Origin of the sequence: Psychrobacter sp. W2-37-MNA-CIBAN-0211 (genome assembly GCF_040309405.1) — a bacterium.
GTDB lineage: Bacteria > Pseudomonadota > Gammaproteobacteria > Pseudomonadales > Moraxellaceae > Psychrobacter > Psychrobacter glaciei.
This window is the reverse complement of sequence record NZ_JBEOOU010000007.1, coordinates 1-57,671: the sequence shown is the minus strand read 5'-3', so window position 1 is coordinate 57,671 and position 57,671 is coordinate 1. Positions and strand designations below refer to the sequence as shown.

General features: G+C 42.8%; 45 protein-coding genes, 1 tRNA gene and 1 other RNA gene. 33 read left to right on the top strand and 14 right to left on the bottom strand.

Annotated features, from left to right (window positions below; genetic code table 11):
* Positions 1 to 326: 326 nt before the first annotated feature.
* Both AAEY72_RS08655 and AAEY72_RS08650 read left to right on the top strand, forming a co-directional pair.
* Positions 327 to 962, top strand: coding sequence for a hypothetical protein (locus AAEY72_RS08655; RefSeq protein WP_352310219.1), 636 nt, complete (start codon positions 327 to 329; stop codon positions 960 to 962).
* A 197-nt stretch (positions 963 to 1,159) separates the two neighbouring features.
* Positions 1,160 to 2,374, top strand: a complete 1,215-nt coding sequence (locus tag AAEY72_RS08650; RefSeq protein WP_352310218.1) for an IS256 family transposase — start codon at positions 1,160 to 1,162, stop codon at positions 2,372 to 2,374.
* Between the two features lie 62 nt (positions 2,375 to 2,436).
* Here the strand turns inward: AAEY72_RS08650 and AAEY72_RS08645 are convergent, their stop codons facing one another.
* The 6 genes from AAEY72_RS08645 to AAEY72_RS08620 all read right to left on the bottom strand — a co-directional run bounded on the left by AAEY72_RS08645 (position 2,437) and on the right by AAEY72_RS08620 (position 8,979).
* Positions 2,437 to 2,991 carry an REP-associated tyrosine transposase gene (locus AAEY72_RS08645; protein ID WP_352310217.1) on the bottom strand — a complete coding sequence of 185 codons (555 nt, stop codon included), beginning with the start codon at positions 2,989 to 2,991 and terminating at the stop codon, positions 2,437 to 2,439.
* Positions 2,992 to 3,053: 62 nt separating this feature from the next.
* Positions 3,054 to 3,632, bottom strand: coding sequence for a hypothetical protein (locus tag AAEY72_RS08640; protein ID WP_352310216.1), 579 nt, complete (start codon positions 3,630 to 3,632; stop codon positions 3,054 to 3,056).
* Positions 3,633 to 3,840: 208 nt separating this feature from the next.
* A complete protein-coding gene (locus tag AAEY72_RS08635; protein ID WP_189582766.1) occupies positions 3,841 to 4,251 on the bottom strand; it encodes a hypothetical protein in 411 nt (136 codons plus the stop codon).
* Positions 4,252 to 4,764: 513 nt separating this feature from the next.
* Complete coding sequence (locus tag AAEY72_RS08630) at positions 4,765 to 7,194, bottom strand: YgiQ family radical SAM protein (RefSeq protein ID WP_352310215.1); 2,430 nt, start codon at positions 7,192 to 7,194, stop codon at positions 4,765 to 4,767.
* 273 nt (positions 7,195 to 7,467) lie between these two features.
* Positions 7,468 to 8,226 carry a YidX family protein gene (locus AAEY72_RS08625; RefSeq protein ID WP_352310214.1) on the bottom strand — a complete coding sequence of 253 codons (759 nt, stop codon included), beginning with the start codon at positions 8,224 to 8,226 and terminating at the stop codon, positions 7,468 to 7,470.
* Positions 8,227 to 8,511: 285 nt separating this feature from the next.
* Positions 8,512 to 8,979, bottom strand: a complete 468-nt coding sequence (locus AAEY72_RS08620; RefSeq protein WP_189582755.1) for an Lrp/AsnC family transcriptional regulator — start codon at positions 8,977 to 8,979, stop codon at positions 8,512 to 8,514.
* A gap of 290 nt (positions 8,980 to 9,269) precedes the next feature.
* On the opposite strand from AAEY72_RS08620, the gene rarD reads away from it, so the two are divergent.
* Positions 9,270 to 10,292, top strand: coding sequence for an EamA family transporter RarD (gene rarD, locus AAEY72_RS08615; protein ID WP_352310213.1), 1,023 nt, complete (start codon positions 9,270 to 9,272; stop codon positions 10,290 to 10,292).
* Positions 10,293 to 10,393: 101 nt separating this feature from the next.
* Here rarD and smpB read toward each other — a convergent pair whose 3' ends face one another.
* Positions 10,394 to 10,870 carry an SsrA-binding protein SmpB gene (gene smpB, locus AAEY72_RS08610; protein WP_010201796.1) on the bottom strand — a complete coding sequence of 159 codons (477 nt, stop codon included), beginning with the start codon at positions 10,868 to 10,870 and terminating at the stop codon, positions 10,394 to 10,396.
* Between the two features lie 252 nt (positions 10,871 to 11,122).
* On the opposite strand from smpB, the gene coaD reads away from it, so the two are divergent.
* From coaD to recO, 18 genes are all read left to right on the top strand, one after another.
* Entirely contained in the window at positions 11,123 to 11,647 is a 525-nt protein-coding gene (gene coaD, locus AAEY72_RS08605) for a pantetheine-phosphate adenylyltransferase (RefSeq protein WP_010201795.1), read from the top strand.
* A 60-nt stretch (positions 11,648 to 11,707) separates the two neighbouring features.
* Positions 11,708 to 11,956: a YfhL family 4Fe-4S dicluster ferredoxin gene (locus AAEY72_RS08600; RefSeq protein ID WP_025651626.1), complete on the top strand. Its 249-nt coding sequence runs from the start codon at positions 11,708 to 11,710 to the stop codon at positions 11,954 to 11,956.
* Positions 11,957 to 12,011: 55 nt separating this feature from the next.
* On the top strand, positions 12,012 to 13,337 hold the full coding sequence (gene bioA, locus AAEY72_RS08595; protein WP_352310212.1) for an adenosylmethionine--8-amino-7-oxononanoate transaminase: 1,326 nt from the start codon (positions 12,012 to 12,014) through the stop codon (positions 13,335 to 13,337).
* Positions 13,334 to 14,074 carry a dethiobiotin synthase gene (gene bioD, locus AAEY72_RS08590; protein WP_352310211.1) on the top strand — a complete coding sequence of 247 codons (741 nt, stop codon included), beginning with the start codon at positions 13,334 to 13,336 and terminating at the stop codon, positions 14,072 to 14,074. The genes bioA and bioD overlap by 4 nt, the downstream gene beginning before the upstream one ends.
* Before the next feature lie 85 nt (positions 14,075 to 14,159).
* Positions 14,160 to 14,542, top strand: an RNA gene (rnpB, locus tag AAEY72_RS08585) — RNase P RNA component class A.
* Positions 14,543 to 14,686: 144 nt separating this feature from the next.
* Positions 14,687 to 14,763, top strand: a tRNA-Met gene (locus tag AAEY72_RS08580).
* Between the two features lie 237 nt (positions 14,764 to 15,000).
* Positions 15,001 to 15,813, top strand: a complete 813-nt coding sequence (locus AAEY72_RS08575) for an ABC transporter permease (RefSeq protein ID WP_352310210.1) — start codon at positions 15,001 to 15,003, stop codon at positions 15,811 to 15,813.
* 35 nt (positions 15,814 to 15,848) lie between these two features.
* The gene (locus AAEY72_RS08570) at positions 15,849 to 16,520 is read left to right on the top strand and encodes an ABC transporter ATP-binding protein (RefSeq protein WP_352310209.1); all 672 of its coding nucleotides are present in this window, start codon (positions 15,849 to 15,851) and stop codon (positions 16,518 to 16,520) included.
* Positions 16,489 to 17,604: a KpsE/RkpR family capsule polysaccharide export protein gene (locus tag AAEY72_RS08565; protein ID WP_352310208.1), complete on the top strand. Its 1,116-nt coding sequence runs from the start codon at positions 16,489 to 16,491 to the stop codon at positions 17,602 to 17,604. Before AAEY72_RS08570 ends, AAEY72_RS08565 begins: the two co-directional genes overlap by 32 nt.
* A gap of 70 nt (positions 17,605 to 17,674) precedes the next feature.
* The gene (locus AAEY72_RS08560; protein ID WP_201592707.1) at positions 17,675 to 19,456 is read left to right on the top strand and encodes a polysaccharide biosynthesis/export family protein; all 1,782 of its coding nucleotides are present in this window, start codon (positions 17,675 to 17,677) and stop codon (positions 19,454 to 19,456) included.
* Between the two features lie 65 nt (positions 19,457 to 19,521).
* On the top strand, positions 19,522 to 22,032 hold the full coding sequence (locus AAEY72_RS08555) for a capsule polysaccharide biogenesis protein (RefSeq protein WP_352310207.1): 2,511 nt from the start codon (positions 19,522 to 19,524) through the stop codon (positions 22,030 to 22,032).
* A 144-nt stretch (positions 22,033 to 22,176) separates the two neighbouring features.
* Positions 22,177 to 23,409: a capsule polysaccharide biogenesis protein gene (locus AAEY72_RS08550; RefSeq protein WP_352310206.1), complete on the top strand. Its 1,233-nt coding sequence runs from the start codon at positions 22,177 to 22,179 to the stop codon at positions 23,407 to 23,409.
* A gap of 273 nt (positions 23,410 to 23,682) precedes the next feature.
* A complete protein-coding gene (gene lepA, locus AAEY72_RS08545) occupies positions 23,683 to 25,479 on the top strand; it encodes a translation elongation factor 4 (RefSeq protein WP_189582726.1) in 1,797 nt (598 codons plus the stop codon).
* Positions 25,480 to 25,559: 80 nt separating this feature from the next.
* On the top strand, positions 25,560 to 26,462 hold the full coding sequence (gene lepB / locus AAEY72_RS08540; protein ID WP_189582723.1) for a signal peptidase I: 903 nt from the start codon (positions 25,560 to 25,562) through the stop codon (positions 26,460 to 26,462).
* Positions 26,463 to 26,636: 174 nt separating this feature from the next.
* Positions 26,637 to 27,032, top strand: a complete 396-nt coding sequence (locus AAEY72_RS08535; protein ID WP_010201783.1) for a DUF4845 domain-containing protein — start codon at positions 26,637 to 26,639, stop codon at positions 27,030 to 27,032.
* A gap of 140 nt (positions 27,033 to 27,172) precedes the next feature.
* Positions 27,173 to 27,970: a ribonuclease III gene (rnc, locus tag AAEY72_RS08530; protein ID WP_010201782.1), complete on the top strand. Its 798-nt coding sequence runs from the start codon at positions 27,173 to 27,175 to the stop codon at positions 27,968 to 27,970.
* A 198-nt stretch (positions 27,971 to 28,168) separates the two neighbouring features.
* Positions 28,169 to 29,302, top strand: coding sequence for a GTPase Era (era, locus tag AAEY72_RS08525; RefSeq protein WP_352310205.1), 1,134 nt, complete (start codon positions 28,169 to 28,171; stop codon positions 29,300 to 29,302).
* Positions 29,303 to 29,349: 47 nt separating this feature from the next.
* The gene (recO, locus tag AAEY72_RS08520) at positions 29,350 to 30,120 is read left to right on the top strand and encodes a DNA repair protein RecO (RefSeq protein WP_352310204.1); all 771 of its coding nucleotides are present in this window, start codon (positions 29,350 to 29,352) and stop codon (positions 30,118 to 30,120) included.
* A gap of 42 nt (positions 30,121 to 30,162) precedes the next feature.
* On the opposite strand, the gene AAEY72_RS08515 is transcribed toward recO, so the two are convergent.
* Positions 30,163 to 30,801 (bottom strand): GspH/FimT family pseudopilin, encoded by a 639-nt coding sequence (locus AAEY72_RS08515; protein ID WP_352310203.1) that lies wholly within the window; start codon positions 30,799 to 30,801, stop codon positions 30,163 to 30,165.
* Between the two features lie 669 nt (positions 30,802 to 31,470).
* Between AAEY72_RS08515 and AAEY72_RS08510 the strand changes: the two genes are divergently transcribed.
* Both AAEY72_RS08510 and typA read left to right on the top strand, forming a co-directional pair.
* Positions 31,471 to 32,769: an OmpA family protein gene (locus AAEY72_RS08510; protein ID WP_194620831.1), complete on the top strand. Its 1,299-nt coding sequence runs from the start codon at positions 31,471 to 31,473 to the stop codon at positions 32,767 to 32,769.
* 357 nt (positions 32,770 to 33,126) lie between these two features.
* The gene (gene typA, locus AAEY72_RS08505; RefSeq protein ID WP_010201777.1) at positions 33,127 to 34,974 is read left to right on the top strand and encodes a translational GTPase TypA; all 1,848 of its coding nucleotides are present in this window, start codon (positions 33,127 to 33,129) and stop codon (positions 34,972 to 34,974) included.
* A gap of 170 nt (positions 34,975 to 35,144) precedes the next feature.
* On the opposite strand, the gene AAEY72_RS08500 is transcribed toward typA, so the two are convergent.
* The 6 genes from AAEY72_RS08500 to cysM all read right to left on the bottom strand — a co-directional run bounded on the left by AAEY72_RS08500 (position 35,145) and on the right by cysM (position 43,287).
* Complete coding sequence (locus AAEY72_RS08500) at positions 35,145 to 35,585, bottom strand: hypothetical protein (protein ID WP_352310202.1); 441 nt, start codon at positions 35,583 to 35,585, stop codon at positions 35,145 to 35,147.
* A 307-nt stretch (positions 35,586 to 35,892) separates the two neighbouring features.
* Positions 35,893 to 36,843, bottom strand: coding sequence for a bifunctional DNA-formamidopyrimidine glycosylase/DNA-(apurinic or apyrimidinic site) lyase (mutM, locus tag AAEY72_RS08495; protein WP_194620879.1), 951 nt, complete (start codon positions 36,841 to 36,843; stop codon positions 35,893 to 35,895).
* Positions 36,844 to 36,906: 63 nt separating this feature from the next.
* Complete coding sequence (locus tag AAEY72_RS08490) at positions 36,907 to 39,459, bottom strand: RelA/SpoT family protein (RefSeq protein ID WP_010201773.1); 2,553 nt, start codon at positions 39,457 to 39,459, stop codon at positions 36,907 to 36,909.
* A 397-nt stretch (positions 39,460 to 39,856) separates the two neighbouring features.
* Positions 39,857 to 41,398, bottom strand: coding sequence for a 23S rRNA (uracil(1939)-C(5))-methyltransferase RlmD (gene rlmD, locus AAEY72_RS08485; protein ID WP_352310201.1), 1,542 nt, complete (start codon positions 41,396 to 41,398; stop codon positions 39,857 to 39,859).
* A gap of 68 nt (positions 41,399 to 41,466) precedes the next feature.
* Positions 41,467 to 42,291, bottom strand: a complete 825-nt coding sequence (locus tag AAEY72_RS08480; protein WP_189582692.1) for a 3'-5' exonuclease — start codon at positions 42,289 to 42,291, stop codon at positions 41,467 to 41,469.
* 24 nt (positions 42,292 to 42,315) lie between these two features.
* On the bottom strand, positions 42,316 to 43,287 hold the full coding sequence (cysM, locus tag AAEY72_RS08475) for a cysteine synthase CysM (protein WP_352310200.1): 972 nt from the start codon (positions 43,285 to 43,287) through the stop codon (positions 42,316 to 42,318).
* 574 nt (positions 43,288 to 43,861) lie between these two features.
* Between cysM and AAEY72_RS08470 the strand changes: the two genes are divergently transcribed.
* From AAEY72_RS08470 to tsf, 10 genes are all read left to right on the top strand, one after another.
* The gene (locus AAEY72_RS08470; protein ID WP_352310199.1) at positions 43,862 to 47,491 is read left to right on the top strand and encodes a hybrid sensor histidine kinase/response regulator; all 3,630 of its coding nucleotides are present in this window, start codon (positions 43,862 to 43,864) and stop codon (positions 47,489 to 47,491) included.
* A 166-nt stretch (positions 47,492 to 47,657) separates the two neighbouring features.
* Entirely contained in the window at positions 47,658 to 48,470 is an 813-nt protein-coding gene (locus AAEY72_RS08465) for a crotonase/enoyl-CoA hydratase family protein (protein WP_201592687.1), read from the top strand.
* A gap of 244 nt (positions 48,471 to 48,714) precedes the next feature.
* Positions 48,715 to 49,974, top strand: coding sequence for a multidrug effflux MFS transporter (locus AAEY72_RS08460; protein ID WP_240216483.1), 1,260 nt, complete (start codon positions 48,715 to 48,717; stop codon positions 49,972 to 49,974).
* 421 nt (positions 49,975 to 50,395) lie between these two features.
* On the top strand, positions 50,396 to 51,286 hold the full coding sequence (locus AAEY72_RS08455) for a substrate-binding periplasmic protein (protein ID WP_352310198.1): 891 nt from the start codon (positions 50,396 to 50,398) through the stop codon (positions 51,284 to 51,286).
* A gap of 71 nt (positions 51,287 to 51,357) precedes the next feature.
* Positions 51,358 to 53,598, top strand: a complete 2,241-nt coding sequence (locus AAEY72_RS08450) for an ATP-binding protein (RefSeq protein ID WP_352310197.1) — start codon at positions 51,358 to 51,360, stop codon at positions 53,596 to 53,598.
* Between the two features lie 20 nt (positions 53,599 to 53,618).
* Positions 53,619 to 53,981, top strand: a complete 363-nt coding sequence (locus AAEY72_RS08445) for a response regulator (RefSeq protein WP_189582679.1) — start codon at positions 53,619 to 53,621, stop codon at positions 53,979 to 53,981.
* 30 nt (positions 53,982 to 54,011) lie between these two features.
* Positions 54,012 to 54,461, top strand: coding sequence for a chemotaxis protein CheX (locus AAEY72_RS08440; RefSeq protein ID WP_189582676.1), 450 nt, complete (start codon positions 54,012 to 54,014; stop codon positions 54,459 to 54,461).
* Positions 54,462 to 54,509: 48 nt separating this feature from the next.
* Positions 54,510 to 54,959, top strand: a complete 450-nt coding sequence (locus AAEY72_RS08435) for a chemotaxis protein CheX (RefSeq protein WP_189582673.1) — start codon at positions 54,510 to 54,512, stop codon at positions 54,957 to 54,959.
* A gap of 449 nt (positions 54,960 to 55,408) precedes the next feature.
* Entirely contained in the window at positions 55,409 to 56,212 is an 804-nt protein-coding gene (rpsB, locus tag AAEY72_RS08430; protein WP_010201760.1) for a 30S ribosomal protein S2, read from the top strand.
* Between the two features lie 406 nt (positions 56,213 to 56,618).
* Positions 56,619 to 57,503: a translation elongation factor Ts gene (gene tsf, locus AAEY72_RS08425; RefSeq protein WP_010201759.1), complete on the top strand. Its 885-nt coding sequence runs from the start codon at positions 56,619 to 56,621 to the stop codon at positions 57,501 to 57,503.
* The last annotated feature ends 168 nt before the right edge of the window (positions 57,504 to 57,671 follow it).

Here is a 57,671-nt window from a genome sequence, read left to right as displayed (position 1 = left end):
CTTTAATGGTTCACTCGGCGCTCGTCCCTCGCGTACAGTTTTCGCTTTTAGCTTTAGTAGAGAGTAGCGGTTGCTTTACTCATTCACGCAAGAATAAGCACTTTGCACATTTTTGAGTAGGGTGCGCCCAGCGCACTTTTAAGAAACGGATTTTTGAGTTTAAAGCATTGTATGATGAGTAATTGAGCGTTAAATAATTTACGTGGATAATGGCATTTAATCCACATTTTCATATTTATGCGTTGGTGCGCGGGGCGCACCCTACCATTCTTTTATTATTCTTTATCAAAAATTAATAAAAGTGAATTTAGTCACTAGGAAACATCATGCTTGCACTTGCTCTACTATTAGGTTTGATAGTTTGGGTTCTTATTACCTTAGCTGCTATTTTCATTGGTACAAAACTAGGTAAATCATTATATCCAGACAATCCTAAAGCAGGACTCTACGGCGCACTCTCAGGTTTTATGTTGACCATGGGCGGATTCATTGTGTATTGGGCAGTAGAGTATGCCTACATTCAAACCAAAGTAAGTGATTTGTGTGAGAGTGAAGGTGGAGTGACAGTATACGTGACGCCAGAGGAATATAAGAAACGAGTCAAAAACAATAACTGGAAATCTATAGAAAAATATAAGCCTCTCCTAGGGGGTAAGTATAGGAGCTATATCGAATATGAAGGTCTAATGTATGAGATTTATGACAATGGAGCTGTTCTAACCTTGACTAATACTAGTAGCTTAAAATCAGTTAAGAATTTTAATTCGATTATATATGATGCAGAGAACGAAATAGTTTTAGCAAAGTTAGTAATGTACAGCGTTACCTCGGCAGCAATAGCAAACGATTTCTCGGGTTTAAAATTTTGGATGAGTAGCATTGATGATTGTTTTTCAAACGTTGATCAAAGCAAACGATTTAATTTAAAAAAACAGTATTCGTTAATATCAAATCAGGAGTGAGTTTAAATGAGTAATGATAATCAGTTTCTATCGGACTACGTTTATCTAGCAGAAGCAAGCTACGCTAACTTTTCTAGAGGCTATGATATTGATAATGTCATAAAAGCTATTTCTGGAACAGTTAGCGTAGGGTGCGCCCAGGGGAGTTTCCCAAACTTTGTGTAACTGCTTATAATCCACTAACAGGAGAATAAGCAATGACTACTCAATCTGACATTAAAAAACTGGCCGAGCAAATGGCCAGCAGCATGAACAGCTTTGATGATATCAAAGACTTCCAGAAGCAGCTCATGCAGTCGTTTATCGACACTGCTCTTGAGGCTGAGATGGAAGACCATCTTGGCTATCCCAAGCATGAGAAAGCCGATAAGCCTAACAAGCGCAACGGACACACTAAAAAGACCATCCGTAGCGACACAGGCGATCTTGAGATCTCCACCCCAAGAGACCGTAATGGTGACTTTGAACCTGCGTTAGTGCGTAAGCATCAAAGTCGTATCTCAGGTCTTGATGATAAAATCATATTCTTTTACGCTAAAGGTCAAACCACCACTGAAATTGTCGAAACCATCAAAGATATCTACGACGTTGATATATCAAGCTCTCTTGTCTCAAGAGTCACAGATAATATATTAGAGGACATCACCGCTTGGCAGAACCGTCCGCTGAGTAGTGTTTATCCTATCGTCTACTTAGACTGCATTGTCGTGAAGATACGTCAAGACAAGCAGATCATCAACAAGGCTATCTATCTGGCGCTAGGTGTTGCTCTTAACGGTAAAAAAGAGCTGCTTGGTATGTGGCTATCAGAGAATGAGGGCGCTAAGTTCTGGCTGGGTGTACTCACTGAACTACAAAACCGCGGAGTGCAAGATATCCTCATTGCCTGTGTTGATGGTTTAAAGGGCTTCCCTGATGCCATTAACACCGTCTACCCCAACGCTCAGGTTCAGCTGTGTATCGTACACATGGTGCGTTATTCCATGAAGTTTGTGCCATGGACGGATAAGAAGGCCGTAGCCGCTGATTTAAAGGCCATCTATGGCGCTGATACGCTTGAGATAGCAGAGGCCAATCTTGAGCACTTTGATGAAGTGTGGGGTGATAAGTATCCGCATGTGGTCAAGTCTTGGCGCAGCAATTGGGAGGGCTTAACGGTGTTCTTTGAGTATCCTAAAGACATCAGAAAAGCGATTTATACCACCAATGCTATAGAATCACTAAACAGCGTGATTCGTACGGCGGTGAATAAGCGTAAGGTATTCCCATCTGATCAAGCCGCATTCAAGGTGGTGTACTTAGCAACCCAGCAAGCATCCAAAAAGTGGTCGATGCCGATCCGTAACTGGACGTCTGCTTTGAATCGTTTTATGATTATGTTTGATGATCGTATCAGTAAGCATTTAATCTAAATGGCAGTTACACAGAATCTGGGATGGTCTCGCGCCCAGCGCACCTAGAAAAATAAACTACTCTAATTTATCTGAAAAACGCTCTGAAAAACCAATTGAATCATTACCCCAGTCCTCCGCATAAGAACCTTGCCTTGCCTTACATAACGATGAAAGCTCGAATACGGCCAAGCTGAAACCCTTTCGACTAGTCCATGCTTGACAGGATTATAGTGCAAATAATCCATATGTCTTATGAAATCTGCTTCATCCTTTATTTCATGTTCATAAAATCGACGTTGCCAAACACCTCTTTCGTTTCTTTTAATTTTTGAACGGCTCAAATCATCTATTGATAAATGATACTGCGGACAAGCTTGAGTGGTTAATCGTTTTATCTGAGACCAACGCATACTATAATTAGCATCATTAGTAGTCATTTTCCAAATACAGTGTAGATGGTCGGGTAACTGAACCCATGCAATAATTTCAAAAGGATATTGTTGTTGAACTTGTTTGATAATTTTCTTAAAAGCTTGCAAGAAGTCATTTTCACACAATATTTTTCTTCGGTTGTATGATACCAAAGTAAAAAAATAGGTAGCACCTATCGTGTACGAACGAATGTATTGTGACATTTATATTTGCCGTATGAATTTTAATATTCTATCGGTGCGCAGGGCGCACCCTACAAATTAAATTACTCCACCATCTCACTATGCGCTTTCGCATCACCTTTCTGACCATCTGGCTGAATCACGATAGGCAATACCAATCCTTTAGCAAAGTCATCAGACAGCACATAATCGTAGCTGCTAGCAGCGACATCGGGCGTGGTATGAATGATAAGCGTCATTTCATTGCCATCGGTTACTTCATGTGAGACATAGGTCTCACTCAGCTGATCCAAGGCTTTCGATAGTGCCTCGTTACTTGCCATACTTATCGTGAGGTTGTGTTGAGCGGTCGCAGCGTCCACTTTGAAGTAATCCGCATAGTCTCGGACGTTTTGACTATCGAGCGCAAACGGATACTGATAATTGGTGGGATCAGCAGGCTTTTCACCACTGTCTACCAATGACCAGTCTATCGTATCGACTGCTGGCTCGCCTTTTGGCGTCGATGAGTTTGCTTCTGTTGCTGCTGCCTCAGGGGTTTGGTCGGTAGCATCAACAGAATCGGCAGCGTTATTGCAGCCTGTCAGCGCCCATATACTTGCAATTGCCATCATACTTATCAGACGCTTAGCCATCGAGTTATCCTTTTTATTATTGGTCATGATTAATGTGCTCTACCTGCTAGTTTGACAGCTTTCTTTACGGTTCTCTAGCGAAATGCAGCAAACGAGCGCTTGTTGTAAAAATATTGAATATGAAAATATCGAAGCAACTGGCATATTCTTAAAAAATGCGCACAAAAAAACAGCCACCATAGGATGACTGTTTTTTTGTTCACTATTTATAATAGCTTTTGCTTGTGGCTACTGACTATATTTGGCAGTTTACTTGGTATTCTTTACCATTTGCCCATTTGATGGCAAAGATACCTTTGTCACCTTTCATGTGCCATGCATAGACAGCTTCTGGGTTTGATTCATTGACGTAACTTGCTACATCGCCTTTTACCTCACCATTTAAGATGATTGGTTGATCTGCCCAATTTGCTTTAGGCAATGTCGCGTTTAGCATCACTTGTTTTTTATTAATAGACTGCTTTGCCATGATTTTGCTGTCATCAGTACAAGTATAAGGCGCTGATGCCATACGATCATAAGCGGCTGTCACTTTTTCTGGAACAAGGGTATCAGTGGTATCTGGCGTAGTCGGTGCGGTAGTGGCGCAAGCACTCAATAGAGCAAGGGCTGGTAGGGCGGTTACAATTTTAGTTATCGTTTTCATCGTTTTCTCCAAAGTATTAACTTGATTCATTTAACTGTTCTTAATAATGCGTTAAGCATATGGCGCCATAGTAGCGAAAATACAGTCAGCGCAATGTTAGAAATTGTTTGTTACCTATTAGCTTTCTTACTTAACCGATGACTAATGTAATTTCTAATTTAAGTGGGACGTTATTCGGGTAATAAGTCATTTAGGGGACGCCCCATAGTCAAAATACCCCAAAAACAATACGATGCTGCTGATATTAATTTTTTGTAGCCTTTGTCTGCACAGCAAGCAAGCAAGCAAGCAAGCAAGCAAGCAAGCAAGCAAGCAAGAAAAATTGATATCACCAGTGCGTGATGTATCGATATTATTTTTAACTGACTTTTTAACTGACTATAGACACTCACAATTACCTAGGCAAATAAAAATCGCCCATCAGCTTGAGAGCCGATGGGCGATTTTTATTGATAAGGATACCTAAGCTATCGTTGACCAAGCTTGATTTATAAGTTTGGTCAGCGGAATTAATTACTTAGTTTTGCGTGGCGGCAGACCCGTATGCTGCGTCTGGAAATTACCTTTGCTCACTTTCTTTTTGGTATTCTTACTAACGACATTGTTATTGGTTGAGCCATTGCTGCGCTTCACCGAATCATTACCTAAGCGGCTGTTCTTTTTGCGCGCCGATTGGTAACTGTCTTGTGCGGCATCGCGACCTTCTAAGCTGGCGTTAAATGGTGGGATTAAGCAACCACGATTTTTACCAATTAAATCGCTACGACCCATATCTTGCAATGCTTTACGCAACATTACCCAGTTTTTTGGGTCATGGAAGCGCAAAAAGGCTTTGTGCAATTTACGCTGCTTGCCAGATTTGACGATATCCATGTCACCTTCATCACGACTGACCTTATGTAGCGGATCTTTATGGGTGTGATACATGGTGGTCGCTGTCGCCATCGGGCTTGGATAAAATGCCTGCACTTGGTCAGCACGGTAGCCGTGACTTTTTAGCCAAAGCGCAAGGTTCATCATATCTTCATCTTTCGTGCCCGGATGCGCGGCAATAAAGTAAGGAATCAGATATTGCTCTTTACCCGCTTCTTGACTGTACTGTTCAAACATGGCTTTGAATTTATCATAGCTGCCCATGCCCGGCTTCATCATCTTCGATAGCACGCCTTCTTCAGAGTGCTCAGGGGCGATTTTTAGATAACCACCGACATGGTGGCTGACCAATTCTTTAACGTATTCAGGGTCTTTTACTGCCAAGTCATAACGCAAGCCTGAAGCAATCAGGATTTTTTTCACGCCTTTGATATCACGCGCTTTGCGATACAGCTTGGTTAAATTACTGTGATCGGTAATCAAGTTTTCGCAGACATCAGGATAGACGCAAGAAGGCTTGCGGCAGTTCTTTTCAATCGTTTCATCTTTACAGCTGAGACGATACATATTAGCCGTTGGGCCACCAAGATCCGATATTACGCCAGTGAAGTTGGGTGCAGTATCACGAATCGCTTCCACTTCGCGCAAGATAGAGTCTTCTGAGCGGCTTTGAATAATGCGGCCTTCGTGCTCAGTAATCGAGCAGAATGTACAACCACCAAAACAGCCGCGCATGATATTGACCGAAAACTTAATCATGTCATAAGCAGGGATGCGCGCATCGCCATAGCTTGGATGTGGCAGGCGGGCATACGGCAAGTCAAACACGTAATCCATCTCTTCGGTTGAGAGTGGAATCGGTGGTGGATTCAGCCACACGTCAATCGAGGTATGCGAATTACCAGCACCGCTGCTATGACGCTGTACTAGCGCACGCGCGTTACCCGGATTGGTCTCAAGGTGCAAAATACGGCTGGCATGGGCATAAAGCACAGGGTCAGATTTGACATGCTCATAGTCAGGCAGACGGATGACAGTCTGCTCGCGCGGTGGCATTTTGAGTTTATGCTTGCGCGCCGTCATGGGCTTATTAAAGCCACGCAGTTGTACCACTTGCGTTTCTTCATCGACTTGTTCAGCATTGATGACTTTATTAGCGACAGGCTCAGCGACAAAGCCTTGATACTGAGCAGACATTCCAGTCATCGCTTGCCCAACTGGCGAGTCGCTTGGTTTGTCTTGCTCAATTGAGCAGCTATCGATATCTTCGGTCATGACATATGGATTAATAATCGGATCGACACGGCCGACGGTATCGACATCATTACTGGCAACTTCGGTCATGCCAGCTTGCCAATGGCGGCGTGTTGGGGTCAATAGGTAGGACGTACCGCGCAATTTACTCATTTGCTCAAAGCTATAGCCTTTTGACAAGCCATGCACCACATCGACGATAGCGCGTTCAGCATTACCATACAATAAGACGTCAGCACGGGCATCCAGCAAAATACTACGACGGACTTTGTCTGACCAATAGTCATAATGCGCGATACGGCGTAAGCTGCCTTCAATACCGCCTAGGATAATCGGTACATCAGGATACGCTTCACGGCAGCGCTGGCTATAAACGATAGCAGCACGGTCGGGACGTTTATTAGCGACATTACCTGGTGAGTAAGCATCATCGCTACGGATTTTGCGATCTGCCGTATAGCGGTTGATCATACTGTCCATATTGCCAGCGGTCACGCCATAAGCATAGACAGGCTTACCCAGTTCCATAAAGGCGTCTTTGCTCTTCCAATCTGGCTGAGCAATGATACCGACGCGGAAGCCTTGCGACTCTAATAGACGACCGATAATCGCCATACCAAAACTTGGATGATCGACGTAGGCATCACCTGAGATGATGATGACGTCACAAGCATCCCAGCCCAGATCGTCCATCTCTTTACGGCTCATCGGTAGATAAGGCGCCGGCTCGTAGCAGCTCGCCCAATGTTTGTCATAATCATAAAGTGGCTTGGTGCCTTGCTTAAAGGCAGTGCGGGCAATGGTATCGGCAGACATGGGCGGACCTGTTAATTAGAAAATGGCACTAAAAATACGCCCCTTATTACTCACTGATAATAAAGGCGAATTTAAAAGCGCTCATTTTAACATGAATTGCCTTCACTATGCGACCTATTCTATGAGGGGCGATTGGCGATAAGTTATTGATAGTGTAAGACAATCTATCAGCCTATTAACAAGAATGGTTTTGGGAAATGAAGAACCATTCTTGCTTTAGATTATGAGTCAGTATGAGTCAGGAGGTGATCAATGCATTGGCTGACAAGTTTGTTAATTGTCTAACAATTGCAGTGGGAAAGTCACAACATCAAAAGCTAGGGCAAAGGGTAACAAGACCAATTTTTGCGCCATATTTGCGCCACTACGAGTGATTTGGTCTTGCTGTGTCTTTGTATGAAAGCTAACCATATAAGGTTTGGTCAAGGCGCGATAGTCCGACTGTATCAGGCTTAAATTACTGACCTGCGGATAGATAGCGCCTTTGACAGGAACGCTAAAGCAAAAGCGCTGAGCTTGGATACGTTGATCGCTTGCTGAAGTGCACTCGCGACCATTGTTTTGCAAAAAGAACTGATAGTCAGAGCGCTTAAATTCATCTTTTAATTTAGCGTAAGAAAGCTTCATCTCTCCTTGAAAGTAACCATCATTATTTGGTACAGCAAAGCTCATGTCGTTATCGACTTGAATGTTCTTTGGCGTTAGATTGGTGAGTAAATTGACCATTTCCGTCCCGCCTTGGGTCAGCACATAGCTGTTCTTTTCACCGACGATTACCATTGTCGCATTTGGCGTTTTTGGCAATGCCTGTGCAGGACGACCAAAAGCCACAATTTGATCTTCAGACAACACACTCTTAGTCGTTATGGTGCTGACATGTTTGTTGTCTTCCAACAATGAACTGGTGGCACAGCCTGAGCTGGCGAGCAATGCTGCGAGTGACGCCCCTGTTATCACTGTTTTAAAGCTTAATGCTTTTAATGCTGGATTATTACTTTCTTCTTTTTTAATGGCACGGGTATTTTTAGTCATGCTAAGGCTTCCTTGTCTACTACCGATGGACTATTGATTTGGTATCTATTGTTTATTGCCAAACTTTCGTTGGTATCGTACCTTGTTTGAGCGTGACTTATAGTCGCTACTAAATAAAATGGATACACGACATTATGATCCGTGACTGGTACAAATTTTTCTTGCTTGCTGTGCCTACGCAGACAGAGGCGACAAAAAAATTATATCCGTCACGCTGACTCTTTTTTATATTGACCTGACTATAGCTACTTTTAATTAACCAGCCAAGCAGTTTTTATAGCCAAATTAATCCAATAAAATCTTTGTACCACTTTTAGTGAAATTCATCACAAATTGGCTTTTAAAGTTGCGCACATTATTCTCATAAGTGAGTAAACCAGTCGTGAATCGATGATAATCACTCATATTTTTGGCATTGACCATCAGCATAAAATCCGCGTCACCTGATACTTCATAGCAGCTCATAACCTGTGGCTGTGTATTCATCAAGCGCTCAAATCGATGCTGCATCGAGGTGTTAGATCGCGCCATCTCTATCATCACCACCGCAGTCAGTCCGTAACCCACCTTGTTTGGGTCAACGATAGCGACTTGCTTAGTAATCACGCCGTTGCTGATTAATGCTTGGATACGGCGCTGGGCAGTAGCGATAGACACATGCACTTGTTCTGCCACCGTTTTTAATGGCAAGGTCGCATCGTCCTGTAGCAAATTTAAAATCGCTTTATCAATATCATCTAAAATTTGGCTCATTATGTTCTCCCTTCTATGAAATGCTTTCATTATCTGTTTTTATCATTATTATCACTATAAATTAAAAGATAAGAAAATATTCAGTTTTGAGTGCTCAAAAAGATAAATTTATTTATAAATGGGTTGTTATAGCAATAATATCTCATCGTTAATTCGTAAAATAGATGCTGTTAATCAAGATCAGCAATCAAAGCTTAGCAATCAGAGCCTAGAGCTCAAAAAAGCTTAGTCATGACAAATCAAAGTTAATAGCTGCTCTCCTAATATCTATTTAAATGTACGGTGCTTTTATGTCTACTTCCATCCTTTCTACTGTCTTTGCAAACACGCTCGCAACGACTGTTTCGCGCTTGCCATTGCCTACTATTTGGACAGCGGGTAGCGCACAGCAACGCACATTAATGTTAGGCGTAGCGTTAGCAGTGCTGTCAAATGTATTGTTTGGCGTACTTTATGCTTACAGCAGCTTCTTAGCGCCATTGTCAGGTACGCAAGTCTTTATCTGGCGTATGCTCGCGATGTGGGCGGCACTGATAGGATATTTGCTGATTAGTGGGCGCTTAGGTGTTCATGTTGATAAGTTAAAAGCGCTAGGTACTGTGAAGCAATGGGTGTGGTTGTTATTACCAACGCCGATATTCTTAAGCCAGTTTTGGTTATTTATGTGGGCACCCGTGAATGGGCAAGGTGTACAAACCGCGATGGGTTATTTCTTATTCCCATTAATGATGGTTATATTTGGCTGTGTCTTTTTTGGCGAAAAGTTAAGCCGTCTACAATGGCTAGCTGTTGGCTTTGCGGCATTAGGGGTCGGCAGTGAAATTATCCGTACGCAAAGTATCTCTTGGGCAACGCTTTGGGTCTGCGGTACGTATCCTATTTATTATATCTTGCGTCGTCTGCAAGGAATCGGTGCTGTGACTGGATTATTGGTCGATTTGACGATATTCGCACCATTTGCTTTGGCTTATTTGTTTTTGATAGCACCTAGTAGTTTAATACTCGTTAGCGGCTCTGGCTTTTTTATCATGATGCTGGTAGGTCTGGGTGTCATGAGTGTGTTAGCCATGAAAACCAACGTGGATGCCAGCCAACTGCTGCCGGTGAATGTTTACGGTATGATGAGTTATTTGGAGCCTGCATTATTATTCATATTGGCAATCACCGTCTTGGGTAATCCATTTGAATCAGCAATGATTTATAGCTATGGCTTGATTTGGCTGGGTATTGCTTGTTTGGTTACTCATGGCATTCGCCAACTGCGCCGCGCTCGTAAAAACCTATCATCTTCGGTCGAAAAACAAGTTGCGTAGGAGCTACGATTGACAATATGAATAAGCGATAAAAAAGGACGGCTCAATTTACTGAACCGTCCTTTTTACGTTAGATTAAAGTGAATGCTTTCATTCGCTCATTAATCTAAATGCTGTTTAAAGCCACGTTGTTTATCACGTTCCCAATCACGATCTTTAAGCGTTTTGCGTTTGTCGTGCTGCTTTTTACCCAGTGCCAAGCCAATTTGACATTTTACCAGCGAGTTTTTCCAATAGCAGGATAATGGCACGCAGGCATAGCCTTTTTGGTTGACTGCACCCATCAATTTTTCGATTTCGCGGCGATTGAGCAGCAGTTTACGGGTACGGATACTATCAGGACTGACATGCGTCGAGCTGGATAGTAGCGGCTGAATATGCGCACCAAATATGAAAGCCTCGTTATTACGGAAGATGATATAAGCTTCGGTAATGGTCATTTTGCCCGCGCGAATGGCTTTTACTTCCCAACCTTGTAACGACAATCCTGCCTCAAACGTTTCTTCAATGAAATACTCGTGTCGAGCTTTTTTGTTCGCACAAATTTGATTTTCCGGTTTTTTTGATTTTTTTGACATAATTTCTCCATAAGAATCACTTAAAAGTATCGTGTTCTTATCTGACCAGTCCTACTAATTCCTCATCCTAACCCGTTTAATTGGATTATCTTACATTCGAATAATAAGACGGATGAGTCGAACCGCCTATTGTAGCAAAGCACCTCACAAAAATGTAAGTCAGCTGTTAGGACAAATGTAGCAGATAAGTATTAAGTTCGGACAAAATTTGCTAGCATATGGCGTAATATTACCGACTATATTAGCCATGTTATGAGCCACTCTATTACTTCTAATTCCTCAAAGCTGCACACCAAAATTTTATATCCTGGCACCTTTGACCCGATTACCAATGGTCATGTGGACTTGGTCAAGCGCGCAACCAAGCTGTTTGATGAGGTCGTCATCGCCGTTGCATCAGGACATCATAAAAAACCGTTATTTAATTTTGAAGAACGCGTCACTTTAGTAGAGACCGTGTTTGAAGATTTACCCCAAGTTTCGGTCATTGGTTTCGAAGGCTTACTAGTAGATTTTATGCGTGAAAAAAACGCCACTGCGGTATTGCGTGGTCTACGGGCGATGTCGGATTTTGAATATGAGTTTCAGCTCGCTAATATGAATCGCGAGCTCGATGAAAACTTTGAAGCGGTGTTTTTGACCCCTTCTCAGAACTATTCATTTATCTCGTCGACGATGATTCGCGAAATTGCCAGACTTGGCGGCGATGTCAATAAATTCGTCCCTCCATGTGTGGCACAGGCTTTTACAAAAAAACTGGCTATTAAAGACAGCTAGCCCTTTAATAAGCTCATAGCTACAGCATATAGGCTAATAATAAACAATAAGGAGCAGTTTATGGCGCTATTAATTACTGATGAATGCATCAATTGTGATGTGTGCGAGCCTGCCTGCCCAAACGAAGCCATCTCAGAAGGCGATGATATCTATGTCATCGATCCTGATTTATGCACGGAATGCGTCGGTCATTTCGATGAGCCGCAATGCGTGGTTATTTGTCCGGTTGACTGTATTCCTCATGATCCTAATCATGTCGAAACTGAGAGTGACTTGATGTCTAAATACAAACGCATTACTGGTCAATAAGTGACTCATATACTATTGATAACATCTGGATTTAAAGCGCTTTAGGGACAATGTAATGACGATAAATGCAAGCCAGATAACGAGCGACTTTGACCAGCAGCACCTTTGGCACCCGTATGCCAGCCTACCACCGACTTATCCCAATATCGTTATTGATCGTGCTGAGGGCATTTATATCATTACCCAAGATGGTACGCGCCTTATCGATGGTATGTCGTCGTGGTGGGCGAGTGCACATGGCTATAATCATCCCAAGCTAAATGCGGCGATGATTGAGCAGTTAGGCAAAATGGCGCATGTCATGTTTGGTGGTTTGACGCACCAGCCAGCGATAGATTTAGGCAAAAAGCTGCTCGATATTGTGCCTACTGGTTTAGAGGCTATTTTTTATGCGGACAGCGGCAGTATTGCGGTAGAAGTTGCACTTAAGATGGCATTGCAATATCAGATTGCCGCCAAGCGTCCACAGAAATGCCAGTTTGCCTCAACACATTCTGGTTATTATGGTGACACGTGGCATGCGATGAGTGTTTGCGACCCTATTAATGGCATGCACAGCTTATATGGCAAACAATTACCGATGCAGCACTTCGTTCCTGCCCCACCATTAGGGTTTGAGCGTGTTTTAATGGAAGAAGAACGCACCGCACTGACAACGTTTTTTGATGAGTATAGCGATAAGCTGGCAGGCTTTATTATCGAGCCGATTATCCAAGGCGCTGGTGGCATGCGTTTCTATAGTCCTGAATATCTGCAACTGTTACGTCAGCTATGTGATGAGCATGAGGTGCTGCTGATTGCTGATGAAATTGCCACTGGTTTTGGGCGTAGTGGCAAGTTATTTGCTTGTGAGTATGCGGGTATCAGCCCTGATATCATGACGATTGGTAAAGCCTTGACTGGCGGCTATATGACCTTTGCCGCGACTTTATGTACGCGCCATATTGCTGATACCATTAGCCAAAGCGATTATCCAGCTCTGATGCATGGGCCTACTTTTATGGGTAATCCACTGGCATGTGCTGTAGCGTGTGCGTCAATTGACTTGATAATGTCTTACGATATTCCTAATCGCGTGGCAAATATGCAAATGATTATGGAACAGCAGCTTGCTCCAGCTGCTATATTGGACGGTGTTGCCGAAGTACGTTGTTTGGGTGCGGTAGCAGTCATCGAGCTGCATGAAGCCGTTAATATGCCTGTTTTTCAATCGTTACTCATTAATAATGGCATTTGGGTCAGACCCTTTGGTAAGTTGGTTTATATTATGCCGCCTTACATCATCACTGATGATGAGCTGGTAACGTTAAGCCAGTCATTACTAACCGTCGTCACTTCTTACTTGGGTCAAATTTCTACGACCGATAGAGTTCCGCTATGAGCGTGCTATTCATCTCTGGTATCGATACCGATATTGGCAAAACCTATGCCACAGGTATGCTTGCAAAAGCCTTAATGGGGCAAGGCACAAGCGTTATCACTCAAAAGTTAGTCCAAACGGGCGTTAGTGTTAATCCAATGACCGGTGAAATGGGTATTGCTGACGATATTATCACGCACCGCGCGTTGATGGACATACCGCTACAGCCGTGTGATTTGGATTTTACTACTTGTCCTTATCGTTATCAAAAGCCTGCTTCACCGCATCTTGCGAGTAGACTATCCAAACAAACACTCGATCCTGAGGTTATTACGAGCGCTACAAAAAGCTTGCAAGCTGATTATGAAGTAGTGTTATTAGAAGGCGCAGGCGGACTGCTAGTGCCCATTACTGAGCAGCTATTCGTCTTAGACTACATTGCTACTCAAGGCTATCCGATTATTTTGGTCACATCAGGTCGCTTGGGTAGCATTAATCATACCTTGCTTAGTCTCGAAGCTATCACCCAGCGCGGCTTACAGGTTCATACTGTTGTCTATAATCATATCCATGATGATACCGATAATACTGACGTCGAGATAGCTGATAGCACGATTGAGTTTTTACAGAACCATCTACAGCAATATTATCCAACGACACACTGGCTACATTTACCTCACCTAGAAAACCAGGCAACGTCTGATACTAAAACAGCGGTTAAGCATCAGACATTGTCTTTGCCAAAGAACTTTATTTAAGTGGTTTATGAATAGTATTCTTGTGAATGCAAATAAGCGTAAAAGATATTCCTAGACGGCGATTAGATTTGCTATACTAGCTCGCTTGGTAGACTAGGCAATCGCCGCTGCACACTGGCAACAGATGAGCAGGGGAGGAAAGTCCGGGCTACATAGGGCAGCGTGCCAGCTAACGGCTGGGCAGGGTAACTTGACGACCAGTGCAGCAGAGAGTAGACCGCCTTTGGCTTATATGGGTATCGCAAGATATTCATGTCATCGGTAAGGGTGAAAGGGTGCGGTAAGAGCGCACCGCGTGGCTGGCAACAGTTCACGGCATGGTAAACTCCACGCGTAGCAAGACCAAATAGGCATCGGCATGGCGCGGCCCGCGTTCGATGCGGGTAGGTTGCTTGAGCGTACGAGCGATTGTACGCCTAGAGGAATGATTGTCCACGACAGAACCCGGCTTATCGGTTTACCAAACCTTTTTAATGGCTGAAATTGTATTTATAAAATGCTTACTGTATGTTGGCGAGTATTTATTTGCAGAAAATGCCATGTTTTTTCGAAAAAATGCCTTTTGGGGGTTGACGAGGTTAGTCAACTTGGGCATAATACCGAGCCTAAAATGGCGATGTAGCTCAGCTGGTTAGAGCGCATGACTCATAATCGTGAGGTCAAGAGTTCAAGTCTCTTCATCGCCACCATTTATAGCAAGACTAGTAACATTAAAAAAGCCAATCCTTTGTGATTGGTTTTTTTTTGCCTAAAATAAATCAGTGAAAACAATATTTTGCAGGAACGAAAATAGAATGCGCAATTATATTTACTTACTGTTTTCTTGCTAAATCATAGGTTTATCTGTTTAGACACAGATTAATTGTTGTAACTTATGTCGCGCTTACTTATCATAGGGGCTGTTTTCGGTAAAGTCCTGTAACGCCATGTCTGTACAATTACCTCCTTATCGTCCGATCAAGCATCGCAGTGGCCTCAAAGTCATGGGTGCAGCATTTCATGCATTGCTCATGCGTGAGCTACAAACGCGCTTTGGTGGCTACCGTTTGGGTTACCTGTGGGCACCAATAGAAGTAATGACTCAAGTCGTTATACTTTTAGTGCTATTTGGCGCTTTCCGTGAACGTCTAGTGACAGGAATGGATTTTTCTTTGTTTCTAGTCGTAGGAATGGTACCGTTTCGAATGTTTCAGCGAATTTCGATAAGATCCCTTGGTGCCGCGAGTGCAAATCAAGGTTTATTAATGTACCGTTCGATAAAGCATATTGATGTCATCATTGCTCGCTCATTCCTTGAGTTGGTAATATACTTTTCTACTTCCATTATACTAATCTTCAGCCTAATATTTTTTGATATTTATCCAAGCTTGTTAAACTTGCATATTATTATTTTCTGTTGGCTTAGTATGTTTGTATTTAGCTTTGGAGTTGCGCTTATCACAATGGTTATTGGTTTTTACGGTGGAGAAGTCAGCAAAATGATCTCAGTTATCTTTACTATAATTTACTTCACTTCAGGCATTCTGTATCCCATTCATATCATTCCTGAACCTTATTTTAGCTATTTACTCTATAATCCTTTTATTCACAATATAGAACTAATGAGACATGCTTTCTCACCTAGTTATCCTTCATCTCATATTGATATTTGGTATTTTTTAAAATGGATGTTTGTGGTGAATTTTATAGGGTTATTGCTTTACAAGTATGCTGAGCGTGACATGATTCGTTCTCGTTAGATGTCGTTATATAGGTTATATAAAAAGGTAAGTAAATGATTGAAATTAAAAATGTTTCTAAGTCATTTATGACCAAACAGGGTCGGCATTATTTATTTAAAGATTTAAATCTGACTATTGGTGATAAACAAAGTGTGGGTTTACTAGGGCGTAATGGTGCGGGCAAATCAACGTTACTGCGCATTATCTGTGGACTAGATAAGCCCGATCACGGGGAGATTATTACCGACTCGACGATTTCTTGGCCAGTTGGCGTAGCAGGTGGCTTTCAAGGCAGCTTAACGGGACGTCAAAATGTGCGTTTTGTTTGTCGTCTTTATTCAAGTGGACCTTATATCGATGAAAAAATTCGTTTTGTTGAAGAGTTTGCAGACATTGGTAATTATTTTGATATGCCAGTTAAGAGCTACTCATCAGGGATGAAAGCGCGCTTGACGTTTGGCTTAAGCTTGGCGTTTGATTTTGATTACTATATGCTCGATGAGGCAGGGGCCGTCGGTGATGCGGCTTTTCGTAAGCGTAGTGAAGAGATTTTGGCTGCCCGACGTGCACAAGCAGGGTTTTTAATAGTGTCACACAATATTGGTGATATTAAGCGTAATTGCGATATTGGCATTGTTTTAATGGATCAGACAGCACACGTCTTTGATGACACAACAGAAGCGATTGAGGTTTATGAAAAGCATATCCACAAAGCAAAAAAGTAAGATAGTTAACATCTCGTTATTTATCGGCTTAGTGATCATTCCTTGGGTGCTAGTGATATCTTATGTCATGACACTTGCCCATCCGCGCTTCATCTCGACCGCTGACGTGGTCGTAAAACAAGTAAGCGAGTCTAGTGTGCCCTCTGGTGGCGGTTTATCGGCCTTATTGGGTGTGAATAGCACCAGTAAAGAAGATGCAACCTATCTGACTGAATATATCTTGTCTAATGACATGGTGAAGCGCCTCGATAACAAGTTCAAGTTCCGAGAAGCTTATTATGTCGATGGCTCGGATCCTCTCAATGAAATTGACCCTGATGCCTCGCAAGAAGATTTACTCGAATATTTCAAAAGCCGCGTCCATATCAATCTTGACGAACAAAGCTATGTGCTTTCAGTATCGACAGAAGCCTTTGATTCGGCTTATGCTTTTGAGCTTAATAAAGCGATTTTGAGTGAGTCTGAGCAGTTTGTAAACCGTATCTCACAAGAAGTTGCTCGTGATCAGCTAGTATTTGCAGAGACGCAACTCGATGAGTCACAAGATCGCTTGAATGATGCCAAAGAGCAGCTGCTTAACTATCAAAACGAAAATGAGATTTATGATCCGCAAGCCAATGCGCAAATTGTCAATCAGCTGATTGGTAGCTTACAAGCGCAGCTTAGCTCATTGCGCACAGAAGAGCGACAACTGCTCAGCTATTTGAACCCAGATGCGCCGCAAGTCGTGTCGTTAAGAAGTCAGATAAAAGCGGTTGAAGAACAAATCAATCAAGAGCAAACCAAATTGACGTCACCAAACACCACCAAATTGAACCGTCAAGCGGTACAGTTTGAGACGATTAAAGCCGACATTGAGTTTGCCACTGAACTATACAAGTTGTCACTATCATCGCTTGAAAAGGCACGTTTAGAAGCCTTTAAAAAGATGAAAAACTTGATTGTGATTTCAACCCCTTATGAAGCTGAAGAGTCATCATATCCACGTCACATTTATATTATTTGGACATCGCTTGCATTGCTTTTGATGCTTTATGGCTTCGTACGTTTAGTGATGGCAGTGGTTCGTGACCATCGTAGCTAGATTTGATCAAGGCAGTTTTGACAAACCAGATACCAGTAATGATCGACAGATCTGCAAAGGAATACAACGCATGAACATGAAACCACGTCCTATCGTGACGATGATTAAGGTAATGAGCTTGACGATGGCTGCGACCAGCATCTCAGCACTAGCAGCGACCAGTTATGCGGATCAAATATCAGGATCTAGCTTTGGCACTAGTAGCAATAGCATGAGTCAAGACCAAAACCGCAGCAATATCAATGTCTCAACGCAAGCTTTTGCTGGCGGTGTGCCAGGTCAAGCAACGACTCAAGAGGCAGTCGCTGCAGCAAGCTTACCGAGTCAGTCGGTTATTAACACCACACGACCTTATCAAGACATCAATACCCAAGACTTGATGTTTGGCGAACAGTTATTTCGTGGTGCGTTCTCGACGACTTCTGGTTCTACCTTTAACGACAGCTATGTGATCAACCCTGGCGATAATGTACAGGTGCGGATGTGGGGTGCGTATCAATATGCAGCAACGACAACCGTTGATCCACAAGGCAATATCTTTTTACCGAATGTGGGTCCAGTCCGTATTTCTGGTGTGCAAAATGGCAGTCTACAAAACGTGGTCAAAAGCGCGGTCAGTCGCATTTACCGCTCGAACGTTGGTGTTTATGCATCTTTAGAGCAAGCACAACCAGTCAAAGTTTTCGTGACTGGCTTTGTCAAACAACCTGGTTACTACGGTGGACTTGCCGCAGATTCGGTATTGTCTTATTTAGATCGTGCAGGTGGTGTCGACCCAACACGTGGTAGTTATATTGATATCCAAATCAAGCGCAATGGTCAGATGCTACAGCAAGTCAATCTATATGATTTTTTACTGGCGGGTAAACTGCAATCATTTGCGTTTCGTGACGGTGATGTGATTACGGTTGCGCCGCAGAAAAAAACGTTTGTAGTGGGTGGGCAAGTTCAGAATGAATACACCTTTGAATTTGATGTGAATGATTTGACCATTGGTGACGTATTGCAAGTGGCCAGTCCAGCAGCGAATGCTACCAACGTTAGTATCACTCGCAGTGCAGGACGAGCGCAAACGGCAGAGTATTATTCGCTGGCAGAAGCGCAGAATGTCCCTGTCTATAATGGCGATCAAATGGTAGTGACCTCAGATCGCTATGCAGGCACAATTGCTGTACAGGTGAAAGGTGCGCATACAGGTAATGGTGCAATGGTTGTACCATACGGTGCTCGCCTAAAAGATATCGTCCCTCAGTTGCAGCCAAGTCCACTGGCGAAACTGACGCATCTCACCATATATCGTCAATCTGTTGCCGAACAACAAAAACGCATGATTAATGAATCGCTTGATCGTTTGGAAGAGTTAACACTAGCCACTCAGTCAACGACTCGTGAAGAAGCGGCACTGCGCCAAGATGATGCTGCACTGGTTAAGCAGTTCGTCGCCAAGGCTCGTAATGTACAGACTGATGGTCAGATTGTTGTTGTGCCAAACTCGTGGCAGGATATTATTCTGCAACAAGGCGATATTATTGAGATACCAGCGCAAACATCAGTCATTACAGTTAATGGTCAAGTACGAGCACAAGGCGCACTTACCTTTAATCCTGATTATACCGTTGGTGATTATGTTGCCAATTCTGGTGGTTTCTCTGATAATGCCGACGTTAAAGAAATTTTGATTATTCATCAAAATGGCGCCAGCGAAGTGGTCAACACTGCCTACCGTATTCAGCAGGGTGATGAGATTATGGTGCTCCCGAAAGTCAAAACCAAGCGTGTGGAAATTGCTCGTGGCTTATCGCAAATTATCTATCAATTGGCAATTGCGGCTAAGGTTGTATTAGATCTATAACAGCTCATAATGGCTATGTAGATTGAGACATTAATGACTAATAATGACTAACAAAGGTATCGATAATGGCAAAAAGTGTAAAAGATAAGGATAAGATGCAAGCAATGTCTACCTTTAATGATGCACTATTTCCGCCATTACCGAAGCCTGAAGTATTGAAACCTGAGGTATTAAAACCCAAAGTACCAAAACGTCTGGCGGTAGTCGGTAAAGGTATGCGCCGTAATAACCTTTTATTATCGAGCGTCCTACGAGCAGACATTCAGCGTTGGTATCCTTGGTCAAGCTTGCAACAACGCCTTAATATAGGTGTTGAAACCCCTGATGCCTTTATCGGCTGGGGTCATAAGAAAAGCTATCAACGAGCAAAGCATGCTGCCAAACGCCAAGATATTCCTACATTAAGTATCGAGGATGGTTTTTTACGGTCGTTAGATTCAGGGCTTAGTAGCCGCTATGGGCTGAGCGTCGTCACTGATGATATTGGTATTTACTTTGATTTAACGCAGCACTCACGCCTTGAGCAACTGATTATTGAGCGTATTAAAAAGGCTATTACGACCAATAATAAAAGTATAGATGAAGAACGCGCTCGACAATTGATGGTACGTATATGCGACGAAAAGCTTAGCAAGTACAACTCAGTTATCGATTGTCCATCATTGGACAGGTTGGCTGATGAAGCAAATACAAATCCAAAAGAAAGCGCTTTAACATCGCATGTTTTATTGATTGACCAAGTGGTTGGCGACGCGTCTATTAAAGGTGCTGGTGCGAACAAACGTCAGTTTAAGAAGATGTTAAAATCTGCATGCCGTAGTCATCCGAATGCTCATATTTGGATCAAGGCTCACCCTGCCTCAAAATCAGGATATTTGACCAATTTAAAGTTACCAAAAAACGTCCGACTATTAACCCAAACGCTCAACCCTATCGAATTATTAACGCAAGTTAGCGATGTTTATACCGTTAGCTCGCATATGGGCTTTGAAGCATTGATACTCGGTAAAACAGTGCATTGCTTTGGTGTTAATTGGTATAGTGGCTGGGGACTGACCGATGATAGCGGTGCACCCAAAAATCTGCTTAAAGCGGTTGAGAAACGTCGTCAAAAACTTGCCACCAAACTACGAGAGGCTAAGGGGAATTCAACTCCTGCATTATTTCCTACATCATTTGCTAAAAAAACATCTGCGACGCTAGAAACGTTATTTTATAGCGCCTATATCGATTACAGTCGCTATGTAGATCCAGCCACCAAGCAAGCCTGTGACATTGATACAGCGATAGAATGGCTAGTGACTAATCGCTATTGGCAAGGATGTCTTGAAGGTAATTTGACGGTATATGAGTTTAGCCGCTGGAAGCTGCCGTTTGTGAAGGCTTTCGTTCATCTGCCCCGTACCACTCTGTTTATAAAACCCAAACCACGCCTCAAGAATTTGCTGCACCCTGATCACTTACGCGTCAATTATCAGCAACCGCTATTGGTATGGGGTTTAGCGAAGCGTCAACAGGTACAAAAAAAACTACAGACCAAAATTTCCAAGCAGCAGCATTCACAGATGCCGTCTATTTACTGTATGGAAGATGGGTTTATTCGCTCAAACGGTTTGGGTGCGACCTTGCTGGCGCCATTGTCAGTGGTTATAGACAAGCAAGGTATCTACTATGACGCGACGCAGCCGTCAGATTTGGAAACGTTATTACGTCATTGTCAGGCGATGAGCCCACAGCAAAGTAGGCGTATAAAACAACTTCAAGATAAGTTGCTTAATCAGCGGGTGAGTAAATACAATGTCGGGACTGATATCGGCAGTGCTGATAGCCAGCATACTTCTTGGGTACATAATGCAAAGGTATCTGGAAAACACCGCATTCTTATCGTTGGACAAGTCGAAGATGATTTATCGGTGCAATATTGTGGTTCAGAAATAAAGACCAATAGCGGCTTGATTGAGCGTGTACAGCGAGACAATCCAGATGCTTATCTGATTTATAAACCTCATCCAGATGTTGAGGCGGGATTGCGCGTAGGTAAGGTAGGAGAGGCGCATCTAAAACAAATTCAAGCGGTCGCTTATGATACAGCGATGCCGGACTGTTTAGAGGGTGTCGATGAAGTGCATACCATGAGTTCATTGACGGGATTTGAAGCCTTGTTGCGTGGTTTAAAAGTGACTTGCTACGGTTTACCGTTTTATGCAGGCTGGGGACTAACGACTGATATTGATGCACAGCTACCATTAAAAGCTGAGTATCTAAGCAGGCGCAAACGAGACACAGCATTGACACTTGAACAACTGCTGCATTGCACGTTGATAGACTATCCTTTATATCGACTTCCTAATGGTTATGGGCTGGCGCAAGTCGAGCAAGTCATTGACTACTTGTACCCGCCAAAAAATAATGCTTTTGCCGAAACTCAAATTGAAATAAATAATAATTCGGTCAAAACAATCTCTATTTCTAAGAAACTTTCAGCCGTACCCAGTCAGTTGAAGCGCCAAGCTGCCACCCGTTTTATGCAGCAGCGTCATCAATGGCAGCAGCGTCTACGTAGAGTGCTTCGTTAATTTGCTCTAAACACGTGATGTAAAACCACTGCGACAAGTATGGGCTTTTTCGGTATAATCATTGATAATTAATGTCTATTCACACGGTCTAACGACCACGCTTGCTTTGATCTTTTATCCTTCAATTAATGGTAATTCAATACTATGGCAGCTTCGATGTCTCATTTGCTTACTCATCGACACGTTTTGCTGTTACAGGGAAAGATGGGCGGATTTTTTGACCGTTTTTCTACATTTTTGCAAACTCAAAATATTCAAGTGAGTAAAATAAACTTTAATGCAGGCGATGCTTTTTTTTATAGCCATCCCAATACGCATGAATATACGGGTACTTTGGCGCACTTTTCATCTTGGTTGCAGGTTTTTATTGCTGAGCATAATATTGATGCGATTGTATGTTTTGGTGACTGTCGCCCACATCATACGCAAGCGTCCTGTATCAGTGAAAAATTAGGCACCTCATTTTTTGTGTTCGAAGAAGGCTATTTACGACCTGATTATATTACCTTGCAAGAGTATGGTATTAATGGCTATTCACGCTTAAATACTGAAGATATTAAAGCGCTCAAAAAGGCCAATGACCATCCAATCTATACGCACAATCGCTTTTATCGGCTAAGTATTGCCGCTATTGTTTATTATATTATCGCTTGGCTATACAAAAGCCGCTATCCGCATTATTCACATTACCGTGGCATGACGGCATGGCAAGAGGCAATCGCGTGGCTCAAAGCGCCATGGCGTAAATTGCGAGGGTATTTACCTGATAAACAACTACAAAAGAGGCTGACCAAACAAGAAAGTGATAATTATTTCTTGATCAGCTTACAAGTCCATAATGACTCGCAGATTACCCATCATAGTGATTATCATGACATAGTACAGTTTATTGATGAAGCCATTGCAAGCTTTGCAGGTCATGCGAATCAAACACAGCTATTGGTATTTAAACACCATCCCTTAGATCGTGGTCATCGAGACTATCGTGAATTGGTCTCCAGTTTAGCCACGCGCTATCAGGTCAGTCACCGCGTCTTTTATGGCTGCGATATGCATCTACCAACCTTGATGAAGCATAGTATCGGCATGGTGACGATTAACAGTACAACAGGGTTGCAGTCGGTATACCACAAAAAACCGACTAAGGTGATGGGCAGGGCGATTTACGACACCCCAAAACTGACCGACCCAAAGCCGCTTGATGATTTTTGGCAGCATCCTAAAGACCCAGACAATGAGTTCTATTTAAGATTCCGTGAATATCTGATCGAGCAGACACAAATCAATGGGGCTTTTTATGGTCGATCGCCATGGATGTACAAATATCTAAAGCAAACAGATAGAGACACCAGTGCAATCTCTGATACGGCTAAATAGCTCATCAAGCAGGAGTTGGCTATCAATGTTCTTTGATTAATTTAGCGTTTAACGTTGCTTTATAAAACGCTAAATTAAGCGCTTATTTAACCATTAACGCTATTCAGTCGTTAGTGTCAGCAGCCATTCCAATTCCTACTAATAAAATCGCCTTACTTTACAGTGGAAAACTGCTAGAATACCTGCATATATCGGTACGTCGCAGCAATGGATGTTATTGCCCTTTTTGCGAACCGATCATTATTCTATCACCCTTAATTTAGTAGGCGCTTTGTGACTGCATTAGCCAATATTCGTAACTTTTCTATCATTGCCCACATTGATCATGGCAAATCGACCCTTGCCGATCGTTTCATTCAAATGTGCGGTGCCTTGCAAGACCGTGAAATGCAGGCGCAAGTACTCGACTCAATGGATATTGAGCGTGAGCGCGGTATCACCATCAAAGCGCAGTCAGTGACTTTGTTTTATGACCACCCAAATGGCGAGCGCTATCAGCTCAACTTTATTGATACGCCAGGCCACGTTGATTTCTCTTACGAAGTCTCGCGTTCATTGGCTGCCTGTGAAGGGGCGCTATTGGTCGTAGATGCGGCGCAAGGCGTGGAAGCACAATCGGTCGCTAACTGTTATACCGCAGTCGATCAAGGCTTAGAGGTGATGGCAGTTTTAAACAAAATTGACCTACCACAAGTTGAGCCTGAGCGCGTTATTCAAGAGATTGAAGACATCATTGGTATCGATGCTGTCGATGCCCCACGTGTATCAGCGAAATCCGGTCTTGGTGTGGATAAATTACTAGAGGCTTTGGTTGCTTTTATTCCCGCACCCACCGGCGACCGTGAAGCCCCGCTACAAGCGTTGATTATTGACTCATGGTTTGACAATTATTTGGGTGTGGTCTCTTTAGTACGTGTGCGTCAAGGAACCATACGTAAAGGTGACAAGCTCTATATCAAGTCCACCAAAGAGGCGCACTTGGTCGGCTCTATTGGTGTTTTCACACCGAAACCTCTAGATACGGGTGTTTTGGAAGCCGGTGAAGTTGGCTTTATTATTGCTGGTATTAAAGATATTGCTGGTGCGCCCGTTGGTGATACGATTACCCATGCCAAAACGCCTGACGTTGATCGTATTCCTGGATTTAAGCAGGTAACACCGCAAGTCTATGCTGGTATGTTCCCTGTCGAATCTACTGACTTCGAAAAATTTCGTGAAGCGTTGCAAAAATTGCAAATTAACGATGCCTCGTTGTTTTTTGAGCCAGATACCTCAGATGCGCTTGGTTTTGGTTTCCGTTGTGGCTTTTTGGGTATGCTGCACATGGAGATTATCCAAGAGCGCCTAGAGCGTGAGTATGACTTGGATCTCATCACCACGGCACCGTCGGTTATTTATGAGATTGTAAAAAAAGATGGCAGTATTATTTATGTCGATAACCCGTCAAGACTGCCTGAACCTAATAACATTGAAGAGTTTCGTGAGCCGATCGCCCGCTGTCAGATTTTAGTACCGCAAGATTATTTGGGTAACGTTATGACGCTATGTATTGAGCGTCGCGGCGTCCAAGTTGATATGCGCTTTATGGGACGTCAAGTTCAGCTGATATTTGATATTCCGATGGGCGAGGTGGTGATGGATTTCTTTGATCGCCTAAAGTCTGTGTCACGTGGATTTGCCTCGCTTGATTATAATTTTGAACGTTACCAAGTCGACAAACTGGTTAAAATAGATGTGTTGATTAACGGCGACAAAGTCGACGCCCTAGCCATGATTGTGCACGAAACCCAGTCTCGTTACCGTGGTAATGCGCTTGTTACTAAAATGAAAGAATTGATACCACGCCAAATGTTTGATGTAGCGATTCAAGCTGCTATTGGCAGTCAAATCATTGGGCGTAGCACCGTCAAAGCCATGCGTAAAGATGTATTGGCCAAGTGCTATGGTGGTGATGTTTCTCGTAAAAAGAAACTGCTGTCCAAACAAAAAGCAGGTAAAAAGCGCATGAAGCAAGTGGGTAATGTGGAAATTCCACAAGAAGCCTTTTTAGCAGTATTGCAAGTCGATTAAGATATTGATATACGTATAATCATCGCTAGTCTTATAAATTAAAATAGTCAGATAAGCAGCTCGTTAATAGGCAATTTAGTATGGATTTCGATTTTAATTTGATTTTAGTACCATTAACTATTGGCTTGGGTATTATTTGGCTATTAGATAAGCTAGCGTTTAAACAGCGCAAAACACGTGGTCGCGGTCAAGAAAGCTTATTGGTACGCTGGGCCTATGATTTTTTCCCTGTCTTGGCAGTTGTATTGATAGTACGCTCATTTTTGATTGAGCCTTTTAATATCCCGTCATCTTCTATGGTGCCGACGTTATATACAGGCGACTTTATTGCGGTCAACAAGTATGCCTACGGCGTGCGTTTACCACTGACTTATAATAAAGTATTGGATACAGGTGCGCCTGAACATGGCGATGTGGCCGTATTTCGCTATCCAGAAAACCCAAGTATTTATTATATCAAGCGCGTCATTGGCTTACCGGGTGATACGGTCAGCTATGATCAAGGCACGCTTGCTATCAATGACGTACCGGTAGCAACCAAATCAATCGATTTTGATGCCAATGCTGAGCTCACTGCACAGCTGTATCCTCCAGGACAAATTGCACCAGGGCAAGTACTTACGGAAGAAAACGCTGCAGCAATGGGTCAACAAGAAGAAGGTGAGGCGCAGTATTTTCAAGAAACACAAGGTGAGCATGAGCATCTCGTTCGCTACTTGAATGGTATGAATAGTTCGCAGTATGGGCCGTTTTTGCAGCAGCAGTCACCAGAAGTGGTTAGCTCAGAAGGGAATGAGTGGCGTATTACGGTTCCTGAGGGTAATTACTTTGTGATGGGTGATAACCGTGATCGCAGTGCTGACGGTCGCTTTTGGGGCTTTGTCCCTGATGAAAACCTAGCAGGCAAGGCCGTTTATATTTGGATGCATAAGCCACCCGGTCTCAACGTACCCACCTTTTCGCGTAATGGCTCTATTGATTAGAGTCATGGAACAACAGCGTGTTTATTTATGGACAATAGTTTCGTGCTACTATTATGATGATCCGATAATGTTAAATATCCAATCATTGTGACTGTCTAATGATTTAATAAATGGATACTTAGTGTTATTGAGGTATCTAATGAAAATATAGCAATTTACTCGTTGAGAGGTGTTATGGTGCAGCAGTTATCTGGTTTGTCTACCCAGCGCGGCGCTAGCGTGACTAGCATTGTATTATTTATCATTGTTCTCGGTATTGCCGTCAAGTTGATGATTGCTATTGTACCAGCACAGATCGGTGATTATCAGCTGACTAAGCTCTTAGGAATGGAGCTTAAAGAAGCCAATGACAAAGGTGAGACGGCTAAGCAATTTGTCGAGCGTGTGAATCGGCAGTTATCTATCAATGCTGATTATGATACCAATGCAGAAGACGTGTTTACTTTCACTAATAAAAAGACGGGTCAGTTGGCTATCTATAAGAAATACGAACAAACCAATAACCTTTTCGGTAATGTCGATATTGTCAATCGCTTCGAAGGTGATATTGACGCAACCATGGCAGAGTAGCCTGAATGAGTATATAGCTCATTTCTTATTTATTCGTCAAACATCATTTACGACCATATTTTTTATTAATTAATCGTTATTAACCAGTCATTATTAACCAATTACCTCAGTAAAACAAAAGGGATAACCACAAGCCACGCATGAAACCAACTTCGCAGCACTCTCAGGCGGTTCCTACTCCCCAAACAAATAACACGTCTGTCGACACGCTTATTGTTAGCTCAGAATTCATCCAACGCTTGGCCATATTAACGCGCAAGCTGGGTTATGTGTTTAATAATCTAACACTTCCCAAGCTGGCACTGACTCATCGCTCGTTTGATAGCAAAAAAAACTACGAGCGCTTAGAGTTTTTGGGCGATGCATTATTGGGTATGATTGTGGGTGAGGCTCTATATCATCGTTATCCCAGTCAAAACGAAGGGCGTTTGACGCGTATGCGTGCCACTTTGGTACGCCAAGAATCGCTGGTCATCATTGCTCAAAATTTAGAGCTTTCCAATCATTTAATATTAGGGATAGGGGAGCGTAAAGGTGGTGGTCGTAATCGTGCTTCTATATTAGCGGATGCCGTAGAGTCGCTGATTGGTGCTATCTATTTAGACAGTCAGGATATGACTATTACTCGTGATTGCGTGCTCTCATGGTATGGAGACCTGATTGATAATGTCAATGACCAGAAAGCTCTAAAAGACGCTAAGAGCCGCTTGCAAGAATGGCTACAATCTAAGCAATTTGATTTGCCGCATTATGAGCTTATGGAAACCCGTGGCAATGCACCGCATCAAATTTTTGTGGTGCGCTGTCAGGTAAATATTAGTAACTGCCCTGATATTACTGAATCGGGTGAAAGTCGCCGTATTGCTGAACAAAAAGCAGCAGAGCTGATGATTAATCAGCTGCATAAACTGCCAAGCTTGCCTAAAACTCGCTCGTAATCTAGATATCCCAAGCATGTTCTAACCAAAAAATGAATTTATAATATTTTTTAAGTAAGGGTTATTTTTAAATAATACTTATTTTAAAACCGCAAATATTCTCAAGCCAAGCATGGTGCTGCTATCTTATTTGATACTACTTTATTTTAGATAGCAGTAGAACTGTTGAGCTGATGATAAACCCCACAGGATAAACCTATGAGCAATCATACTGACTTGCCATCAAACAATGAAGATAATACCAACGCTATGACCCAAAAAACAGACGTAAAACCAATACTAGAAAATGCTGAATTAAAAAGTGCTGACTTAAATTCCGAGCACTCAGAAAATAATGAAGCAGAAAGCAACGATGTAGAAAACGATCTGGCCATCGAAGAGTTTTTCTCGCCAAATAATAATGCGAGTATGGCTGATGATTTTAAAGCTGGCTATGTGGCAATCGTTGGACGTCCAAACGTGGGTAAGTCGACCTTGATGAACCATTTATTGGGTCAAAAATTATCTATTACGTCACGTAAGCCGCAAACAACCCGTCATCGTATCCACGGTATTTTGTCAAATCATGAAATGCAGGCAGTATTCGTTGACACACCAGGTATTCATCGCAATGAAGTACGTGCTATCAATGAGCGTATGAATAAAGCCGCAGTATCTGCATTAGTAGATGTTGATTTGGTATTATTCGTTGTTGATTCAGATCAATGGCGTGATGATGATTTGTTAGTTTTACAAAAGCTTGGCGATACTAATCTAACTGTAGTTTTAGTGATTAATAAAGCGGATACCTTAAAAGACAAAGGCAGCGTTTTACCGCTGATGGAAACCTTTAATGACAGCTTTGATTTTGCTGATATCGTACCAGTATCTGCTTTAAAAAACCAAAATCTAGATCGCCTGCAAGAAGTAATCGCCTCACATCTACCTATTGCTGCCCCTATTTATGATACCGAGCAAATCACTGATCGCTCAGAGCGTTTCTTAGCCAGTGAAATTATCCGCGAAAAAATCATGCGTAGCGCCGGTGACGAAGTGCCATATGACTTAACGGTACAGATTGACGGTTTCAAAGATGAGCCTGCGCATACCGATCCAAAAACAGGTCGTCCACGTAAGGCTTGTACTTTCATCGATGCAACTATCTACGTCGAGCGTAGTGGTCAAAAAGCCATTGTCATCGGTGATAAAGGTCAGCGTATCAAGCAAGTGGGTATGGATGCTCGTAAAGATATGGAGCAGTTGTTTGATAAAAAAATTATGCTGACACTGTGGGTGAAAGTGAAACGTGGTTGGTCTGATGACGAACGTGCATTGACCAGTTTGGGCTATTAATAGCGATTAAAATTAGCCTTTTATAATCAGCGCTGAGGTAATGATAGATGCGTAATGAAGCATTGATTGGTTATTTGTTACACCAGCGCCCTTACCAAGAAAAACGTGCCTTATACTATTTATTTTCTCAGCAGCATGGTGTCATACATGGGATTGGTAAAAAAGGCGCGCCTTTATTTATGCCTTTACAACTGTTTGCCACGGGTAAGCGGGATTTAAAGACATTCAGTCAGATTAATATTGCACCTCAGCACGTCGTACAGACAGACGTGCTTCCAGAAGACGATGCCGCGAAAACGTTAAAAGCCGTTCCCTACGAAAACATCACTGGTCAACATCAATACGCTGCCTTATATCTAAACGAAATACTATGGCGCTTATTGCCCACTGAAGATCCGATGCCAAAACTATGGCAACATTACCAAGACAGTTTAGATAGGTTAAAACAGCCATTAACGGCTAATGAGCTGCGCTTGTGTTTGCGGCAGTTTGAGCAGTATCTATTTAACGAATTGGGTTTTGCCTTGACACTAACGCAGGATAATGTTCAAGATAGTATCGAGCCTCAGAGTATTTATCGATTCTTACCCGATGCCGGTTTGGTGCCGGTTGTGCAAGGTGATTTTTTAGAAAGTGCTGATATGGGGCGAGCAGTTTTTGAGGGCAGTGAGATAGTGATGATGGTGGAGCAAGGAATAAGCGATGTCACACTTAATGCTTGGTCGCGTTTGTATCGACAACTGATTGACCACCTCCTAGATTATCAGCCGCTACAAAGTCGCTTGCTTTGGCAGCAGCAACAGCGCTATCAGTTATAGCTAAAGCATGAAAAAATTTAAAAGCTTTAACCTCAAAGCATGTCAGTCACCACACCCAGTCGGATGGCTGTCATTAGGCTTAAAAGTAATATTGGCGCCTTGACTGAATGATATTTGATACATAGCTTGGCTGTATGTTGAGTTTGCACAGTACTTAAAATGACCGAAATGCCCGCGTGGTTTACCGCTATTACCATAGAATCTGACGTAACGACGTTTTCCTGCACGTAGATGCAAGGTGCCATATTTGGGATTCAGGTTTTGTGTTTCTAACAACTCGTCTGTCCCTTTATCAAAATGCTGATTATCGTTGTTATCTACAAAGAGCAACAAGGTTTTATTGCTGTTCTTATGACATAAACCATTGCCATCCGACAAACACACTAATAAGTTTTGGCGACGAATGACACTTTCCGCTTTCGCTAATTTTAGCGTGTCTGTTATTCCGTACCTGATACGCTGAGCTTCCATGCGTGCCAATTGTGTCAAGATAGCGGGTGCGGCAATCATCATGATAATTGCTAATACTGCTACGGTCACCATAAGCTCTATTAATGTAAAGCCATTTTGATATGAGTATTTAAAAACGCGCTTATTGAGTGTGGATTTCTCGTTTAAGATAGTCTGTTCAGTGCTTATAGAGCAAATCTTTGGCGCTTGCATCATGACGGTGGAACTCATAAGCTTATTTCTACCCAAAACCAATTTAAGTAAACTAAATGCAGATAGTTGTTGGTAATTTGACGACATTTTATATACTATAGCCATAGGATTATTACTTGTAACAAATAATGTATTTGACACTTTGTCAGAATGAATGTGACCAATACCTGTGATTAAGCCTCATAAATATTTTTGTTAAGAATATTTAGGTTCCTGGGATATTAATCACTCTATGTACTCATCACTTTAGCCAAAGATAAAAAATTAGATTAATGTTTGTTATTACAATATAAACAGAATATATGTCTACTGTCAAAAAATGTTTCAATTAGTGAATAGGTAGTTTTAACAATAGAGAAAAAGTACCAGTTGTATTAAAATACCCTTAACCAAAAGAGACACTTCGGTTGAAAGTCTATTGCGAACTCATACACAAAAGGCAAAAAACGTAAGGTGTGTTTGTTCTCAGTAACTTAAGCTGGCTATTGTGTTTTAGTTACGACATTATCGTGTAATAATGTGTAGCTCGTTAACGAAAAAAGTTGTAAACTGAATCGATAATCGCTAAGCTACTTCTAAATTAGTTTTGCTTTGTCATTTAAAATTCGTAAAAGATGTCTATTCTGGAGCATCTTGAGAAGTGGTTTTGCTTAACGCATCACTAAAATTATCCTTTGGAGGAAGTCCATGAAATTGAATAAAATCGCTCTAGCTCTGGTTGCCGTAGCAGCTGCGCCTCTAGCAGCTAACGCTGGCGTTACTATTAGCCCATTGTTACTTGGTTATCACATGGTTGATGACGAATTCAGTGATACAGCTGACAAACAGCGTGAAATCCTACGTACTGGTAAAAACCTTTATGAAGATGCCAATGGCAATCAAATCGGTGACGGCTCACGTGGTAACAGCAACGGCGGCATCGCTAAAGAAAGTGGTCTATATACTGGTGCTGCACTAGGTATCGAATTAACTCCTTCTACTCAGTTCCAAGTAGAGTATGGTGTGTCAAACACGAATGGCGAAGCGTCTGAAGATTCTGCAGATGCTGGTATCAACCGTTTTGACGTTGAACAAACCATGATCTCTGGTAACTTCTTAATCGGTACTGAAGAATTTACTGGTTATACTGATGGCGCACTTAAGCCTTATGTATTAGTTGGTGCCGGTCAGTCTAAAATCGAAGTAGAAAACCAAGAGCGTTACATTGCTTCTAATGGCGACACGGTTGACGCTGGTACTGAAGTATCAAGCTCAAAAGACACTATCGGTAACCTAGGTCTAGGTGCTATGTATCGCATCAACGACGCGTTAAGCCTACGTGGTGAAGCTCGTGCGATTCATAACTTCGACAACAACTGGTGGGAAGGCATGGCTCTAGCCGGTCTAGAAGTTGTACTTGGTGGCCATTTAGCACCTACAGTAGCTGTTCCTCCAATGGAAGAGCCTATGGTTGATACTGCACCAATCGTTGTTGTTGAATCTGATCTTGATTCTGACGGCGATGGCGTACCTGATAGCATCGATGCATGCCCAGGCACTCCAATGAATGTTGTTGTTGATGAGCGTGGTTGCCCAGTACCAGTAGATATTACTGACGAACTGAAAATGGAACTTCGTGTATTCTTTGATAACGATAAATCAGCTATCAAAAACCAGTACAAGCCTGAAATCGCTAAAGTAGCAGAGAAGATGCGTGAGTATCCTAACTCAACTGCACGCGTAGAAGGTCATGCTTCTAAAACTGGTCCTTCAGCACGTTATAACCAACGTCTGTCTGAAGCCCGTGCTGTTGCTGTGAAATCTATGTTGACTAACGAATTTGGTATTGCTCCAAACCGTCTATCAACAGTTGGTTATGGTTATGACCAACCAATCGCACCAAACGACACTGAAGAAGGTCGCGCTATGAACCGTCGTGTTTATGCCATCATTACTGGTGACAAAACTATGACTGTTGAACAAACTAAAGATATGGTTGTTCAGTAAATAATAGCTAGATAGTTATCTTCTAAGTTATATCGTTACAAAAAAAGCTACCCAATGGGTGGCTTTTTTTTATTTATGTACTGAGAAAAGTAAGTTATTACATAAATTTATCGTGCAATAATGTTATACTATCGACCCAAACACTTTGTAGATTGACAAAGTGTACATTAGCATAGCTATCTGTACGATGGATTTTCCAGCATAGGTATTTGATTTTACTACTATTAATTAAATGAATTCACCTATTGTGTACTCATTTACAAGTCCTGTAGTCATATCTCTCTGGTTGATGGTAAAAGTTTATCCAGCGGTGCTTACTGCTACTGCATTTTTTTTAAGACGAAAAGAGCATTTTATATGGCGAACGATATCAAACACCTGCGTAACATCGCAATTATTGCCCACGTTGATCACGGTAAGACAACTTTGGTTGATAAACTATTACATCAATCTGGCACTTTTGGCGATCGTGCAAACATTGCTGAACGTGCAATGGATTCAGGCGATATTGAGCAAGAACGTGGCATTACCATTTTGGCTAAAAACACAGCTATCCGCTGGACAGATAAATCTTCGGATACAGAGTATCGTATCAACATCGTTGACACCCCAGGTCACGCCGATTTTGGTGGTGAAGTTGAGCGTGTCATGTCGATGGTTGACTGCGTACTTCTAGTGGTTGATGCTGTTGATGGTCCAATGCCACAGACTCGTTTCGTAACGCAAAAAGCGTTCGAGCAAGGTCTAAAGCCTATTGTTGTTATCAACAAAATTGACCGTCCTGGTTCGCGTCCTGATTGGGTAATGGATCAAATTTTTGATTTGTTCGATAACCTAGGCGCAACTGATGAGCAGCTTGATTTCCCAGTTGTTTATGCATCAGCATTGAATGGTATTGCAGGCTTAGAAGCTGATGATTTAGCTGATGATATGACGCCACTGTTCAAAACAATCGTTGATGTTGTGCAGCCACCACAAGTGGATGCAGATGCACCGTTCCGCATGCAAATCTCAAGCCTTGACTTCAATAGCTTCGTTGGTGTCATCGGTATTGGTCGTATCCAGCGTGGTAAAGTTAAACTTAATACGCAAGTAACTGTTATTGATAAGCATGGCAACACGCGTAATGGCCGTATTCTAAAAATCATGGGCTATCATGGTCTTGATCGTATTGATGTTGAAGATGCACAAGCTGGTGATATCGTTTGTATCACTGGTATTGATGCACTTAATATCTCAGATACGATTTGTGATCCAGCTAACGTTGAAGCATTACCAGCACTAACGGTTGATGAACCAACCGTATCAATGAACTTCCAAGTAAACAACTCACCGTTCGCTGGTCGTGATGGTAAGTTTGTGACTTCACGTAATATTCGTGAGCGTCTTGAGCGTGAATTGATTCATAACGTTGCACTACGTGTAGAAGACACTGAGTCTCCTGATAAATTTAAAGTATCAGGTCGCGGTGAGCTTCATTTATCTGTACTAATCGAAAACATGCGCCGTGAAGGTTTTGAGATGGGTGTTTCAGGCCCAGAAGTTATCGTTAAAGAAGTTGACGGTAAACTACAAGAGCCGTATGAAAACGTTGTGTTCGATATTGAAGATGAGCATCAAGGTTCTATCATGGAGCAGGTTGGTCTACGCAAAGGCGAGATGACTAACATGGAACTTGATGGCAAAGGTCGTATGCGTATTGAAGCAACTATGCCAGCACGTGGTTTGATCGGTTTCCGTTCTGAATTCTTGACCTTAACATCAGGTTCAGGAATCATGACGTCAAGCTTCTCACATTATGGTCCACAGAAAATTGGTGATGTTGGTGGCCGCTCTAACGGTGTACTCGTTTCTATGGCTAAAGGCGTTTGCCTAGGCTTTGCATTGTTCAACTTGCAAAAGCGCGGTAAATTATTCGCTGAGCCGCAGCTTGAAGTATATGAAGGTATGATCGTTGGTCTTAACTCACGTAACGATGATATGGCTGTTAACCCAACGACTGCTAAACAGTTAACTAACGTTCGCGCTAGTGGTACTGATGAAGCATTAACGTTGACTCCAGCAGTTAAGTTTACGCTTGAACAAGCACTTGAGTTCATCCAAGATGACGAATTGGTTGAAGTAACACCTAAAGCGATTCGTCTACGTAAGCGTTACTTGACTGAAAGTGAGCGTAAGCGTCATGGTCGTAAGAAAGGTGCTTAGTAGCTTATATTAGTACCAATAAATTTATAAAAAAAAGGCTAACATCATGTTAGCCTTTTTTATTGTCGGTCTATAAGTCATTGTTGGTAGTAATTAGACAGTGTTGAAATAAATTTGAATATTTAGCAGATGCTCATCTTGTAGAATGATCGCTTGATGGAGTGATTGTCTTAAGGGGTAACTATCACATAATCATTTGTATTGATCAAAATCTCTGATGGTTGGTCAACGACAATACGTACGATATTGTTATTGCTGACTTGTGACTTATAGTAGTTGTCTTCGGCAACCGTACAGCCTAAGCACCGTCCCATCGCATCCCAAGGCTCTACAAATAGCTTCTGCTGAGCTTGATCAGCGTTACCACCGATTAGAGAAAAAGGGAGGCTGACAATATAAGCTGCCGTACCAGCCACAGCAGTCACTAAACCCAGTGGCTTGCCAACGATGGTATCTACTGCCATAGTGCCATAAGAAGGCCCAAAGTCATCTTCATCTATTTCTATCGCTGCCAAAGCAGGTTGCATACTGGCCACAATCAAGCTTACGCTTGTAATCAGGGTAAAAATTTTGCGCTTGACGGTGCGCTGTGTATGGGCTTTAACAGTCATAATGATATCCTAAAACTCGTAAGCAGTATAATGGATGGCTGCTGCTATTTTCATACAGAGACAACTTCCCTATACGAGCAATGCGGCAACGATAAATAGATTAATTATTACAGATAAATAAATGGTTTGCACTATTTATGTAAGCTCTTTCACTATTAAAGCAAGACGTAGGCCAATAAGCAACAAAAATGCGTGCGATACAGCTACTGTAATCATCAATCTTACTCACCTTAAAAAATATTTTCTACTGTATCGGTGAGGCTTGATAACATTAATACTTATCAAGTATGTCGTAGCATTTTACTTACTACGCTAGGGGCTGGCAGTCGGGGCAGTAAACGCTAGCACGTCCATTTAGCTTGATATTTTCTAGCGTCGTTTGACAGTGGGGACAAGCTTCACCCTGTCTACCATAGACATTTAGAGTCTGTTGAAAATATCCGGTTTGCCCGCTAGCGACCGTGAAATCTCGTAAGGTCGAGCCACCAAGCGCTATCGCTTTTTGTAGAATGGTTTTAATATGATCGACCAAAATAACAATATCATCATACGATAATTGATGAGCAGGGGTCGCAGGATGAATCCCTGATAGATACAGGCTTTCGGTCGCGTATATATTGCCAACGCCAACGACCACTTGCTGTTCCATAATGACGGATTTGATAGCTCGCATGATTGGCCGCTTTTTCGATTTTGCTTTACTCGCTGTTTTTTTACCAGCCGTAGTTTCAATGGCGGTTTTATCAGATAGATCCGTGCGTTGGATGAGCTGATACAAGTAATCAGCAGTGAATTCCTCTGATAAAGGCTCAGCACCCAAGTGATCTAACAGCTTAGCACCATAATCCTCATGCCACAGCACCGAGCCAAAGCGTCTAGGATCATGATAGTGTAATTGTATTTGCTTTTTATCAGTGCTACCAAATACCATCACCAAATGGTCATGTTTTCGCTTCTCTGTACCCTTACTGTGCTGCTGTAAACTACCGGACATACCCAAATGAATGAGAAGTTGCCGCGGTGCCAATGTAGCAAGCTCAGTAGTAGCGTTATTCTTAGATAAGGGCGGTAAGAAATTTAATATCAAATACTTTGCTCGTCGCTCGATGCTGCCTAAGGTATAACCATCCAAGGCATCTAAATCGTCAGGCATAGACCAGCGCAGCTTTGGCTGGAATACTTTTACATCAATCACTTGTTGCCCCAATAGAGGGGTTAAGCTGGTTTTGGTTGTTTCTACTTCAGGCAATTCAGGCATAGTGTTTTTGGTAATAACTCGATTATTAAATGGATAGGTTTGCACAAAGCCTTAGCATTTTACTTAAGCAACCGCACGCCGTGCATGTAATATGCCATGCTGCTGTTCAAGTTTGGCTAAGAGTTTGGACAAATGCGCCAATCCTGACACCTCAATATGAAACTTTAAAAAGGCAATATTGTCATCATTGCTCAGGGTCTCAACTTGACGAATATTGACATTTTCTTTGTCAATAATTTGAGTTAAGTCGCGCAACAATCCACGTCTATCATAAGCTTCTACATGAATGTCTACGGGTTGGTAACGACCTGATTTTACGCGCCAAGCAGCATCTATCTGGCGCTCAGGGTCACGTTCAATAAGGCGCAAATATTCTGGACAGCCCCGATTATGCACACTAACGCCGCGTGACAAAGTGATGTAACCTGCAATCGGCTCACCGTGTACAGGATGACAACAGCCTGCTAAGTTGACTTCGATATTGTCCAGACCGTCGATATGAATTTTATAGGCATCAATTTTGCCAGCATCTCTAGCATCGACACTGGGTGTGAAATCTTCCTCAGGTCTCTCTGGCTCTAAGTGTAGCTGACGAGAGATATGGCTGGTCAGCTGGTTTAGGCTGATATCACCTGTGACCAAACCAACAATGACGTCGTCTGTATTATTGACGTGAAAAAACTGAGTGTAATCATTTAAATCAATACTGTTGGGGTGGACGGATAAACGCTCCAACTCTTTACTCAGCATGTGCCGACCGATCTCAATATTTTTGTCGCGGTCTTGCTTGTTAAACCATTGACGCAGCTTTGAGCGTGCTCGATTGGTATGAATATAACCGAGTGAGGCAACCAGCCAATCACGATTGGGCTCGCGAGAAGCTTTGGTAATAATCTCAACTTGCTCACCAGTTTTGAGCTGATAAGTCAAAGGCACATAGCGTTGATTGACCCGAGCGGCTTGCGCACGGTTACCGACTTGGGTATGTACATAGTAGGCAAAATCAAGGACGGTCGCGCCTTTCGGAAGTTCGGTAATATCACCATCACGACTAAAGATATAAATGCGCTCAAGCTCATCAAAATCAACCAGTTGCTCTTCTTCATCGAACTCTATTTCTTCTAGCTCATCACCGGTCAGCATGGACGAACGTGGCTGATTGCGTGTTTCATTATTGATAGAAAGTAGTTGACGCAGTGAGCTAATTCTCTGGTTGAGATAGTTGTCTTTTTTGTTTTTTAGCCCTTCTTTGTAATTGACATGCGCGCACATGCCAAGCTCAGCCTCAAAATGCATCTCATGGGTACGAATCTGTACTTCAAGCGATTTGTTTTCGGCAATCACCGCCGTGTGCAGCGAGCGATAGCCATTTGATTTAGGATTGGTAATATAGTCATCAAACTGTTCAGGGATATAGCGCCACAGACCGTGTACCAATCCTAAAACGTGGTAACAGTCGGAAGGATTGGTCACTAACACACGCAGCGCACGAATATCATAAAGCTGATCGAAAGATAAGCCTTTGAGCTTCATTTTTCGATAAATAGAATAGATGTGCTTGACGCGTCCTGACACTTCACCCGCGATATCTGCTTCCGCCAAGGCTTCATTGAGCTTATCTTGCACGCGCTGAATATAAGACTCACGTTCGCTGCGTTTTTCTGACAATAGCTTGGCTATTTCTTTATAACGCTCAGGGGCGAGATATCGAAAGGCGAGGTCTTCAAGCTCCCATTTTAGTTGGGCGATACCCAATCTATGGGCCAGTGGCGCATAGATCGTCATAACCTCACGTGCCACTCGATTTTGCCGCTCTAAGTGAGAAAAGGTCAATTCGCGCATGGCGAAGGTACGTTCAGCCAGCTTGATCAGTACTACACGCACGTCATTGGTGACGGATATGAGCATGCTATAGATGTTTGATAATTGGTCACGTTGATTGTTTACGAAGTGATCTTCTAAGCGTTTGTTACTTTCGATAATTTCCGACAGTTTACCCATTGCCAAAGTATCTTTGACCAAGGTGGATATGTCTTTGCCAAATTTTTGCTCAATTTCAGTCAGACTGATGATTGATTTTCGGGCACTACGATAGAGCATTGCAGCAACCAGCGCATCTTCATCTTGATAGAGGTAGGTCAATATATCGGTCATACCAATACCAGTGACATAAGCACCGGAGCGCTCAGATTCGCTGGTATTCATATGACTACGGATAAAGTCACAGGCAGCGCTGAGGTTGGGCACAGACTCTTGGCCGATACGCTTGGCCACGTTATCTAACCACGCAGGTACATCAATATTGGCATTGTCTAGATCGATTGCTTCAAGCTCCTCTTCTGAGAGAATATGAGCATCATCTAAAAGCTGGTTGTCCAAATACTCATTTTCAAGATTTGGGTCATGACTGTGGTAAGCATGCTGTGCAGAGCGATCAAAAGTCGTATGCAGCTTATGAGTGGCCAGTTGGTATTTGATATCGAGTGGAATTTGAGCATAGCTATTAGCAGACTGATGAGAGCGTTGACTCGCAACCAGTTGTGCCGCTAACGTCGCACTGTCGGCTTGTGTGGTCTGTCCATCTACCAACGGTAATCCTTCACGAATTTTTACCATAGCCGACTCCTCTTAGCTATTTCGAATTGATTATAACCTCATCTACTACGTACGAAACCCAAACTTATACAATATATAAGTGGGCAACTAGAAATCAATACAGCCGCTAAAAATCCATTTTTAGCAGCCATAGAGTTGTACGTAGAATATGTAAGATTATGAGTGTTAATAACTGCTGTATGCTGATTAAATAAGCATAGAAAGAACGACTATTATTATCTCATTTTAAGACGACAAATCAAGAGAGGCTCTGTAATGCTCATGTCACTATGATTAACATATCGATTAACATATCGGCTACTTTAATAGCATACTTTGACCTAATTTATGAATAGGCAAAATGTGTTGATAGTATGCCTAGTAACTCATACGATGACATATGCGAAAAAAATCAATGTTAATTAGTGACCTTTTCAAAGCGCGCAATAGACTCAACATGTCCAGTATGGCAAAACATATCCATTACGCCAGCATGAGTCAGACGGTAGCCTTGCTCTAACAATGCTTTTGTATCTCGGGCGAGCGTTGCAGGGTTGCAAGAGACATAGACAATACGCTCGGCGTTAAACTTCGGTAGATACTGCATAATCTCCCACGCGCCAGAACGAGGCGGATCGATCAATAGCGCATCAAAGCCTTGGTTGGCCCAAGGCTTATCAGTACAGTCTTGCGTTAAGTCTTGGCTATAGAATTCAGTGTTATTTATACCATTACGACGTGCATTGTCAGCGGCGCGTGCGGTCATTGCCTCGCTACCTTCAACACCGACGACAGAGCCAGTCTCGCCAACCAATCGTGCCAATGGCAAGCTAAAGTTACCCAAACCACTGAATAAATCAAGCACTCGTTCACCGGCTTTTAGGTCTAATAAATCACAAGCAAGTTTGGTCATCTGACGGTTCACCGATAGATTAACTTGGGTGAAATCTGTTGGGATAAATTCAAAAGTAAGGTCGTACTCTGGCAGTTGGTAATACAAACGTCCAAATTTCTGACTCAGGTCATCAGCATCCGTCAAGGCGATACGCTGGATGCTGTCAACGCCTTTCGATTGTAAATAAAGCTGCCAATTGCGCGCGGCAAAAAACACCTTTAGCTTCTCTACATCAGCATCAGATAACGGCGCTAAGTTACGCACAATGAGGGCGACTGGCTGTTTGCCATCTGGTAGGTCTGGCATCTCTTCACCCATCGCCAATTCAAGCTGGGCAATCTTGTCACGGCTTTCTAGAGTGCTGATAAGAGTTTTTAAGTTTTCAAGCTCAAAGCCAATACGAGGATCTAGAATATGACACTCATTTAGCTCAGCCAAAAAGTTACTTGAGCGTTCACGAAAGCCCACCAAGGCGGTTTCTTTTTTGGTCACATAACGCACACCCATTCTTGCTTTGGTGCGATAACCAAGGCGATCACCGATTACAGGTGCTAGCCAATGATCGGGCTCGGCTTTGGCTTGATGCATCAGCATTTCAGCAAGGACAGACTGCTTAAAATTAATCTGGGCATCTGGCTGCCAATGCTGCAAGTTACAGCCACCACAGACACCGAAGTGCGGGCAGGGCGGTACCACACGTTCAGGATTTGGGTTGGCAGTGATGCTGATCGCGTCACCTTCCTCAAAGCTGGTTCGGCTATTGGTAAGCTTGACCAAAGCGCTTTCACCCGGCAAAGCAAAGCTGACAAAGACTTTTTTACCATGCTTGTCTACGGCATGACCTTCTGCTTCACCTAAGCCATTGCCATATACTGCCACTCCGCGACCATCATGTGACAACCCATCAATATTGAAAGGTAAAGGTTCAGCTTCTTTTAGACGGCGACGGGTCTTTGATGACGGTTTGGATTTTTTCTTGTTAGGCGGGATGGTAATGGTTTGGGTATCGTTCGCCTGCAGCGTTGCATCAGCTGCGGTAGATGTTTTTGAATCGGTGGGTTGCATAAACCTGCCTTAAATAAATAATAAATAACTAAAAAGGTGAGTACGGAGATTGGTACAACGAATCATGCTTATACTGACGGCGTAAATGACCAATCAGCAATAAACTCTTGATGACGTGCACTGCCATCGGCTTGGGTATATTTTGCTAGATAGTCATGGCTTTGCTGCTGCCAAGCATCAAAATCTTGTGAGGACAGTTGACCCGTTAAACGCAGCCAGCGCAGATAGATTAGCCAGGTATTCATCACGTCAGACTCGCAATAAATAGACAGCGTCTGCCAATCATCATTGCTGACAAGATCGCCAACCATACTGCCATCGACACTGGTTTTGCCGGGAAGTCCATACAAGCTTGCGACGATATCCATCGCTTCGCGGCGACTGGCACCGTATTGGCTAAATCTGTCCATCAAATCAAGATGGCGAGTATGGAAGCGATTGACATAATTATCAAAGCGCATGTTTTTGATGCGTTCGCCTTCCTCAAACAGCCATGGTGCTGAAAGGTCATACTGCATGGCGCGGTAAATCAATACCGGAATATCAAAACCTGAACCATTCCAGCTGATCAGCTGCGGTAATTTTTCAATGTCACTAAACGCTCGAAAGAATTTAACGAGAATTTCCTTTTCGCTGAACTTATCTGCAGTCAACGAAAACAACGACAACTTGCCATCTTTTATATATAACGCTGAAATACAAACAATACGTTGCAGCGGCAAACGCATAAAATCGTGCCCAGCCTCTTGTGTACGTAGCGCTGTCAATGCGCTCAGTGCGTCCGCATCATTTAGATCGGCCAGCTGCGGGTAAATACGGCGCGCGGCAGCTGTATCCGCGACAGTTTCAATATCAAAGACCAATATAGGGTCGGAGGGTAGGGCATGTGACATAGATAAACCTAATTAATTTCGAGATTATGGTGCTGCGTTGTCTACGCTGTCATCGACACTATCATCGACACTATACAGCCCCGTCGATAAATAACGGTCTCCACGATCACAGACAATAAAGGCGATAACGGCATCAGGATTTTCTTTAGCCACCTGTACGGCAGCCCATGCAGCGGCGCCTGAAGATACCCCAGCGAAGATACCTTCGGTTTTGGCCAGTTTGCGCATATAAACTTCAGCGATATGTTGGTCGATATCCATCACTTCATCGACCAAGTCTGCATCAAAAATACCTGGCATATAAGCGGCAGGCCAACGGCGGATACCGGCAATAGACGCTTCTTCGTCAGGTTGCAGACCGATGATTTTGATCGCTGGGTTTTGTTCTTTTAAGTATTGTGAGACACCAGTAATGGTGCCAGTCGTGCCCATCGAGCTAATAAAGTGGGTTATTTTACCCGCAGTTTGCGCCCATAGCTCAGGGCCAGTCGTTAGATAATGGGCTTGTCTGTTATCGAGGTTATTAAACTGATCTAAGACGATGCCTTTGCCATCCGTTTGCATCTGCAATGCCAAATCACGCGCCGCTTCCATACCTTCGTCCACTTCAATCAACGTCGCACCATAAGCAATCATGGCGTCTTTGCGCTCTTGAGTCGAATTGGTCGGCATCAGTAGGGTGATCGGGTAGCCACGCATCGCAGCGACCATAGCCAAAGCAATGCCTGTATTGCCACTGGTGGCTTCAATCAGCATATCTCCAGGCTTTATGTCGCCGCGCTGTTCTGCTTGATAAATCATATTAAAAGCAGGACGGTCTTTGACAGAGCCAGCAGGATTATTGCCCTCAAGTTTGGCGAGCAAAACCGCACCGTTTGTAATGTGCTCCTGCTCAGGTAGACGCTGAAGTTTCACCAATGGTGTTTGACCGACGCAATCGGCAAGGGCAGTCACTTGCGTGATAAAGTTGGCATTTGACGTGGTCGTCGTGGACATAAGGTATCCTTATTGGTTTTTTAGAGGACAATTTATTTAATATTAGGTATTTTTTAGAGCGTTATTCATTTAACAGTCGTCTGAAGCACCGCGTTTTAAATAACGGCTTGCTGATTAACACACTGTTGTTATCGTCCAACAATCGCTTGAGACCATCCCTATAAATTCTGAGACTGCTACTATAAAGGTTGTTACTCAATCGTCAGCCAGTCAATTAGTGCGAGGGTCGTAATTACGCCGTTAATCTGGTCATATGACGAGGTATAAATGATGACAAATAAAAAGTTGCGTCATTATATCATTTTGTTTTCAGCCGCGCTGATGACATCAGGTATTATTGGTAAATGCATTGCTACTGATATTAAAGACTTGAACATGGATACTGTCAAAATTATTAATGGATAGAGGTTCTCTCGTAGGGATTATAAAGGTTAAGGTAAGCGCTATGAATGTTTAACAGCCATTCATAAAATCCTGTTAAGATAATATCGAGCACCAGTTATTGGCTGCGGCATAAGACGTGAAAGCAGCATGAGTATTTATCGCAAAAATATCAGTGGAGAGTAACCCCAGTATGGCATACAAGAAACGTTTTGATACCAGTAGCGCTTATGGTCAGCTGATTATATTGGTGTTTTTGCCGATCTGTTTATTAGCAGCGGTCGGTGGTATCTTGGTCTTTCACGAAACCATGCGTGCCAGCAACTCAGAGCAAGAAGCATTAGCAGAGGCAATGCTTATTCGTTATACACCCACGATTGCCGAGCGTATTCCCGAATTACTAGAGCAGCAGCGTCAGCAAGCGATAGATGAGGTCAATACAAGTGATGCACCGCAAAAATCGGCTGTTACACTTAGCGGCCTTCAAGATAGGCTTGGGCGTATGCAGTCTGAGCAGCATGTACAGCGTATTGCGATTATTGACGAGGGCAATCAAGTACTGGTGACGGTAGGTTATGGGGCGAATGAAGCGTGGCCTCTGATCGCCACGACAGGGGAGTTTTTATCGCAAAAGCCAACACCTATCGGTACCGCCTATGGCAGCATGCTGGGTGATTTTGACGGTCAGCAGCTGTGGTTAATGATTGATATGGACAACGAGCCGCTCTATATCGCCCGTTACCGTATCGCCATGGCACTGGTCATTACTGGCTTGTTTACTATTTTAATCTTGTTGCTGAGTTTGAATATTTATTCAAAACGTTGGATTGCACCAATTTATGAGTTGCGCCTGCAATTACAACGTACCCATGTCGACAATCTATACCAACCCGCTTCGGTCGAGTCAACTGGTGAGCTTAATTTATTACAACAGGATCTAATTAGGACTCTACGCCGTTTGCATGGTAGCTTTCAAGAGCTTAAGGACCACGCTGAGCAAACCGAAGATGACTTGCGTTTGGCCTTTGATGAGATGGAAATGCAAAACATTTCTATTAGAAATGCACGTGATGCCGCCATCTCAACCAGCCAAGCCAAATCTGCATTTTTGGCCAATATCAGCCATGAGCTGCGCACACCATTAAATAGTATTGACGGCTTTATTAATTTGCTGGCGCGTCATGGCGAGCTCAATCCTGAACAAGACTTGTATGTGCAGACCATACGCAAATCGTCGGCCCACTTGCTCGCTTTAGTGAATGATGTCTTGGACTTTTCTAAAATCGAAGCGGGCAAATTGGTGCTCGACCGCCATGAGTTTGATTTGTATGACACCATCTATGATGTGGTCGACATGCTGTCACCGGTATCCTCAGAAAAGGGGCTGCGCATGGCGGTGCTGTTCTATAATGATGTGCCCATGCGCGTGAATGGCGATGCCTTGCGCCTCAAACAAGTACTGACCAATATCGTGGGCAATGCCATTAAGTTCACAGACAGTGGCGATGTGGTGGTGCGTGTCAGCTTAGATGACCATCGCGACAATTACTTGATGATTAGCGTACAAGACAGTGGTAAGGGTATTTCTTTAGCCGATCAAAAAATGCTGTTCCAAAGCTTTAGCCAAGGCGATCCTTCAATTACCCGCCAGTATGGTGGTACGGGGCTGGGTCTGGTTATTTCAAAGCAATTAACCCGTTTGATGGGTGGTGATATTGGTTTTTATGATAATGCACAAGAGAACATTGCCAATCAAGGCGCGACGTTCTGGTTTCGAATGCCAGCCCATGTCGATGTGCTAGAGGCGGCTACTGGGCAGACGATTGCGCTACCCGTGTTAGCACCGCTGGCAAGTGCCACGGATGAGTTTAATGTGTTGGTATGGATTAATCATCCTGCTTCGATACAGGTACTCAAAGCCAGCTTGCAATACTTACCGATTAAGCTGACCCAAGCCAATTCGTTGCCAGGCGTGCTTGAGTCACTAAAAGAGCGCGGCAATTATTGGGATTGGGTCATCGTCGATGATGACAAACAAGACGATATGATGGCGCTGCTCAAACAGATTCGTCTGCATTATCAAGGCAAACTGGCGGTGTTTGGTTATCAGGTCGCTGCCGATCAAGCGCTGTTAAATCGTTATCATGCCAATATATTGTATGAGCCATTAGACAAACGCCAACTCTACGGTATGCTTGATACGCAGAAGCGCAGCGCACCCAAAAATATGCAAGAGCCGCGCTGGAAAGGCGTGACCGTGCTAGCAGTTGATGACCATCTGCCCAATCTACTGGTGCTTGATGCCTTACTCAGTGAGCTTGGCATTCAGGTGATTACGGCGAATAGTGGTTTTGAAGCCATAGAGCTTATCAGCAAGCAACAAACCAAAAACATCAAAACCGCCAAAGCTGATAAGCAAAGTTTGTCGAAAAAGACCCAAATTTCAAAAGCGGAAACGCGCGACGAAGTGGGTAAAGCCGCCAACAGTTCCCTATACTCTGAAGATAACAATAATGAAGACAAAAGCACCACTCAGAGTACAACCAATGCTCAGAGTAAAACCAGTAATCAAGATAAAAACAGCATCGACTTGATATTTATGGACATACAAATGCCGCGGATGTCAGGGCATGAAGCCGCTCGACAGATTCGTAATATCGAGAATGCTGATAATCGTATTCCCATTATTGCGTTGACGGCACATGGATTGGCTGACGAGCGCGACAAGCTCATGGCGAGTGGCATTAACGATTATGTGGGTAAGCCCATTAGCCAACCACAGTTGTTACAAGTGCTGCAAAAATGGCTAGGACGCACAACGACATTGCCGCAGTTAACCGCTGTGGCTGGAGTCAATGCAGAGCAAGAGGTTGGTACTCAAAATACTAGTACTCAAAATATCGGTACTGATGTTGGTACTGATGTTGGTACTGATGTTGGTACTGATATCGCTACTAAAGATTTTGATGCAAAAGGTTTTGATGCAAAAGGTTTTGATGCAAAAGGTTTTGATGTACAAAGTGACCCTTTAACGAATACCGCTGTGGAAAAACCTTTAGGTTCGTATGTAGGCACTACAGCACCGGCTTATCCGATGGTTAAAGGTAGTGATGATTATCATGGTCAGGTGTCCGAAGCTATCAATCAGCAAAAAGTAACCCGACCTTTATCATTAAAAAAAATCCGTGATGACTATCTAAAGGATAGCCAGCCTCGTGAGGACTATAGACAAGGAACGCTGCGCGAAAGCCAGCCACGCTATGAAAGCTTGCGCTATCAACAGCAAAGACAAGCATCGCTACTGTACCCTCCGTACCAAATATCAGGCAGCAGCAACCCTGAGGTACTAGCAAGTACCGAGGATAAGTTAGACGAGCACACAAACCTCGACCTAAGCGCTAATGATACGAACACCTCCCATATCTTAGACTGGCAAGATGCGCTGACTCGCTCAGCGAATAAACCGGATCTCGCAGCCAAGCTCATAATTATGATGCTCGATACGATCAATGAGGAAAAGCGCGCCCTCACTCAAGCGTGGGATGCCCGTGACCGTAGTGCTCTTGCACAAATTGCCCATCGTATCTTGGGCGGTAGTCGCTATACTGGTGTACCAGAGCTACGTCAGGCCAGCCAAGATTTGGAAGACAAGAGCTTGTTGAATATTCAGCACACTACGCCTGCACAGTTTGCGATGCTTGAGCCCTATTATGAAGCGTTATTAACGGCATTAAATAACTTACAAGCGCTGGATTTATCGTCTTATGCGCAGCTGAATTATCATCGTCTGAGTGAAAATGATATGACGTGGAAGATGATTTGAGGCAGCTAATATATCAGATGGTTTTGTCTGCAAATTGGCTGGTTTTTATTGATAGATAGATGGCTGGTATCCTGACAGTCAGTTATTCATGCGATATGACAGATATAACCCTGTTATATTGGCATCATTAGCAGCATATTTATTTTATTTATTAATAAGGATTGTTATGAACGCGATTGCCACTTACCAGTATAAAACATTACAAGTCAGCGTGACTGACCATATTTTAACCGTTACTTTAAACCGTCCTGAAAAAAAGAATGCCATGAGCTTTCAGATGATAGATGAGTTGATCAAAGTAGCAGGTCGCATTGGTAAAGATAAAACGATACGTGCGGTGATTTTGAATGGTGCTGGAGATACGTTTTGTGCAGGTATCGATTTGAGCGATTTAAACCACCCAAAAAACAAAGCTTTTGCACTTTGGGAGTTAATGAAACCTTGGCAGAGCCTCTTTCAGCGTGTCTGTTTGGTTTGGCGTGATGTGCCTGTCCCTGTGATTGCGGTACTAGAAGGGTATTGTATTGGTGCAGGGCTACAACTGGCGCTGGCGTGTGATGTGCGCATCAGTCATCCTGATTGTAACTTGTCTATTATGGAAGCCAAGTGGGGGCTCGTGCCTGATATGGGATTGACTCAGTCGGCATTGGGCGTGGTTCGCGTCGATGTCTTAAAAGAGCTGGCGATGAGTGCCCGTACGATTGATGCAACCGAAGGCAAAGAGTTAGGTCTCGTCAGTCACTGTAGCGAGACACCCTTAGCACAAGCACAACAGCTCGCTGCTGAATTTGCAGAGCGCTCACCAGATGCCGTACTGGCCAGTAAACGTGTCATCAATGCGATGTACGAACAATCAGCGTTGACGTTATATCAAGAAAAAGTCTGGCAGCTAAAGATGATGTTAGGTCGCAACCGTAAGCTTGCGCTCAGAAAAGCCAAGCAAGCCAGCACTGCATTTGCCAAGCGCCAATTCCGTTAGAAATCTTAGGTACTTCGTGAAAGGTTGTTTTTGTTGTTAGTGTTTATTTTATTAATAGCATAGAGCTATTGAAATACAAGCAGACAGTAAGATATAACACTGTCTGCTTGTGTATCTGTGCATAAATATGCATTATTGATTTGCTGCCAGTTTTTTATTTTGAATACCTTTATCCTGAATAAAAACTGGCCACACGCAAAGCCTGAATAATAAAATAATAACCATTATACAAAACGGTCTCACTATGTCTGCTCCAAAGTCTTCTTTGCCCAATAAACCACTTGCCTCTGAACGAGTGCGCTCTGCCGATTTGCCTGTAGCATGGATCATGATGCTCGGACTCATAGTGGCAGTAGGGCCGCTGTCTATTGATATGTATTTGCCAGCATTACCATCGATGGCAGATGACTTTGGTGTATCCACTGCCTTTATGGCCAATTCTGTGCCAGCGTATTTTTTGGGCTTGGTATTTGGTCAGCTATTTTATGGTCCGTTTAGTGATCGTGTTGGTCGCGTCAAACCTCTATATATAGGTATGACGTTGTATGTCATCGCATCCATCATCTGTGCAACCACAAACGATGAATATGTATTGTTTGTGGGACGCACCCTTCAGGCACTGGGGGCTTGCGTGGGGGCTGTGGTTACCCGTGCCGCGATTCGCGATCGCCTAACAGCCAAACAAACTGCCAAAGCCTTTTCTATCATGATATTGGTGATGGGCTTAGCACCGATATTAGCGCCATCACTTGGTGCAGTATTTTTGCGTTTTTTTACATGGCACTCTATTTTTTGGTTTTTAGCCGCTTTTGGCACGCTCAACTTATTACTCACCAAATTTTTCTTTTTTGAAACACTAACTGAAGAAAACCGTAATGTGCGTCCCGCCAAAGAAGTCCTGAGTCAATACTGGGACTTACTGAAAGATCGCACCTTTAATTATCCTGCGATTGGTGGCGGTCTGTTGATGGGTGCGATGTTTGTTTATATCAGCTCAGCTTCTGAATTGATCATGGATACGTATGGGGTATCGGCGACCCATTTTGGCTGGCTCTTTGGCATGAATGCGGCTGGTTTTGTCGCTTTAACGCAGCTGAACCAATGGCTCACCAATCGCTTTCGTATCCTGAGTATTCTGCGTTTTGGTGCGATGATGCAAGTTATTTCTGCAGGCGTGCTATTCGTGATAGGTCTGTTTTTGGGTACTGATGCGTGGCTACCACTAGTATTGGTCTGTATTTTCTTTTGTATTGCGGGTCTTGGTTTGACGCAGCCGAATGCCTCTGCGATTGCTTTAGCCTTCCAAAAACGCCGCGCAGGTATGGCAAGTGCATTGCAAGGCTCTCTTATGTTCTCCGTGGGTATTTTTGGCGGTTTATTGTTGAATCTATTTCCGGTCAATCCAGTACTTAAAATCGGCATTGCCATGTTTTCTTTAATGAGTCTCGGTTGCTTTTTGATTTGGCAGATAGATCGTAATTTAAATCTTGATGATGCCGAATAAGTCCCAAATGAGCCATTAAATGATCAATTAAATTATGCCTTACTTACTCCCTGAAAAGCACTCAAACGTCAAAGGCGTTGTGAGTGCTTTTTTGTGTGCTTTGTACTAAAAAAATGTATATACATTTTTACTTGTTAAAATAAACAAATGTCCTTTATAAAATTAAAATAATGCTTGTTATTAGGTCGTAAAATACGATAAAGCGTAAATAAATATACTTATGTTTAATAATTATATATGCGGTCTTTGTTATATATAACAATTTGTATGTATTCTCTAAACATAAATATTGCAATCACAGAGTTGCTCAATTATCATCCTAAGTAACTTTCTGTAAGCAAATATTATTTAATGATTATTCGACCTTGCTAGATTGTTATTCACTAAAATGTAGAAAAACCTTAAACTTTAAGGATGGGATATGAAGCAAATATATCGGATGTTACCGATTGTGTTAAGTGTTGGCTTATTCGGATGTGGTAATTCTTCTACACAAGAGAGCGCCAACTCGACTGGCAAGGCGATAGCAGCAGAAAGTAAAGATGAGTTTGTCAGTAAACTGCCTGATACTGCGCCAGTAATAAAAGTCGGTACCGAAGCAAACTATGCACCTTATGAGTTTAAGGATGAATATGGAAATGTCACTGGATTCGATATAGAGCTAATCCAACATATTGGTGAAGATCAAGGGTTTAAAGTTGAGGTTTATAACGACCCATGGGAAAGGTTGTTTGATAACTTGGATAATGAAAGTAGAGATATGGTAGCAGCTGGACTAACGTACAGTAATGATCGTGCTAGTAAATACTTGCTTTCTGATGCCTATGCACCGCTTCCTACCAGTCTTGTATATTTAAAAAGCTCGTTAAATATTAATTCCTTAAATGATCTCAGTGATTTGCGAGTAGGGGTATTAAGCAGTTCTGAACCTTATGAATATCTGGCGCAAGGTAACTATAAAATTGGAGCTTTGGAGCAATATCCAACGACGTTTGCAGCAGTAGAAGCGATGGCACAAGATAAGGTCGATGCGGTGGTAGATGATTCAGGGGTACTGCGCTATACCCTAAACGATTTGCCAACTCTAAAGCCAGTGTATTTTGATTATGAAAGCATCAAAGCAGATGGCGCTCGTAAAGTATTTCTTATTGATAAGAGTAAGCCAGAACTACTTAAGCAAATTAATACAGGGTTAACAGAGCTAAAAGAAAATGGTACCTATGCGAAACTAACGACTAAATGGTTCGGTACGGATTTGACCAAAATCTCTCTACAGCAGCAACAGATTTTACAGCAGTCTACAGTGCAATAAGCGATAGCACCTATGATCTCAGCTTAAACAACTATTAAATATAAATTTATCTATATTAAAAGGAATGTGCTATGACTGCTTCAATTAAGAGCGGTAATTCCCGTTACCGTGGTTTGATTCTGTCGATTGTTGCCTTCTTGGCATTGATTGGAGTTTTGCTAGCGTTTACGTTTTATACGTCAAGCGTTTTAGAGCGCAATACTACGCTAGTAAATATATCTAATAAAACCGCTAATAATGCTCAAGTTATTATCAAAGATTTATTCGATTTACAAAGTAGCGTAGGTGAACATATAAACTCTCCTCATCAAACACGTGTTAGGGAAAGGCTCGAAAATAACACTCAAGATATCGATCGATTACTTGTTAGTATGCGTGAAGGTTCTGAGTATGTTGATAGTGCCGGTAATACCTATCAGATCCCTAATATAACCACAGCAACTGAAGTGGCTGCTTTAGAAGAGGCACAGCAAGATTGGGATAATCTAAAACCACTAATTTTAACCTATCTTGAGGGTGCTAATGACATTCGAGTTGATTCTTCAGATGAGTTAGCGCTGGCTTATGAGCAAGCTAAAACATCTAGTCTGCGAATGAATGCTGCTTTGGATCAGCTGACGAAAGAGGTTTACGAAGAAACGGAGCGCCAAGCCGACACCATCCGTTTGATTCAGGTATTGGGTGTTGCAGCTATCTTTGCTTACTTCTTGATTTTCGTTTTCTTCTTCGTTCGTCGTCTGCGTGATACCGATGCAGAAGCTTTGGCCGCTCGTCGTGAAACCCAAGAAATCATGGAGACGGTGAATACGGGTCTCTTCTTGCTAGACAAAGATTTGAATATCGGTCAGCAGCATTCTCGCGCACTGACCAACATTATCGGTGCTGACACCCTAGCAGGAGAAAACTTTACCAATGTCTTGCGTGGTCGTATTTCTGATAAAGACCTAAACACCACTCGCCAATTCATTGAGCAGCTATATAATCCGCGTGTGAAAGAAAAGCTGGTTGATTCTTTAAACCCACTGAATAAAGTCATGTTGCACAATGCTCACGGAGCAGATGGTGCCGACAGTCGTTATTTAGACTTCAAGTTTTCGCGGGTTTATGAAAATAAAGATATCGCTCGTATTCTTGTCAACGTCAATGACGTCTCAGACGCCGTATATTTAGAACAGCGCCTAGAAAAAGAGCGTTCACAAAATGACATGCAGATTGAGATGTTAACAACCATCTTAAACGTCAATCCAAAAATTATTAATGAATTTATTACCAATACCAAAGCGCACATCGACAAGATGAATAACATTTTGAAAAATCCAGGTAGCTCACAATTTGAGCTCGAAGGTAAATTAAAAGCCATCTATCGTGAAATGCATAGCTTAAAAGGTGAAGCTTCTGCGCTGAAACTGCACAGCTTTACTAAGATTGCATCCGATGCGGAAGACAAGCTGGATGCGTTGCAAAACCAAGGCAAATTATCGGGTAATAACTTCTTGCCGTTAGCAGTGCATTTAGATGATTTGCTCAGCCTATCTAATACCATCGAAACATTGGGTGAGCGTATCAACCAAGCCACGCCAAAAAGTGTCAGTGCAACAAACAATACTCATGCGACCCAATCGGTAGCATCATCAGCCACGCCTGCATCAAACATTAAGACACCAGCCGCTAGCGAAAACCAATCAACGCATCAATCAGCCATGAGCATGCCTGTTGCAAGCGGTAATGATATTGATATTGATTTGAGTGATGAGTCGGATGATGATCAGTTGTCTTATTATCAAAGTTTTGCGCAAGACATCGCGGCAAGACAAGGTAAGCAAGTGCAGTTGAGCAGTCAGACGTTAGCGCACACGGCGATACCACCCCATCTTAAAAATGTCGTCAAAGAAATAAGTATTCAGCTGTTACGCAATGCTGTGGTACATGGTATTGAGACGCCTGCGGTACGTCAGTCAGCTGACAAACCAGCCGTTGGTACTATTGATCTAGAAATACAGAGTGATAGCCGTGATCTCATTATCACTTTGCAAGACGACGGACAGGGTATCGATTACGACAGCATTCGCCAAAAACTCATCGCCAAAGGTCGCTTTGATGCAGAAGCTACTGCTCAAATGAGTCAGGGTGAGCTATTAAAGCAACTGTTTATGTCAGGGTTCTCGACCAAAGAACACGCTGATGAAGATGGTGGTCGCGGTGTTGGCTTGGATATTATCAAAGCACAAGTAAAAGAGTATGACGGTAAGCTCAACGTCAATAGTGAGCTTGGTAAAATGACTCGCTTTACCATTACCTTGCCTAAAGCTTAATTGAGGATAAGAAAGACGTTATGTATAAATTAATGATTGTTGATGATTCTAATATCATTCGAAACCGAATCCAGCGTGCGTACGATTCAGGAGAGTTTATGTTGGTGGCTACGGCGACCAGCGGTGTGCAAGCTATTGAGAAATTTAATGTGCATCGTCCTGATGTCATTACTATGGATTTGACCATGCCACAAATGGACGGTCTGGAGTGTATCGAAAAAATAATTGCGATCGATCCTGAAGTTCGTATTTTAGTGGTGTCAGCCTTATCTGATAAATCGACTGGTATTGAAGCATTATCGTTGGGTGCAAGTGGATTTTTATGTAAGCCTTTTTCAGAAGAAGAGCTTGTCGAAGCTTTACATGAGCTTATGCAAGACTAACTTCAGCCAACGATTTAAGCAGATGTCATTATGAAAGAACAACATTTACATATTTTTTTAAATATCATTACCAACTATTTTGATCAGTTCGGTAGTGAATCACTTATCGTTGATACGCCTTATTTACTGGAAAATCAACAGCCAAAAGTCTACGACTATACCGGTGTCATTGGTATATCAGGGGTACAAAAAGGCGTGGTGTATTTTTCGGCAACCCGTGATTTACTGTCTTCAATATTGGACAGCATGGGTGAAACGGATAAAAGCGATGAAAACTACATCGATTTGGCTGGTGAAGTTGCCAATACGATCGCGGGTAATGCGCGTAAAGAGTTTGGTTCAGAGTTCCATATTTCTGTGCCGTTTGTTTTTAAAGGCGCACCGCAAAGTATTGTGCTGCCGCACGATGAGCGCTCTTTTATCATTCCTGTTACTTGGCGCGGTCAAGTCGGTGAAATTGTGGTTTGTTTGCAAGATTAAACTAAGCACCCACACATCATCGATGTTAGCTATGGACAATACACTATTATGGTTAAAGTAGAAAAATTAGGCGTCTTTTTAAGCTCAATCAGCGCATTCTTTGCGCAGATTGATGATACGCCAGTGGCGATTGATACGCCATATTTGAATAGTAATAAAAGTGCCGTTGGTTATGATTATAGCGGCATCATTAAAATATCTGGACCTATCGAAGGCTGCGTCTATGTGAGCGCGCCAAGCGTAATGTTGCGAGAAGTCATAAAAGTGATGGGCGAGCCAGATTCATCGATTACGATGATGAAAGACTTGTTGGGTGAGATGACCAATACCATCTCAGGTAATGCACGTACGGAGTTTGGCTCAGATTTTATTATCTCACCGCCCAAGATTATTGAGGGCGCGCCAAGCATCGCTTATTTACCAAAAGACCGCCAAAGCTATGTCACGCCATTTACTTGGCGCGGTTACGAAGCGGTGATTGGTATTTGTATCGCTTAGAGCGTGTCTGATCCTTTGAGCATGGCACTGAACGTAGCTGTCTGTGGATCCAATGATAGTAATCAGCGAAAAAACGACGTTAAAGCGTCGTTTTTTTTATGGTTTTTATCCAAAGGTTTGTCCCATAGCTTGTTCATTTATTTGATATTTAGCTTGTGCGGCTCATAATAATAGCGCTAGCAGTAAGCTGTGCTTTTATGATAAAATACAGCGCAGTTATTTTATAACTTAGTGTTTATCGCTAAGTTCAAATCATAGCTCATTTTTTAAACCAACCCATCAACCAATGACACACACATCATGGCAAAAAATTGCTGGGTGTTTGGCGACTTGATTAATTTGCAAAAAGTTAGTGCGGTATTCATAAGCATTGACCCTCAGCAGATGCGTGTCGCTAAATAGGCAGTTTTTGTGATGTGGAGGCATAACCCAACCACTAGGAATTTCACATGGCTACAAAGAATCCAACCAAAATCGAAATGCGCGACTTACTACAAGCCGGCGCTCACTTTGGTCACCAAACACGTTTTTGGAACCCAAAAATGGGACCATACATCTTTGGTGCACGTAACAAGATTCACATCATCAACTTAGAGCACACTGTAAAAGCGTTTAACGAAGCATTGACTTACGTAAACGGGTTAGCTGCTAAGAAAAACAAAGTATTGTTTGTTGGTACTAAACGCGCTGCTAGCGGTATCATCCGTGAACAAGCTGCCCGCGCTGGCATGCCATACGTTGACCATCGCTGGTTAGGTGGTATGTTGACTAACTGGAAAACACTTCGCCAGTCAATCAACCGTCTAAAAGAGCTAGAAAAACAAGCAGAAGACGGTACTTTCGCTAAGCTTACTAAGCGTGAAGCGTTAGAGCGTACTCGCGACATGGAAAAACTTGAGCGTTCACTAGGCGGTATCAAAGACATGGGCGGCCTACCTGACGCAATCTTCGTTGTAGACGTAGATCATGAAGCGATTGCTATCAAAGAAGCCAAAAATCTAGGTATCCCAGTTATCGGTATCGTTGATACCAACTCAAACCCAGATAACGTTGATTACATCATTCCAGCAAACGATGATGCTATCCGTGCAGTGACTTTGTATGTAACTTCTATGGCTGATGCGATTATTGCTGGTAAAGAATACGCACAGACTCAAGCAGGCGGCAAAGCTGAGCAAGAAGCACCTGTTGCAGCTACTGAAGCAGCACCAGCTGAAGCGGCTACTGAAGAAGCAGCAACTCCAGCAGAATAAATAGCTGACCTAAAAGGTTTGCCTTTGTAAGGATGTATTGATAGTTATGCTATCAGCATCCATATAAAGGTATTAACAGCGTATACGTACAAGCTCACAATAGGCATGATGTAGTTTTACTCGTCATGCCTTATTGTTGATGGATTGTTTGTTAATAGGCGAGTATTATCGTTTATAGTTGCCCTCATGATACACAAGGTCTGTTATCACAACGACTTCTGCTATCCCAAGCAACGATGAGCACTTTCATCACAATAGCAATCATCACTACAAGAGCAATATAGTACTTATAAAGTATAGTATTTATAAAACATAGTACCTATAGATAGATAGTTTCTATAAATAGTATGAAAATATTGAATAGAAGTTAAGCACTCCCATACATAACAATATAAAGGTAACTCTTATGTCAGAAGTAAAAGTATCTGCCAAAATGGTAAAAGAATTGCGTGACCGTACTGGTCTTGGCATGATGGAATGTAAAAAAGCGTTGGAAGAGTCAAACGGCGATGTCGAAACTGCCATTGATAACCTACGTAAGTCTGGTCAAGCCAAAGCCGCTAAAAAAGCGGGTAACATCGCAGCTGATGGCGCTATCATCATCGCTCAAGGCGACAACAAAGCATTCTTGCTAGAAGTTAACTGCCAGACTGATTTCGTTGCAAAAGATGACAGCTTCAATGCATTTGCAGAAAAAGTGGCTAGTATTGCTCTAGAGAACAACGTGACTGACGTTGCTGCTATTTCGGAATTGCCTTACGGCGATGGTCAAACCGTTGAAGAAGCACGTGTATCTTTAGTACAAAAAATCGGTGAAAACATCCAAATCCGCCGTGTTGAAGTACTTGAAGGCGCTAACATTGCTGCATACCGTCATGGTCTACGTATCGGCGTAGTGGTATCTTATGAAGGCGGCAGTGCAGACACTGGCAAAAACCTTGCCATGCATATCGCTGCGTTCAACCCAGTTGCAGTAGATGACGAAGACGTCGCTGCTGACGTACTAGCGCGCGAAAAAGACATCATCGAAGCCAAAGCAAAAGAATCTGGCAAGCCTGATAACATCGTTGAAAAAATGATCGAAGGTGGCCTACGTAAGTACCTAGACGAAGTAACGTTATTGCGTCAGCCATACGTCATGGACAACGAGAAAAAAGTTGGTGACGTATTGAAAGCTGAAGGCGTAAAAGTACTTGGCTTTAAACGTCTAGAAGTTGGTGAAGGCATTGAGAAGAAGCAAGAAGATTTCGCTGCTGAAGTTGCTGCAACTCAAGCACTAGCTAATAAGTAAGTTTTAAAATGCAGTAAGTACTGAGTTTGTTTTTGCTCAGTACTTATAGATTGTTTGACATAAGAAGCAATCAAGCATAAAAAAGCCCGTTATTTTGAACTGACCCCCATAAGTTGGACACAACTTATGGGGGTTATTTTATGAAGTATGACATCGACTTTAAACTAA

Coding starts and splice junctions, on each gene's coding strand:
- recO (WP_352310204.1), top strand. CDS start 29,350: ATGCGTAATGAAGCATTGATTGGTTATTTGTTACACCAGCGCCCTTAC.
- mutM (WP_194620879.1), bottom strand. CDS start 36,843: ATGCCTGAATTGCCTGAAGTAGAAACAACCAAAACCAGCTTAACCCCT.
- era (WP_352310205.1), top strand. CDS start 28,169: ATGAGCAATCATACTGACTTGCCATCAAACAATGAAGATAATACCAAC.
- lepB (WP_189582723.1), top strand. CDS start 25,560: ATGGATTTCGATTTTAATTTGATTTTAGTACCATTAACTATTGGCTTG.
- AAEY72_RS08630 (WP_352310215.1), bottom strand. CDS start 7,194: ATGTCTGCCGATACCATTGCCCGCACTGCCTTTAAGCAAGGCACCAAG.
- AAEY72_RS08445 (WP_189582679.1), top strand. CDS start 53,619: ATGTATAAATTAATGATTGTTGATGATTCTAATATCATTCGAAACCGA.
- AAEY72_RS08450 (WP_352310197.1), top strand. CDS start 51,358: ATGACTGCTTCAATTAAGAGCGGTAATTCCCGTTACCGTGGTTTGATT.
- AAEY72_RS08625 (WP_352310214.1), bottom strand. CDS start 8,226: ATGACTAAAAATACCCGTGCCATTAAAAAAGAAGAAAGTAATAATCCA.
- AAEY72_RS08620 (WP_189582755.1), bottom strand. CDS start 8,979: ATGAGCCAAATTTTAGATGATATTGATAAAGCGATTTTAAATTTGCTA.
- AAEY72_RS08570 (WP_352310209.1), top strand. CDS start 15,849: ATGATTGAAATTAAAAATGTTTCTAAGTCATTTATGACCAAACAGGGT.
- AAEY72_RS08455 (WP_352310198.1), top strand. CDS start 50,396: ATGAAGCAAATATATCGGATGTTACCGATTGTGTTAAGTGTTGGCTTA.
- rpsB (WP_010201760.1), top strand. CDS start 55,409: ATGGCTACAAAGAATCCAACCAAAATCGAAATGCGCGACTTACTACAA.
- bioA (WP_352310212.1), top strand. CDS start 12,012: ATGACGATAAATGCAAGCCAGATAACGAGCGACTTTGACCAGCAGCAC.
- AAEY72_RS08560 (WP_201592707.1), top strand. CDS start 17,675: ATGAACATGAAACCACGTCCTATCGTGACGATGATTAAGGTAATGAGC.
- AAEY72_RS08635 (WP_189582766.1), bottom strand. CDS start 4,251: ATGAAAACGATAACTAAAATTGTAACCGCCCTACCAGCCCTTGCTCTA.
- typA (WP_010201777.1), top strand. CDS start 33,127: ATGGCGAACGATATCAAACACCTGCGTAACATCGCAATTATTGCCCAC.
- AAEY72_RS08565 (WP_352310208.1), top strand. CDS start 16,489: ATGAAAAGCATATCCACAAAGCAAAAAAGTAAGATAGTTAACATCTCG.
- AAEY72_RS08640 (WP_352310216.1), bottom strand. CDS start 3,632: ATGACCAATAATAAAAAGGATAACTCGATGGCTAAGCGTCTGATAAGT.
- AAEY72_RS08440 (WP_189582676.1), top strand. CDS start 54,012: ATGAAAGAACAACATTTACATATTTTTTTAAATATCATTACCAACTAT.
- bioD (WP_352310211.1), top strand. CDS start 13,334: ATGAGCGTGCTATTCATCTCTGGTATCGATACCGATATTGGCAAAACC.
- AAEY72_RS08500 (WP_352310202.1), bottom strand. CDS start 35,585: ATGACTGTTAAAGCCCATACACAGCGCACCGTCAAGCGCAAAATTTTT.
- AAEY72_RS08490 (WP_010201773.1), bottom strand. CDS start 39,459: ATGGTAAAAATTCGTGAAGGATTACCGTTGGTAGATGGACAGACCACA.
- rarD (WP_352310213.1), top strand. CDS start 9,270: ATGTCTACTTCCATCCTTTCTACTGTCTTTGCAAACACGCTCGCAACG.
- AAEY72_RS08460 (WP_240216483.1), top strand. CDS start 48,715: ATGTCTGCTCCAAAGTCTTCTTTGCCCAATAAACCACTTGCCTCTGAA.
- smpB (WP_010201796.1), bottom strand. CDS start 10,870: ATGTCAAAAAAATCAAAAAAACCGGAAAATCAAATTTGTGCGAACAAA.
- AAEY72_RS08480 (WP_189582692.1), bottom strand. CDS start 42,291: ATGTCACATGCCCTACCCTCCGACCCTATATTGGTCTTTGATATTGAA.
- tsf (WP_010201759.1), top strand. CDS start 56,619: ATGTCAGAAGTAAAAGTATCTGCCAAAATGGTAAAAGAATTGCGTGAC.
- rlmD (WP_352310201.1), bottom strand. CDS start 41,398: ATGCAACCCACCGATTCAAAAACATCTACCGCAGCTGATGCAACGCTG.
- AAEY72_RS08650 (WP_352310218.1), top strand. CDS start 1,160: ATGACTACTCAATCTGACATTAAAAAACTGGCCGAGCAAATGGCCAGC.
- AAEY72_RS08550 (WP_352310206.1), top strand. CDS start 22,177: ATGGCAGCTTCGATGTCTCATTTGCTTACTCATCGACACGTTTTGCTG.
- AAEY72_RS08435 (WP_189582673.1), top strand. CDS start 54,510: ATGGTTAAAGTAGAAAAATTAGGCGTCTTTTTAAGCTCAATCAGCGCA.
- AAEY72_RS08465 (WP_201592687.1), top strand. CDS start 47,658: ATGAACGCGATTGCCACTTACCAGTATAAAACATTACAAGTCAGCGTG.
- rnc (WP_010201782.1), top strand. CDS start 27,173: ATGAAACCAACTTCGCAGCACTCTCAGGCGGTTCCTACTCCCCAAACA.
- AAEY72_RS08515 (WP_352310203.1), bottom strand. CDS start 30,801: ATGAGTTCCACCGTCATGATGCAAGCGCCAAAGATTTGCTCTATAAGC.
- AAEY72_RS08555 (WP_352310207.1), top strand. CDS start 19,522: ATGGCAAAAAGTGTAAAAGATAAGGATAAGATGCAAGCAATGTCTACC.
- AAEY72_RS08510 (WP_194620831.1), top strand. CDS start 31,471: ATGAAATTGAATAAAATCGCTCTAGCTCTGGTTGCCGTAGCAGCTGCG.
- AAEY72_RS08600 (WP_025651626.1), top strand. CDS start 11,708: ATGGCGCTATTAATTACTGATGAATGCATCAATTGTGATGTGTGCGAG.
- AAEY72_RS08575 (WP_352310210.1), top strand. CDS start 15,001: ATGTCTGTACAATTACCTCCTTATCGTCCGATCAAGCATCGCAGTGGC.
- AAEY72_RS08655 (WP_352310219.1), top strand. CDS start 327: ATGCTTGCACTTGCTCTACTATTAGGTTTGATAGTTTGGGTTCTTATT.
- AAEY72_RS08645 (WP_352310217.1), bottom strand. CDS start 2,991: ATGTCACAATACATTCGTTCGTACACGATAGGTGCTACCTATTTTTTT.
- cysM (WP_352310200.1), bottom strand. CDS start 43,287: ATGTCCACGACGACCACGTCAAATGCCAACTTTATCACGCAAGTGACT.
- AAEY72_RS08470 (WP_352310199.1), top strand. CDS start 43,862: ATGGCATACAAGAAACGTTTTGATACCAGTAGCGCTTATGGTCAGCTG.
- coaD (WP_010201795.1), top strand. CDS start 11,123: ATGAGCCACTCTATTACTTCTAATTCCTCAAAGCTGCACACCAAAATT.
- AAEY72_RS08535 (WP_010201783.1), top strand. CDS start 26,637: ATGGTGCAGCAGTTATCTGGTTTGTCTACCCAGCGCGGCGCTAGCGTG.